Source organism: Ruegeria sp. G2 (genome assembly GCF_056533505.1).
This window is the reverse complement of sequence record NZ_JBQFON010000008.1, coordinates 56,279-111,429: the sequence shown is the minus strand read 5'-3', so window position 1 is coordinate 111,429 and position 55,151 is coordinate 56,279. Positions and strand designations below refer to the sequence as shown.

The window sequence follows — 55,151 nt, the reverse complement described above, 5'->3', positions numbered from 1 at the left end:
GCAATGACCGGCTTGCTGATGGTTTTGACCTTTGTGTTGACCATCTTCATGGTTGTCCAGTTTGTGCTGCGCGAGACCATTTCAGGCCAAGAGGATGAACTGACCGCGCTGTCCGACGAAATCGCAGCACTGGCTGGGGCGTTGGGGCTGGAAGAGCGGGAAAACAGCCGTCTTCAAGCTCGATTGGGGACACTGAATACGACCCTGAATCGGGTCGAAGATGATTTGGCGCAAGCACAAGGACGCATCACCGACTTCGAGGCGCAGGTCGCCGCATTGCTTGCTGATCAGGAACGGGCACAGGGAGATATTACGGCGCTGGAAACTCAGCGTGATGAACTGCTGACTGAACAAGAGGCCCTCAATCAGGCGCTTGCCCAAAGTCGGCAGGAAATCGACGCGCAAACCGAAGCCGCGCGTCTGGCCGCTGCACGGCGCGAAGCGCTTGAGGCCTTGATTGCCGACCTTGAAACCAACAAAGATGCTCAAGCCCTTCAAATCACTGAGCTTGAGCAACAACTGACCGAAGAAGAAGCCGCGCGTCTGGCCGAGGCGGCTGCGGCGGAAACCTTGCGCAATCGTTTGCAGGATGCAGATGCCGAGCTGACCGCGATGACACTCGCATTAGAAGCACAACGCAAGGAGGCCGAAGAAACACTGACCTTGCTGGCCGCAGCGCGTGCCGCACAGGCAGAGTTGGAGCAGAAATTTGGCGAAATAAATGCCGAAGAGTTAAGAGCTCAGCTTCAGGCTGCGCTAGAGGCACAAACGCAAGCTCAGGCACAGGTCGACGAACAAAAGTCACTCGCAGACGAGCGCGCCGCGCTCTTGGCTTTGGCACAAGATACGCTTGCGTCAGAGAAAGAGATATCGGCAGAGGCGCAGCGGCAGACCGCCCTGTTAAATCAGCAGATGTCGGCGTTGCGCAGCCAGCTTGGATCATTGCAGGCGCTTTTGGATGATTATGAAGATCGAAATGCGGCAGCCGAAATTCAGATTCAGACACTGGGGCAGGATTTGAATGCGGCCCTCGCGCGTGCGGCCTCGGAAGAGCGCCGCCGAAGGTTGCTGGAAGAGGCCGAGCGTATCCGTCTTGAGGCCGAAGCCGAGGAACTCGCCGGTCAAAACCTGGAGCTGACAGCACAGGCGGAAGATCTGCAACGTTACCGCTCGGAGTTCTTCGGGCGATTGCGGGATGTGCTGGGCGATCAGGAAGGTGTTCGGATCGAGGGTGACAGATTCGTATTCTCGTCCGAGGTTCTTTTTGCCACAGGCTCGGCAGAGTTGTCCGTCGAAGGCCGCCAAGAGGTCGCCAAGGTCGCCAATATTCTGCGTAGTGTCGCCGCAGAAATCCCTGATGGATTGAACTGGGTCATCCGGGTCGATGGGCATACCGACAATGTACCGCTTGTGAGTACTGGACGGTATCGCGACAATTGGGAACTCAGCCAGGGCCGCGCTTTGTCTGTGGTGCGCTATATGGTTGATGCATTGGGTATTCCTCCGGATCGGCTTGCAGCAAACGGGTTCGGGGAATTCCAGCCCGTTAACCCAGCGGACACCCCCGAGGCCCGTGCGCAGAATCGCCGGATCGAGTTGAAACTGACCGAGCGGTAAGCAGCAAACGGGTATCAGACCAACCCGTGAATTTGGGCAAAGGGATCGTGGCTCTTGTCCTTGTGCCACGAATACTCGCACCACTTGGCAACTTCCTCGGCTCTGTCTTCTCCGTGCATCAAGGCGATAGCGCCCAGCGTCATGTCCATACCGGCAGAAACTCCGGATGATGTCAGGAAGGGGCCATCTTCGACCCATCGCGCCTGAGGCACCCAGTCGACATTTGGCCCCTGCGTGCGGACCCACGAATACGCAGCCTTATTCGTGGTGGCGCGCCGAGTGTCCAAAACACCAGCTTTGGCAAGAAGGGCGCTGCCGGTGCAAACACTCAGGGTGAACTCCACCTTCTCGGCGCTGATCGAGATCCAATCCAGCAGGCGGCGATTCCCGACTTCGCGGCGCGTTCCGGTGCCGCCGGGGACGAAGAGGATATCATAATGGGTATCGTCGCTGATCGAGTGTTCGGCGATCGCTTTCAGCCTTTGGTTGCTTTGAATTGGCCCTGGGGTTTCAGCGACAAGTTCCAATTGGAAATCGTCCTCCAGAAGGCCGAACATCTCCATCGGACCAAAGACATCCAGCAATTCAAACCCGGGAAATATCAACGCACCGATTCTACGCAATTCTGCACCTGTTCTCAGCCGACTTATGCAAATGAAAAACGCCTGCCAAATGAAGTTGGCAGGCGTTCAAGCAGGTTTCAAGATTAAGGTCAGTCTGCTGTCAGCAGCGGGGGCTTGTCACCGGGTATACGTGGCTGATCGGGCCCCAGGATTTCAAGGCTCAATTCGCCTTTTTTGACCGAAACACGGACCACGCCACCTTTGGCCAATTTACCGAACAGCAGCTCCTCGGCCAGAGGCTTCTTAATGTGCTCCTGAATGACACGTCCCAGCGGACGTGCACCCATCTTGTCATCATAGCCCTTGTCGGCCAGCCATTCGGCGGCACGGGGGGTCAGATCGATGGTCACGCCACGATCCAGCAATTGAGCTTCAAGCTGCAGGACGAACTTTTCGACGACCTGCAAGATGACCTCTTTCGGCAGCGGCGCAAATGAGATCACGGCGTCTAGGCGGTTGCGGAATTCCGGCGTGAACATGCGTTCGATCGCTGCAGTGTCCTCGCCTTCGCGACGGTCGCGGGCAAAGCCGATGGCGGCCTTGGCTTGTTCCTGAGCCCCTGCATTCGAGGTCATGATCAGCACGACGTTGCGGAAGTTCACCGTACGACCGTTGTGATCGGTCAACTCGCCATGATCCATCACCTGCAACAGAATGTTGAACACGTCCGGATGCGCCTTTTCGATTTCATCAAGCAACAGCACACAATGCGGATGCTGATCGACGCCATCGGTCAACAGACCGCCCTGATCAAACCCGACATAACCCGGAGGGGCACCAATCAGGCGGCTGACCGCGTGCTTCTCCATGTATTCCGACATGTCAAAGCGCAGCAGTTCCACACCCAGCGTATCCGCCAGTTGTTTCGCCACCTCGGTTTTACCCACACCGGTCGGACCGGCAAACAGATAGTTACCGATGGGTTTCTCTGGTTCCCGCAGACCGGCACGGGCCAGTTTGATGGCGCTGGACAGCGCTTCGATGGCTTCATCCTGACCAAACACCACGCGTTTCAGCGAGGTTTCGAGATCTTTCAGAACCTCGGCGTCATCCTTGGTAACGTTCTTGGGCGGGATACGCGCAATCTTTGCAACCACCGCCTCGATCTCTTTGACGCCAATGGTTTTGCGTCGTTTGCTCTCGGCCAGCAGATGCTGTGCCGCCCCGGCCTCATCGATCACGTCGATGGCCTTGTCGGGCAGTTTGCGGTCATTGATGTAGCGCGCCGACAGTTCGACAGCCGTCTTGATTGCGTCAGCAGTGTATTTGATCGAGTGATGCTCTTCAAAATACGGTTTCAGACCACGCAGAATCTTCACGCTGTCTTCGACCGAAGGCTCGTTTACGTCAATCTTCTGGAATCGGCGGCTAAGCGCACGGTCTTTTTCGAAATGCTGACGAAACTCCTTGTAAGTGGTCGAGCCCATGGTGCGCAGTTTGCCACCCTGCAGCGCCGGCTTCAGCAGGTTCGATGCATCCATGGCTCCACCCGAAGTCGCTCCAGCGCCGATTACGGTGTGAATTTCGTCGATGAAGAGAACCGCATCGGGGTGTTCTTCCAACTCGGTCACAACCGCTTTCAGCCGCTCTTCGAAGTCACCGCGATAGCGGGTCCCTGCGAGCAAGGCCCCCATGTCCAGCGAATAGATAGTGGTTTCCGCAAGAACGTCGGGAGCTTCTCCAGCCACGATCTTATGTGCCAAGCCTTCCGCGATGGCTGTTTTGCCAACACCGGGGTCCCCTACCAACAGGGGATTGTTTTTGCGGCGGCGACACAGCACCTGGATGCAGCGTTCAACCTCGTCCGAGCGTCCGATCAGCGGATCAACATCTCCCGCGCGCGATTTTGCGTTCAAATCGATGCAATACTTGCCAAGCGCGCTTTCCTTTTGATCGGCCTCGCCAGAGGTGGTCTGCGCTTCTTCTTCGGCTTCATCCGCACCAGTCACCGGCCGGTTTTCACCATAGGCCGGGTCCTTTGCGACACCGTGGGCGATAAAGTTCACCGCGTCATAGCGGGTCATGTCTTGCTCTTGCAGGAAATAGGCCGCGTTGCTTTCGCGTTCGGCGAAGATAGCGACCAGAACATTCGCCCCGGTCACTTCGGTGCGGCCAGAGCTTTGAACATGGATCGCTGCACGCTGGATGACACGTTGGAACGCAGCCGTTGGCACGGCCTCGGACCCGTCTATGTCGGTGACGAGGTTAGACAGGTCTTCGTCGATGAATTCGACCAAGGTGCTGCGCAACTCATCAAGATCAACGCTGCATGCTTTCATAACGCGTATCGCGTCGGGTTCTTCCAGCAGCGCCAGCAGCAAATGCTCTAGCGTTGCAAATTCATGTCGCCGTTCATTCGCCGCCGCAAGGGCCGCGTGGATGGCTTGTTCAAGTGTGCTCGAGAATGAAGGCACGCGGGTGCTCCTCTGTATTGGGCCGGAAGGGGGCCTTAGGCCGGATCCCCATCCCAACCATGTCCTCATACTATTAGAGTTTGGTTGATCGTGGCCCGGCTTCAAGGGTTTTCTTTCACTTGACAGTCACATTTGTTGTGACCGTGGCCGTGATAGGGGCTTGAAAGGCACTAATAGTGGTCTTTTCGGGCACGTATTTCGGCAAAAACCGACGCTGGGTCAGAATTTTTCATACCCAGATGGGCCTGAATCACAGGATCCGCAGCGCGCAGAAACGGATTTGTCGCCTTTTCCTGCCCCAAAACTGAGGGCACTGTGGGTTCTCCGGCAGCGCGGGCGCGGTTGATATCGGCCACGCGATCCAACAGGGCAGGGTTGTCAGGATCGATTGTCAGGGCGAATTTGGCGTTTGACTGCGTATACTCGTGGCCCGAGCACACGATTGTTTCGTCTGGCAGGGCCGCTAGCTTGCTGAGAGAGGCCCACATTTGTGCGGGCGTGCCCTCGAACAACCGACCGCATCCCAAAGCCATCAGGCTGTCCGCCGTAAAGACGGCGCTGGATTCCGGCATGTAGAATGCAATGTGCCCGACGGTATGACCCGGGACATCCAGAACTTCGACCGGTTCGCTGCCTATATAGAATGTGTCACCTTCAACAACTGCCTGGTCGAGTTTTGGTAGCCGGTGTTCATCCGCCTTTGCGCCGATCACGCGCGCAGGTTGTTTTTCCAGTATACCACTCAACCCATCCACATGGTCCCAATGGTGGTGAGTCAGCAACACGTGGCTTAATTGCCAGCCTCGCGCCTCAAGTTCCGCCAGTATCGGAGCGGATTCTGGCGCGTCAACCAATGCGGTCTCGCCACTAGCAGGATCGTGGGTGAGAAAGGCATAATTATCGCTCAGGCAGGGGACAGTTACGATCTCAAGAGGCATGGCCTTTTGCCCTTTCATTGCTAGACTGCGCCCAGCTAAGCCGATTGACCGGGTGTCCGCAATGCATCTTGATGTGCAGGATCTGAGGAATTTTTACTATCGCAGCACCCTAGGTCGCGCGGCCCAAGCGGCGATCCGTGGGCGACTGGTGGATCTTTGGCCCGAAGCCAAAGGGCAAACTGTAGTAGGTTTTGGTTTTGCTGTACCTTTGTTGCGGCCCTACCTCAAAGATGCACGTCGTGTGATCGGCTTGATGCCGGGGCCGCAGGGCGTAATGCCATGGCCAGCGGGAATGCCCAATGTCTCGGTTCTGACCGAAGAGACGATGTGGCCAATCGAAACTGGTCACGTTGATAAACTGGTGGTGATGCATGGTTTGGAAAACTCTAACCGGCCCAGCCAGTTGCTGGAAGAATGCTGGCGCGTGTTGGGACCCGGTGGGCGGGCACTATTTGTCGTACCGAACCGGGCCGGACTTTGGTCACGTTCAGACCGGACGCCGTTTGGCTTTGGGCAGCCCTATTCGACTACGCAGCTTGAGAACCAACTGCGCGCGCATCATTTTGTACCCGAAAGCCATTGCTCGGCGCTATATCTTCCGCCCTCGTTTCGTCGGTTTTGGCTGAAATCAGGTAGCCTGATCGAAAAAACTGGACAGCGGATTCCAACCGTCATGGCCGGAGGGGTACTGATGGTTGAGGCGACCAAACTTATCCGGCCACCCAGTGGAAACGTCACCAAAGACGCCGCGAAACGTCCGATCAAAGCGCTGGATGGTTTGTTGAAACCTGCGTGACAATCCGGGGCACTTCGAATGGAAATAATGCGGGAAAAAGGTCACAGGAATCGCAAAAACCTGCATATTCGTAACATTTTTCAACTGCCGCAATCGGTCCAAAGGGTCGCACTTGGCTTAAGTGTATGAAAAATATAGATTTGTGGATAAATCTGTTACCGCTATAGCGTATTGCTTGGTTGGAACACCTCTGCTACATCCCCGGTGATTTTGATCCCCGCCCTAAATGGACGGGGTTTCCTCACGCCCCAAGGTAGCGGCCGCTACTCGAAATCGGGGCCTCAAATATCGGAAGGGTGGACGTGTCCGAACCAGCTTCGATTTCCACAGGCATTGCCGAGCGCTATGCCACCGCGATCTTCGAGATCGCGAAAGAGAATAATGACCTCGCAGGTCTGGAAACCGGAATCAACGATCTGGCAGCAGCATTGGGCGACAGCGCCGAATTGCGCGACCTGATTGCATCGCCTCTGGTTTCGCGCGCCGAACAGGAAAGCGCAATCACCGCAGTTGCCGACAAGATGGGCCTGCATGCCATCCTGCGCAATACGCTGGGTCTGATGGCGCAGAAACGCCGCCTGTTTGTTGTACCGCAACTGGTACAGGTTCTGCGCGACATGCTGGCGGATGAGCGCGGCGAAGTGACTGCTGATGTCGCATCGGCCAAGGCACTGACCAAGACTCAAATGGATAAACTGTCCAAGACGCTGTCCGAGCGTGTGGGCAAGACCGTAACAATCAATGCGACCGTTGATGAAAGCCTCATCGGCGGTCTTGTCGTTAAAGTGGGCTCGAAAATGATCGATAGCTCGATCCGTTCGAAGCTCAACTCCCTACAGAATGCAATGAAAGAGGTCGGATAAATGGGAATCCAAGCTGCAGAGATTTCTGCAATCCTGAAGGACCAGATCAAGAATTTTGGTCAGGAAGCCGAAGTGGCCGAAATCGGCCGCGTGCTGAGCGTCGGTGACGGGATTGCCCGTGTATACGGCCTGGATAATGTGCAAGCCGGTGAGATGGTCGAATTCCCCGGTGGCATCATGGGCATGGCGCTGAACCTGGAAAGCGATAACGTCGGTGTCGTTATCTTCGGTTCTGACCGTGACATCAAAGAAGGTGACACTGTTAAGCGCACCAACTCGATCGTGGACGTTCCGATCGGTGACGAACTGCTGGGGCGCGTTGTGGACGGTCTGGGCAACCCGCTGGACGGCAAAGGCCCGATCAATGCCTCCAAACGTGGCGTTGCAGACGTTAAAGCCCCCGGCATCATCCCGCGTAAATCGGTGCACGAGCCGATGGCAACCGGCCTGAAATCGGTTGACGCGATGATCCCGATCGGCCGTGGTCAGCGGGAACTTATCATTGGTGACCGTCAGACCGGCAAAACTGCTGTGGCTCTGGACACCATTCTGAACCAGAAAGTGTATAACGACGCAGCAGGCGACGACGAGTCGAAGAAACTGTACTGCGTTTACGTTGCGGTTGGTCAGAAGCGTTCGACCGTTGCGCAGCTGGTGAAGAAACTGGAAGAGTCCGGCGCGATTGAATACTCGATTGTTGTGGCCGCGACTGCGTCCGACCCGGCACCGATGCAGTTCCTGGCGCCTTACGCCGCGACTGCGATGGCTGAATACTTCCGTGACAACGGCCGCCACGCGCTGATCATCTATGATGACCTGTCGAAACAGGCTGTATCGTATCGCCAGATGTCGCTGCTGCTGCGTCGTCCGCCCGGACGTGAAGCCTATCCTGGCGACGTTTTCTACCTCCACTCGCGTCTGCTGGAGCGTTCGGCGAAGCTGAACGAAGACTTCGGTGCAGGTTCGCTGACCGCTCTGCCGGTTATCGAAACTCAGGGTGGTGACGTTTCGGCGTTTATTCCGACCAACGTGATCTCGATCACCGACGGTCAGATCTTCCTGGAAACCGAACTGTTCTACCAAGGTATCCGTCCTGCTGTGAACACCGGTCTGTCGGTTTCGCGTGTGGGCTCCTCGGCTCAGACCGATGCGATGAAATCGGTTGCTGGTCCGGTTAAGCTGGAACTGGCTCAGTACCGCGAAATGGCTGCGTTTGCGCAGTTCGGTTCGGACCTCGACGCCGCAACTCAGCAGCTGCTGAACCGTGGTGCGCGTCTGACCGAGCTGATGAAACAGCCGCAGTACTCGCCGCTGACCAACGCCGAAATCGTCTGCGTCATCTTCGCAGGCACCAACGGCTACCTCGACAAGATCGACGTATCTGACGTTGGCCGCTATGAGGCTGGCCTGCTGGCGCACCTGCGCGGCAAGCACGCTGACCTGCTGAAGTGGATCACCGATGAAGATCCGAAGATCAAAGGTGACGCAGCAGACAAACTCAAGGCAGCGATCGACGAATACGCCGCGACCTTCGCTTGATAGGGGGTTCCGATGCCTAGTCTGAAGGACCTTAAAAACAGGATCGAGTCGGTCAAATCGACCCGCAAGATCACCAAGGCCATGCAGATGGTCGCGGCAGCAAAACTGCGCCGCGCCCAGGAATCTGCCGAAGCCTCGCGCCCTTATGCCGAACGGTTCAATGCCGTGATGGCGGGGCTGGCGGCGTCGGTCGGGGGCAGCGACAGCGCTCCCAAGTTGCTCCGTGGTACGGGCAGCGATGATGTCCATCTGCTGGTTGTGATGACAGCTGAACGCGGCCTGTGTGGCGGCTTCAACGCGAACATCGCCAAGCTTGCCCGCGCCAAAGCGGACGAGCTGCGCGGCAAAGGCAAGACGGTCAAGGTTTTGACCGTCGGCAAGAAAGGCCGCGATGCGCTCAAGCGCGATTTTGGCGATCTGTTCGTTGGGCATATCGACCTGAGTGAGGTCAAGCGCATTGGCTACAACAACGCGCAAGACATCGCCAAGGACGTCCTTTCACGTTTCGACGGGGGTGAGTTCGACGTTGCCACGATCTTCTACTCGAAGTTCGTCAACGTTGTGACCCAGATCCCGACGGCACAGCAGGTCATCCCCGCCTCGTTCGAGGAAACCGAGGATGACGACAGCGGTGCCGTGTTCGATTACGAGCCCAGCGAAGAGGCCATTCTGGCCGACCTGCTGCCCAAGGGGGTCGCGACCGCGATCTTCTCGGCTCTGCTCGAAAACGGAGCGTCTGAACAGGGTGCACGGATGTCCGCGATGGACAACGCGACACGCAATGCGGGTGAAATGATCGACAAGCTGACGATCCAGTTCAACCGCTCGCGTCAGGCCGTGATCACCAACGAGCTGATTGAAATTATTTCCGGCGCCGAAGCGCTGTAGAGACATACCGGAGACGAAACATGGCGAATGCAAAAGGCAAAGTCACACAGATCATCGGGGCCGTCGTCGACGTGCACTTTGAAGATCAGCTGCCTGAAATTCTGAACGCGCTGGAAACCACCAACAACGGCAAGCGCCTGGTGTTGGAAGTTGCTCAGCACCTGGGTGAAAACACTGTCCGCACCATCGCGATGGACGCGACCGAAGGTCTGGTCCGCGGCGAAGCCGTGACCGACACCGGCGCACCGATCTCGGTACCGGTTGGCAACGCCACCCTGGGCCGCATCCTGAACGTGGTTGGTGAACCAATCGACGAAAAAGGCCCGGTTGAAGCATCTGAGGCCCGCGCGATCCACCAGCCTGCACCGACCTTCGACGAACAGTCGACCGAGTCGGAAGTTCTGGTAACCGGCATCAAGGTTGTTGACCTGCTGGCCCCCTACGCCAAAGGCGGTAAGATCGGCCTGTTCGGCGGTGCCGGCGTTGGTAAAACCGTTCTGATCATGGAACTGATCAACAACATCGCAAAAGTGCACTCGGGCTTCTCGGTGTTCGCGGGTGTTGGCGAACGGACCCGTGAAGGGAACGACCTGTATCACGAGATGATCGAATCGAACGTAATTAAGCCGGACAACCTGTCGGAATCGCAGGTGGCGCTGGTTTACGGTCAGATGAACGAACCTCCCGGAGCGCGTGCACGTGTTGCTCTGACCGGTCTGACTCTGGCCGAGCAGTTCCGCGACCAGTCCGGTACCGACGTTCTGTTCTTCGTCGACAACATCTTCCGCTTCACGCAGGCGGGTTCTGAGGTTTCGGCTCTGCTGGGTCGTATTCCTTCGGCGGTGGGTTACCAGCCGACACTGGCGACCGACATGGGTGCCTTGCAGGAACGCATCACCTCGACCAAATCGGGTTCGATCACGTCCGTGCAGGCGATCTACGTGCCTGCGGACGACCTTACCGACCCTGCGCCGGCAACCTCGTTTGCTCACTTGGACGCGACCACCGTTCTTAACCGTGCGATCTCGGAAAAGGGTATCTACCCTGCGGTTGACCCGCTCGACTCGACCTCGCGTCTGCTCGATCCGGCCATCGTTGGTGAAGAGCACTACAAAGTTGCGACCGACGTTCAGCAGATCCTCCAGCGCTACAAGTCACTGCAGGACATCATCGCCATCCTCGGCATGGACGAACTGTCGGAAGAGGACAAACTGACCGTGGCCCGTGCCCGTAAGATCGAACGCTTCCTGTCGCAGCCGTTCGACGTGGCCGAAGTCTTCACCGGTTCGCCCGGCGTACAGGTTCCTCTGGATGTGACCATCGCGTCGTTCAAAGCGGTTGTCGCTGGCGAATACGATCACCTGCCGGAAGCGGCCTTCCTGATGGTTGGCGGCATCGAAGAAGTGATCGCCAAAGCGGAGAAGATGGCCGCAGAAGCCGCCTAAGGAGTATCCCTGATGGCAAACACGATGCAATTCGACCTCGTCAGCCCCGAGCGGAGCCTCGCTTCGCTTGAGGCCACCGCGGTCCAGATTCCCGGCGCGGACGGGGACATGACGGCAATGCCCGATCATGCCCCTACAATTACCACGCTGCGCCCGGGCATCCTGAAGGTCGAGGCACCTGCAGGAGCCAGCGAATACCTGGTCACCGGCGGGTTTGCTCAGATCAATGGCGATGGCCTTTCTGTTCTGGCAGAAAAAGCCATTCCGGTCGCGGAAGTGACCCGGTCGCATATGGATGACCTGATCGCGGAAGCCCGTGCCTCGCATGAGGCCGCGAAAGCGGGTGACGATCAATCCATTGTCGACGATGCAGCTAAGTTGCTGGCTGATATGGAAGCCCTTGGAACGCATATGAGCCTATAAAGGTTCATCTCAACCGATTCGAAACGGCCCTGCTTTGCGGGGCCGTTTTTTTGTCGTGATTTCGTCAAAGGTGCAGGGTAAGGTGCCGGAATTGAAAGAAAAGATGACACGATGAAGAAATTTCTGACCCATCCCATCGGTATTGATCAGGGCGAATCCGTTTTGTTTTCCGATTTCGCCGACGGTGGAGATATGTGGATCGGGCAAGGCGCGCGCGAACGCCGAACCGCCATTCGGTTCAAAGAGGCGTTTCGATCAGTGCCATTTGTGCAGATCGGTGTGGCGCTTTGGGATGTGGATACGTCATCTGCGCTGCGAGCTGAGGTGCAGGCAGAAGATATCACCCCCGAGGGATTTAATGCTGTGTTTCGGACTTGGTCTGATACGCGCATTGCCAGAATTCGGGTATCCTGGACAGCGATCGGCGAGGTAGCGCACGAAGATGATTGGAATATCTCCTGAGTCCGTATTGCACGTAAGAGGCGATTGCACCTTTTTGACAGCCGTACCATAACGGAAAAAGCGCCTGCGACGCGCGATGGATACGGAGGACCTTGCCGGTGTTTGCACGCGAGCACATTGAATACAAAGCTTTGAATCTGCCTGATCGTATGGACATGTCGGATGACGAGATGTTGAGTGAGGCGTTGGCATTTTATGACAAGATGAAGCGTCGCCATACCGTACGGGACTATTCGGACCGCTCTGTGTCACGCGCAGTCATTGAAGAGTGTATTCGCGCCGCAGGAACCGCCCCATCAGGGGCAAATCATCAGCCTTGGCACTTCGTCGCAATTTCAAATCCCGAGATGAAGCGCCGAATTCGTGAGGAAGCGGAAGAAGAGGAACGCAAGTTCTATGACGGCGGTGCAGGGGATGAATGGCTGAAAGCGCTGGAACCGATTGGGACAAATGACCAGAAGCCGCATCTTGAAGATGCGCCGTGGTTAATTGTGATATTCGCTCAGAGATGGGGCCATTTCGACGATGGGGTACGGTTCAAGAATTACTATGTGCCTGAGAGTACAGGTATTGCGACTGGCTTTCTGCTGACGGCATTACATCACGCTGGGTTGGTCTCCCTGACCCATACACCCAACCCTATGAAATTCCTGAATAAACTATTGGATCGCCCTGATCACGAAAAACCGATCATGATCGTTGCGGTTGGTCATCCGAGTGAAGAGGCGAAGGTGCCGAAAGTAGCAAAGATGAAAAAGCAGTTGGATGAAATCATGACGGTCGCCGAGTAGCAGGCCGTCATGATCTCAAATGGCAGAAGCTGTGGTCAGTAGCTTTGCTAATTAGTCCATGTGATAGAGCGACTCGTAAATCGGGGTCAGCGTCTTGTCCTCGAACAGGGATGACACACTGGTGCCGTTCCAGATATTCAGGATTGCCTGTGTGAAGATCGGAGCCGTAGGTACGATGCGGATATTTGCGGCCTTTTCGATCTCGGCTGTTGGTTGGATTGTGTCCGAAAGCACCAAAGATTTCATGACCGAATTGGTTACACGTTCAACTGCAGGTCCGCTCATGACGCCATGCGTGATATAGGAATGCACCTCTTTGGCGCCATTATCTATCAGCACCTGGGCAGCTTTACATAGTGTACCAGCTGTATCGCAGATGTCGTCCACGATCAGGCAGATCTTGTCTTTGACGTCGCCGATCACTGTCATCTCAGCAATTTCACCGGCTTTTTCGCGGCGCTTGTCAACGATCGACAACGGAGCGTTGATACGTTTGGCCAATTCGCGCGCGCGCGCAACACCGCCGACGTCGGGTGAGACCACCATCAGATCGTCCATCTGATCTTTGAATTGCTTCTTCACATCCAGGGCAAAAATCGGTGAGGCATAGAGGTTGTCCACCGGCATGTCGAAAAAGCCCTGAATCTGGGCGGCGTGCAGATCCATCGTAAGGATACGCTCGATACCTGCGCCAGTCAGCATGTTAGCCACCAGCTTGGCACTTATTGGTGTGCGCGCTTTAGTGCGGCGGTCCTGTCGGGCATAGCCGAAATAGGGGATCACAGCAGTGATGCGGGCCGCGGACGAACGGCGCAGGGCATCGGCAATGATCAGCAACTCCATCAGGTTGTCATTAGCCGGGTTCGAGGTCGGTTGGATAATAAACATATCCTCGCCACGCACGTTCTCGAATACCTCAACGAAAATCTCGCCGTCGTTGAACCGTTCGACCCGCGCATCGACCAGCCCCTGGTCAACGCCGCGATGTAGGCTCATGCGGCGGGCAATGGTTTCGGCAAGCGGAAGATTGGCGTTCCCAGCGATAAGCTTGGGTTCGTGAAGTGTCGGCATCGGCTGATTTTCCCCGGGCAGCAGTGGCAATGTGACAGATTCGTGATGTTGACACCGCTTAGCATGGGTCTACCGTCCCGCAAAGATAACGCAGCGGAGAAAGTGAACATGGCCCAGATTGACTACTTTTTTGCGACACTCTCGCCCTATTCCTACCTAGCGGGGATGCGACTTGAAGAGATTGCAGCCAAGCATGTTGCGATGATCAACTATAAACCGCTGGATATCATTGCTCTGTTCGGCCGAACCGGGGGAGTGCCTCCAAAAGATCGACATATCTCACGTATCGAATACCGCGCGCAGGAACTGGTTCGCCAAGCGCGTAATCTGAGCATGCCGCTGAACCTGCAACCCGCGCACTGGCCTACGAATATGGCGCCGTCCTCATATGCCGTAATTGCGGCCATTCAGGATGGATCAGGGGATGTCGGAAAGCTGTGCCATTCTTTCCTGCGAGCGTGCTGGGCAGAAGAAAAGGACATCGCCGACGATGGCGTTATCCGCGATTGCCTAGAGCAGGCCGGGTTTAATCCAAACCTTGCCGATAGCGGTCTTCTGGTAGGTGCAGAAACCTATGCCGCCAATCTTGAAGAGGCCGTGGATCGTGGTGTATTCGGCGCGCCGTTTTATATCACACCTGACGGTCAAAGGTTCTGGGGTCAAGACCGTCTTGACGACCTGGACCGTCATCTCGCTGAGATGAAATAGCCGGGCAGACGCGCCCGACTAAAGAAGGCTTAGAAACTGGTCGATCTGTTCGGTTCCGATGGACCAGTCGCAAACCAGGCGGCAGGCCAGCATCTCGCTTTCGTCTTCACCCGCCAGCGTGTCGCCCCACAGGTGATAGACAGCGCCTGCCTCGTGCAGGCGCTTGTGCTGGCCGCGGGGGAAGCTGGCGAATACCATGTTGGCTTGGGGTTCATGCAGGAACTCTGTGCCGAGTGCACGCAACCCGTCCGCCAGACGCGCGCAGTTGGCATTGGCCTTGCGGGCAGATTTCAACCACAGGTCATCCTTTAGGTAGGCGGCCATTTGGGCCGACAGGTAACGGTGCTTGGAAAACAGGTGCGCACCGCGCTTACGTCGCAGCTCGAATTCCCATGCTTTGCTTTCGTCGAAGAAGATCACGGCCTCGACACCCATCAGCCCGTTTTTGGTGCCGCCAAAACTGACCGCATCAACACCGGCTTTCCATGTCATCTCAGCGGGTGAGCAATTTAGGGCAACCAGAGCGTTGGTGAAACGAGCGCCATCCAAATGCACTGGCAATCCAAAAGATTTGGCAACACCACATAGGGCTTGTAGTTCGGCCAGCGAATAAACCGAGCCGCGCTCGGTCACCTGAGTGATAGAGACAGGCCCGCGTTGAGGACCATGAACGCCGCGGGTTTCTTCCCCCTCAATGGACTTGGTCAACGCTTCGGGGGTCATTTTGTCGCCACCCGGTACCAGTGTTAACTTTGCGCCGGTGTAGAATTCGGGCGCGTTGCACTCATCCTCATGAATATGAGCGACGGTTGAACAGAATACGGTTTCCCACGGCTTGCTCAGCGTCGCCAAAGCCAGTGAATTCGCCGCCGTTCCCGTAGCGACCAGATAAACCGCGGCACCCGGAGCTTCGAAAATACCTCGGATCTGGTCTCGCACTTCATTCATCAGAGTGTCCGCGCCGTAAGCCATCTGATAGTCCTGATTGGTCTCGGCCAACGCAGTCAGAACTTCGGGATGAACAGGCCCGGAATTGTCAGAGGCAAAATGCATCAGCTCGGCTCCTCGATGATGTAGTCTTCCCATTCTTCCATGGGTGTTTCGAATTCAGATACGGTTCGCCCCTGCACGGAAACTTCGGCGGTATGAACGCTGTCTGGCGTACCTGATACCAAAGGATGCCAGTCGTAAAGTGGTTTGCCTTCCCACAGCAGTCGGTAGGCGCAGGTCTGGGGTAACCAATAGGCATGACTGTCGATGTTATCGGGTGTCATGACGATGCATTCGGGTACGAACTGGTGCCGGATGTCATATTGCGTGCACCGGCAGGTTTCGTCATCCAAAAGACGGCAGGCAACACATGTCAGGGCGACCTCGCCGGTATCTTCGTCTTCCAGTTTGTTCAGGCAGCATTTGCCGCAGCCATCGCACAGGGCCTCCCACTCACGCTGGTTCATCTTGCGTAGTGGCTTGCGTTCCCAGAACCGAGGCGCGAGGCCAGCTCGATCGATTGGATCCGTGGTCATGTACTGGCCAGTATCTCTCGGGCGCGCGCGCAATCGGCATCCATCTGCGAGATCAACCCGTCAAGGCCGTCGAATGTCATTTCGGGCCGCAGAAAGTCGACCAGACCAACGGACAGCGTCGCGCCGTAAAGATCGCCTGAGAAATCGAACAGGAATGTTTCGATGTTGGGAACCTCACCTTGGAACATTGGCCGGGTCCCGACCGATGCCGCCCCGTGATAGCTGCCCTGATGTGGGCCATCCAGGACGTCGACCAGAACTGCATAAACACCGAATCTCGGAGGGTGCAGCCCTTCGATCGACATATTGGCCGTTGGGTATCCCAAGTCGCGTCCACGTTGCTCGCCTCCAACGACCTCGCCCTCGATCCGATGCCAGTGACCCAGCATTGTTGCCGCATCACGCGGACGTCCCTCTGACAGAGCCGTACGGATCGCAGTGGATGAGACCACATTCTCGGTTCGCTCCAACAGGGGCGCGATGGTTACACCGAACCCCATCTCTTCGCCGAAGCGAACCAGGTCCTGAGGGTTGCCGCTGCGTCCTTTGCCGAAACAAAAGTCAGCGCCCACGACAACATGAGACAGCCCCAGACCATCACATATGACGTTTCTGGCGAAAGCTTCAGGGGTCATTCCCGCCAGCGCCGAATTGAAGGGAAGTTCATAAAGCTTCTGCACGCCGAGCTTTTCCAGCCGGTGCGCGCGCGCATTGCCGCGCATCAGACGAAAGGGCGGAGCCTCTGGGGCAAAATACTCTCGTGGATGCGGCTCGAAGGTCATGACTCCCAGCGGTGCATTCAATTCAGCATTGCGCGCAAGTGCAATGACGGATTGATGCCCTAAATGAACGCCGTCAAAGTTTCCAATGGCAACGCTGGCACCACGATCTTCTGGCTCGACAAACTGGAAGTCACGAATGATCTGCATGAGAATTGCCTAGCGGGACTGACCGTCAGGTTCAAGCCGCAGATCGGCTAAGCTGCGTGATCAGTCGAACTTGCGGCTTGGTGCCAGCACCATGGCCTCGCCCACCAGCACTTTCTTACCGTCGACTGCGCAGTGACAATCCAACTTGACCCGACGTTTGGAGAAATCGATATCGATCACCTTGACCTCGGCATAAACCATGTCACCCGGACGCACCGGGGCCAGGAACTTGAGCGACTGTCCCATGTATACGGTCCCATGTCCGGGCAGCTGCTCCCCGATCACGGCAGAGATCAGGCCAGCGGTCAGCATGCCATGCGCTATGCGCCCTTCGAAAATCGTATCTCGGGCATAATCATCATCCAGATGAACTGGGTTACGGTCTGTCGACACCTGGGCAAACATCTCGATGTCTTCATCTGTCACCACTTTGCGCAGATGCCGTGACATGCCCATTTCGATGTCTTCGATACAAATCGTTCCGCGTGGAAGGTTGTCCAACATGCTGCCCTCATCCGAGATCGAAAGAGCAACAAAAGACCATCATTTGTCGCTCATCGGCAACTTTATTACTTCGCAGTTGCAGAAAATCAAGTCTTTTTTGCTATCTCAAGCGGCCAATCGAGAAGGTTGGGTTAATCTGTTCTTTTTCGTTATGTACCCGCAATGCATCCTCATCCGGGTGATGTGCGGTTTTGGTTTCAGCAGCGGCCAGTCCCCCCGTGATGAACAAGGTGTCAATGCCTTCACCCATGCCCCCCGCGATGTCTGTCTGCGGCCCGTCACCAATCGCCAGTATCTCGGAATCCGAGGCGTCGACTCCGATTGCTTGTAGCCTTCGTCGTGCCAGATCATAGATCGGCGGGTGCGGTTTGCCGAAATACAGGCTTTCACCTCCCATCTCACTGTAAAGCCGGGCTAAAGCTCCTGCACACCACTCGCGTGTTTCGCCTCGGTCCACGACGATATCGGGGTTGGCGCAAAGCAGTTTCAATCCTTTCTGCTTGGCATACAGAAAGTCGGGCCGGTTTACATCCGGGTCTGCCATCGGGTCGAACGGGCCGCAGCACACAATGCCTTCAGCTTCGTCCAGCGCCACGCGCTCGATATGGATAGGATGATCCAACAGCTTCAGAGGTTCAAAAAATCCCGCGTCACGTTGCCATTCGCCCATGAAGTAGACTTTTTCACCAACCGTCCCGCGATACATCGCAGAACGTGCCGAATCGCCACTGGTCGCGATGGTGTCATAGGCGTCCGCAGGTACATTGAATTGCGTTAGCTGCAATGCAACACCGGCTCGGGGCTTGGGAGAGTTTGTCACCAGAACCACAGTGCCGCCTTTTTGCCGATAAGCTTGCAGGGCAGCCACGGCCTCGGGGTAGGCGGTGATCCCGTTGTGAACGCACCCCCACAAATCAACGAACAGCGCTTTGTACCTGTCAGAGATTTCCGCAAGTGAAGAAACGATTTGGGTCATGGCGCGCCTCGTGGAACAGGGAATGCAAGATACCAAGCCTATGGCAGAGCCCGGCCAGATTTGCCAGAGGTCCCGCTTTGGGCGCGCTGAAGGGAATAGGATTCCCTTGTTCATCTGGCCACAAATATCCCGGAGCGCGAGGCAGAGCCTCGCAAAAAGTAAGGCGCCCGGTTCGAGCGCCTTTGATGATCTAAACTCAGACCTTGAGGTTTGGAATGATCTGCTTTTTCCGGCTCATGATGCCTGGCAGGACAACCGCGTCGCCGTCTACGGTAGCGCCAAAGCTTTTCTCGGCGACGCCTTTGACCAGATCGTTCGGAACCAGCAGGGTCGCCTCTTCGTTCAGAATGTCGACCACGAACAGCAACACCTGATCAACGCCGTCTTCCTTGGCCACGTCGGTCATCGCGCTTACGATGCTGTCCTTGCGATCCAGCACGACGCCGGGTGCTGTAGTTTCCAGAACCGAGACCCGGAACTTGGTGCCGTCGACTTCGTATTCCTTGCTGTCCATGCGGATCAGTTCGGCGTCCGAGAAAGACGAGACATCCGATTTCGCTGCAAACATGTCGGCGGCGTAGGCCGAGACATCCAGACCAAGCTCAGCCGCCAATTTCTCGGCCACGGCACGATCATGGGCGGTGGTGGTGGGTGAGCGGAACTCCAGCGTGTCCGACAGGATGCAGGTCAGCGCTGCACCTTTCATGGCGTCAGGCATCTTGGCGGCATCGTCACCCATTAGGTCGACCATGATGGTTGCCGTGCAGGCCAGTGGGCGCACGGTGATATCGATCGGGCCTTTGGTTTCAAGTCCACCAACCAGCTTGTGGTGGTCGATAATCGCGCGGATATCAGCGCTGTTGATGCTGGCCGGCAACTCAGCCGGATTGTTGGTGTCGACGATGATAACGGGTGCATCTTCAACCACGTCTTCGATGATCTGCGGCTTGGGCAGGTCCCAGCGTTCCAGCATGAACGCCGCTTCGGTGTTGGGTTCACCCAGCAATGCAGGCTGGGCCTGCTCACCCTTCACTTCGTTCAGATACCAGGACCACAGGATCGGAGAGCCGGTGGAATCGGTGTCGGGAGATTTATGGCCAAAAACTAGCGTTGTCATGTCGCGTGTCCTGAGGAATGTGGATTTGCGCGCCTTATAGGGTGGTCAATCCCGGATGTCACCCGGAAGGAAAGGTGCTGCGACCCTTGGTCTGATTTCCTAGAATTCAGCGCGCTCCAAGGTGTATCCCGACTGTTGCAACTGGTTTAGCAAGCCGTAGTCATTGCTTAGATGTCCGGCCCCAACAGCGATGACTGCGGTCTGATCCTTCAGGCTCAAAATTATTTCCATCCAATTTGCGTTGCGCTGTACCAGAAGCTGATCCTCAAAACTCTGCCATTGGGCGTTAAACTCCTCGGGTGTCAGTCCTGATGCTTCAAGCCCCTGTATCTTGGCCAATTCCATGATTGCAGCGTGCTGTTCCTCGATATACGCATTCGCCATGGTGATCATTTGATCGTCACCCGCCGCGAGTGCGCCTGACATCCGGGTCAGCGAGGCAACCTGATCTTCCAACGAATGACTGTCGAACATGACAATCAGGTCCTCGATACGTTCGAGCGAATACTGAGGAATTTGATGTTCATCGGCCAATTCGGTCAAGCGCGTATCCATGCCCCGATCGAAATCTGGGGTGTTCATCAAGCAGGGCGGAATGCCAAGCATCATGCTCAGGAACCAGGGGCGCATCTTCGCAGCCATCCAAGTGGGAATCCCGCGATCAGCCAGCGTTTCCGACAACGCGGCCCAATCTTCTTCTGACATCAGATCAATCAAGGTAGGCCCCGAGGTGATCAATACCGGGCTTAGGTCCTCGGCCAGATCTTTCTCGAAAGCCTCCATTTCTGTCTTTGTAACTTCAAAGTAGAACGCGTCGACCTGGCTCAGGATTGGCGCCAATCTATCAACCACTGGACCCATTCGCGCATCGTTGGTGTGCAGAGTGCCGATCAAATGCAGCACAGTGTTGTCCTTCGTGGCGATCCAGTGATTGCCTTCCGGAAATGGAATAGCGCGAAGCGTCTCGTCCAGCTCGGCCTGAGCGTCTGTCGACAAATCAAGCCTCAGATCTCGCCCCTCACAGGCTGCTTGCGCGGTGATTGGAAATAATAGGCAAAGACAGATGCTGAGCAGACGCATTGGATTCCTTCCGCAGCTTGCGACGATGCCCAATTCATACCCCTGCCTTCTTACGGCCTGCAACGTGGTTTGTTATCAAGCAGCGGCTGGCAATCTGCGCGAAACCGCATAGCATGGCCTTATGAAGCTCGAGCAAGATCTCTATCCCCCAATCAAAGCGTTGTTGGAACGACAGGGGTATACCGTGAAAGGAGAGGTTGGCGCTGCCGATATCATGGCCGTACGCGATGGCGAAGACTTGGTGATTGTCGAACTCAAACTACGCTTTAGCCTTGCGCTGTTTCATCAGGCCATCACGCGCCTGAAAGTGACCGATCAAGTCTACATCGGGGTCTGTAAGCCCAAAGGGCGAATGGCGCGGCGGGCTTTGAAGGACAATCTGGCGCTGTGCCGCCGTTTGGGGCTGGGTCTGATCACAGTGCGACCGGATGGAACGGTCGAGGTTCAGTGCGATCCGGGCCCATACGCGCCTCGCAAAGACAAGGTGAAAGCCAAACGGTTGCTGCGCGAGTTTGAAAGGCTGCAGGGCGATCCGAATGCAGGCGGAGCCACGCGGCACGGGATCGTAACGGCCTATCGGCAAGATGCGCTCAAATGCGCGGCACATCTGGCTGAACATGGCGCGGTCAAAGGGGCAACGGTGGCAAAGGCGACGGGGGTCCAAACAGCCACGCGCCTGATGTATGAAAACCACTACGGCTGGTTCGAGAAGGTGGAGAAAGGCGTATATGCGCTATCTGCTTCGGGGGTCGAAGGGCTGAAACATTGGGCTTATAGCTGGGAAGAAGCGGAATAGCCGACTTGCTGCGTGCCGAAGGTGATCAGTCAATCCGCGCGCTAATCTCGGCGATCATCGCTTGGCCAATGTCCGAGAGCACCGCGTTGCGTTCGGGAAATGGCGCATCGCTATCAGTCAGATAGATGGCTGCCATATATGTTCGTGGTTCAGGTGTCTGCAGAAAGGCGATGATCGCGCGGCTGCCGAAACCTCCTGCTCCGGTTTTGTCCCCGATTATCCAACTTTTCGGCAGGTGAGCGCGGATAAGCCCGTCGGCCACCTGATCATCAATCATCCATTGCCCAAGCTGCGCGGCTGAGGCGGGTGAAAGCACCTCGTCGAATAACAGCCGTTCTATTGTCTCCAGTATTGCCCGCGGTGTCGTTGTGTCACGCGGGTCGCCAGGGGTGGCTTCGTTCAGGGCAGTCTCCCAACGATCCAGGCGTGTAGTGCCGTCGCCCGTTGCCCGGAGGAACTCGGTCAGCCCGGCTGGCCCGTCCAGTTGTATTAACAAGAGGTTGGCCGCTGCGTTGTCGCTGATTGTCATGGTTGCCTGACATAACGCACCAATTGTCATTCCCGTCTCAACGTGTTCGCTCGTAACAGGTGAGTATTCCACAAGGTCTGATGGCTGAATTGCCACATTTTCTGACAGGTCTACTGCACCAGAATCCACACCTGCCAAAATCGCACCGCACAAGAGTAGCTTGAATGTACTGGACATCGGGAACAGCTCATCGGCCCGATGAGAGACTTCCCAAGCAGCGTCAGTTTCATACAGAAGGACGCCAATTCGCGCGTCCAAGCGGTGCTCCCATAATCGGGTGGTTTGGATAAGGGTTTGGGCTTGCGCCGTAGCGGCGAAACAGATGATCAGAGCAAGTGAAAGCACATTCGCGGCGGCAAGGAACTGGCACCTAGACATCAAAGTTTCCGCCTCAATCTAGGGTGCGACCAGAATAGTCTGCCGGGGTTTTGAGTAAACCAATTACTCTGGATTCTTTAAGTTGCAAAAAATATTCATGCAGCTTGTTGACTCACTTTGGGTTACTCCCTAGCTATGCGTCGTTATCACTCATGAGACCCGAGTGCTAACGCCTCGCCAGTCGGCGAGGGGAGGATAAACAAACTTTGAGCCCAAGGAGCTGCAAAGATGGCATTGAAACCGCTTCACGACCGTGTGCTGGTTCGTCGCGTAGAAAGCGAAGAGAAAACCGCTGGTGGTCTGATTATTCCCGATAGCGCAAAAGAAAAGCCCAGCGAAGGCGAAGTCGTCGCAACCGGCGAAGGCGCGCGCAAGGACAGCGGCGAACTGATCGCGATGGCTGTAAAAGCTGGTGACAAGATCCTGTTCGGCAAATGGTCGGGCACCGAGGTTCAGGTCAACGGCGAAGAGCTGCTGATGATGAAAGAAAGCGACATCATGGGGATCATCGAGTAAGCCCAAGCGCTTTCTCTGATCTTCATCTCAATACATTTTCTCAAGGAGAGACAACATGTCTGCAAAGGACGTCAAGTTTGACACCGATGCCCGTAACCGCATGCTGGCCGGTGTGAATGTTCTGGCCGATGCTGTTAAAGTGACCCTGGGCCCCAAAGGCCGCAACGTGGTTCTGGACAAATCCTTCGGCGCACCGCGCATCACCAAAGACGGTGTTTCGGTTGCCAAGGAAATTGAACTGGAAGACAAGTTCGAAAACATGGGCGCGCAGATGGTGAAAGAAGTCGCCAGCCGCACCAATGACGAAGCCGGCGACGGCACCACCACTGCAACCGTTCTGGCTCAAGCCATCGTTCGCGAAGGTCTGAAGCAGGTTGCAGCTGGCCTGAACCCGATGGACCTGAAGCGCGGCATCGACCTGGCAACTGCCAAGGTTGTTGAAGGCATCAAAGACGCCTCGCGTGAAGTTAAAGACTCGGCAGAAGTTGCTCAGGTTGGCACCATCTCGGCCAACGGCGAAGCCGAGATTGGCCAGCAGATCGCTGACGCGATGCAGAAAGTTGGCAACGAAGGCGTTATCACCGTCGAAGAAAACAAAGGTCTGGAAACCGAGACCGATGTTGTCGAAGGTATGCAGTTCGACCGTGGCTACCTGTCGCCTTACTTCGTCACCAACGCAGATAAGATGATCGCAGAACTCGACGACTGCATGATCCTGCTACACGAAAAGAAACTGTCCTCGCTGCAGCCGATGGTTCCGCTGCTCGAGCAGGTGATCCAGTCGCAAAAACCGCTGCTGATCATTGCTGAGGACGTTGAAGGCGAAGCGCTGGCAACTCTGGTTGTCAACAAACTGCGCGGCGGCCTGAAAATTGCTGCGGTCAAAGCACCGGGCTTCGGCGATCGCCGTAAAGCCATGCTGCAGGACATCGCAATCCTGACCGGCGGTCAGGTCATCAGCGAAGATCTGGGCATGAAGCTCGAGTCCGTCACCATGGACATGCTCGGCACCGCCAAGAAAATCGAAATCACCAAAGACGAAACCACCATCGTCGACGGTGCTGGCGAGAAAGCCGAGATCGAAGCACGTGTTGCTCAGATCCGTACACAGATCGAAGAAACCTCGTCGGACTACGACCGTGAGAAGCTGCAAGAGCGCGTTGCCAAATTGGCAGGCGGTGTTGCCGTTATTCGCGTCGGTGGCATGACCGAAGTTGAAGTGAAAGAGCGTAAGGACCGTGTGGACGATGCTCTGAACGCAACACGCGCTGCCGTTCAGGAAGGCGTCGTTGTCGGCGGTGGTGTTGCTCTGGTTCAGGCTGGTAAAGCACTGGAAACTCTGGAAGGCGCAAACGCTGACCAGAACGCAGGCATCAACATCGTGCGCAAGGCTATTGAATCGCCGCTGCGTCAGATCGCCGAGAACGCAGGTGTCGACGGTGCGGTTGTTGCAGGCAAGGTCCGTGAATCTTCCGACGCAGCATTCGGCTTCAACGCGCAGACCGAAGAATATGGCGACATGTTCTCGTTCGGTGTGATCGACCCGGCCAAAGTTGTCCGTACCGCTCTGGAAGACGCGGCATCGGTTGCTGGCCTGCTGGTCACCACCGAAGCAATGGTTGCCGACAAGCCTGCCAAAGACGGTGGCGCACCTGCCGGCGGCATGCCCGACATGGGCGGCATGGGCGGCATGATGTAAGCTGCTCAAGCCATAGCGCTTATCGACGGGGTCGCCTTTGGGCGGCCCCGTTTTAGTTTGCGCTGGTAAACACGGCGAGCCGCGTGCTGTGTTCGCGCAGAAAAGTGAGTGTGCAAACCGCGTTGAAACCTCTATGCCGTTGATATGCGCCTGTTTCTTTTGACCTCACTGACCATGTGCGCCTTCGCGGCGAACTCGATCCTAAATCGGCTCGCGATTGATAGCGGTGCCAGTGATCCGGCGGGATTTGCGGTCTTTCGAGTATTGTCTGGTGCTTTGGTTTTGGCTGCACTGGTGGTTATGCGAGGCGGCACAATCCCAGTGTTTAGCCGCCGGCGCATAGCTGGGGCAGGGTCGCTATTACTCTACATGATCGGATTCTCCGTCGCCTATCTGACGCTCGATGCAGGGCTTGGCGCGTTGATCCTATTTGGAGTGGTGCAGATCACGATGTTCGCCATCGGGGCTTTGACTGGCTCGGTACCCATGATGCGGCAGCTACTCGGTGCCGGGGTTGCGCTGGGCGGTCTGGTATTTGTCCTTTGGCCTGCCGGGCCGGTGCAAGTCGATCCGTTGGGTGCGAGTATGATGACGGCTGCCGGGATTGGATGGGCTATCTATTCCATCTCTGGGCGATCAGAACCAGACGCGTTGTCGGGAACTGCTGCAAACTTCATTGTGGCTTTGCCATTTACGGCACTCGCCTTGTTCCTAATGGGCAGTGACTGGCATATGACGACGCTAGGCTATGTATTGGCGGCGTTATCCGGAGGCGTCACGTCCGGTCTGGGCTATGCACTGTGGTATCGCGTTGTGCCGCAGCTTTCGCCTGCTGTCGCCGCGATCGTACAACTCAGCGTTCCGGTCATCGCCATTGCCGCCGGTATCATTCTGCTATCAGAGGTTGCGAACCTACGGCTGTTGCTAGGAGCAAGCTTTGTGCTGGGCGGAATTGCGCTGGCAGTGACGCGGCGGCGCGGCGACTAGGGGTTTTCTCAACTTTGGTTAAGTCTTATTTGGCGGGTATGAAGTTTGTAGCAGCGATCTTTCTTACTATTGCTCCTGTGGCGGTACAGGCGAAATGCGTCGTGCTGCTCCACGGGCTTGCGCGTACCGAGGCTTCGTTTACCGTCATGGAGCAGCTTTTCCATGCCCATGACTATACGGTAATCAGGCCGGGTTACCCATCGACAGATTTGCCGATACCCGAGCTCGCCAACCAGACATTGCCCGATGCTTTCGAGGCCTGTGGTGACGACACGGTGAACGTCGTGGCCCATTCGATGGGAGGCATTCTGTTACGGTATTGGTTGCAGGATAATGAACCCGAGAAACTTGGGCGCGTCGTTATGCTTGGCCCCCCGAACCAAGGCAGCCAACTGGTAGATGAGCTTGGCGCTTGGGAGGTGTTCGGTTTTCTGAATGGACCCGCCGGTCTGGCATTGGGAACAGGCCCCGAGGGCATTCCGCGCCGCTTGCCGCCTGTCGACTTCGATCTGGGGGTGATTGCGGGAGAGAATTCTTTGAATCCGCTTTTTTCGTCCCTTATTGACGGGCCCGATGACGGCAAGGTCTCAATTGAGACAACAAAAGTTGAGGGTATGTCAGATCATATTGTCCTGCCGGTTACCCATACGTTCATGATGAATAACCCACGGGTCATGGCGCAGACACTGCATTTCATCGAATTCGGACAGTTTGATCCCCAGATCACTTGGCTTGATGGGGTGATGGATATCATCGATCAGATCTGTCTGGGCGAAGACTGCTCGGAACCTGAATCGGAGCGCACTCAATGAGCTCATTGGAACTGACATTGACCGGCGCAGATGTTCTGCTGCCGGAGGATGGACTTACGAGCGGTGAATTATCCATCGCAGACGGTTTTCTGCAGACGGGCAGGGCAGGGCGGCAGATTGATTTGTCGGGCTATCTTGTTCTGCCCGGGATCATAGACCTGCACGGCGACGGGTTCGAACGCCATATTGCACCGCGTCGTGGTGCGATGAAGCAGATGGCAGAGGGCATTTTGTCGGTTGAGGCGGAATTGGCGGCAAACGGAATTACGACCGGTGTTCTGGCGCAGTTTCACAGCTGGGAAGGTGGCGTGCGCGGACCCGAATTTGCCGGGCAAGTCTTCGAGGCCATCGCGGCGGTCCGTGATGATGTGTCGACAGATCTGATCCCACAGCTACGCTTTGAAACCCATATGCTGGACGACTATGAGGGGCTGCCAGAGCGCATTGAAAGCTGGCAGGTCCCTTATGTGGTCCTAAACGATCATCTGCCTCATGATCGGTTGGCAGAAGGGCGCAAACCACCGCGTCTGACGGGGCAGGCGTTGAAGGCGGGGCGTAATCCGGAAACCCATTTTGATATGCTGCTATCAATGCACGCACGCAGTACCGAGGTGCCAGCTGCGTTGGATGGGCTTTGCGCTAAACTCACAGAACGAAGCATTCGACTGGGCAGCCATGATGACTCCACTTCTCGGGATCGTACGGTCTGGCGCGATCGCGGTGTCATGATCTCGGAATTCCCCGAAACGCTTGAAGCCGCCGAAGCCGCCAGAGCGGGTGGGGATCACATCATCCTCGGTTCGCCAAACGTCGTTCGTGGCGGTTCGCATAAGGGAAATGCCAGTGCTTTGGACCTGATCGCAATGGGTCTGTGTGATGCGCTGGCATCGGATTACCACTACCCCAGCCCACGCCGTGCTGCGTTGATGCTGGTTAAATCCGGTTTGCTGGATCTCACAAATGCTTGGGCATTGGTTTCTTCGGGTCCCGCAGAAGTTCTGGGCCTCAAGGATCGTGGAGCACTGCAGCCCGGAAAACGGGCTGATCTTGTAATATTGGATGCAGCAACCCAACGTGTTGCGGCCACTTTGTCAGGTGGGCGCGTCAGCTACATGTCCGGCGATGTCGCTACGCGGTTTCTAAGCTGATCCCAGCTTCATCGGGCTAAAAATATCCCCGCCAGAGGCATCGAGCGACAGCGCGATTACTTCTAACGCACGATACGATTGAAATGCCCCATCTTGCGGCCTACCTTGACCTCGGTCTTGCCGTAGAGATGCAGCGCGATATCCCGCTCACGCGCAAGCTCGGGCACGCGGTCCATGTCGTGACCTATTAAGTTCTCCATCACAACGTCCGAGTGCCTTTGCCCGTCGCCCAGTGGCCAACCTGTCACTGCTCGAATATGTTGCTCGAACTGATCTACGGCACAACCATTCTGCGTCCAATGACCCGAGTTGTGAACCCGAGGCGCGATTTCGTTCACGATTAAGCCTTCAGGCGTCACGAACAGTTCAACTCCCATCACGCCAACATAATCCAGCGCGTTCAGGATTTTGGCCGCGAGTAGTACAGCGTCTGTTCGTTGCGCCGGCGACAGGCGTGCTGGGATTGTGGTCGTATGCAGGATACCGTCACGATGCACGTTCTCTCCGGGATCGAAACAGGCGACCTGACCGTCGAGGCCACGCGCTGCGATTACCGACACTTCATGGCTGAATTCCACGAACCCTTCCAGAATGGACGGCGCACCTGCCATATCACCCAAAGCTGCCTCGGCGTCGTCGGGTGCACGCAGGCGGGCTTGCCCTTTGCCGTCATATCCAAAGCGGCGGGTTTTCAGGATCGCAGGGGTGTCGATTTCATCAATTGCAGCCTGCAGACTGTTCAGATCGGTGATGTCTACAAAGGGCGCAGTTTTAAGGCCCAGACCTCGCAGAAAGGTCTTCTCAGTCAGCCGGTCCTGACTGACCCGCAGCGCCTCACGGCCGGGGCGGATTGGGCGATGTGCTTCAAGCAGATCCAGCGCCTGAGTGGGGATGTTTTCGAATTCATAGGTGATGACGTCTACCGATTCCGCAAAGGCCTTGAGAGCGTTCTCATCATCATACGCAGCGGTTGTGACACGATCCGCCACCTGTCCGGCGGGCGGGTTCGTACCTGGTTCAAAGATATGAGCCTTGAACCCCAGTCGTGCTGCGGCGACCGACAGCATACGGCCCAGCTGGCCACCGCCCAGTATTCCGATCGTTGCACCGGTCGGGAGCATATCTGCCATCGTTACGTCTCCAATCGTTTGCCAATCGCTGTAAGAGCGCTGCGCAAAGCATCATGCGCGCCCTCGGACTGCAAGGTATCTGTCATCTGAAGGCTTAGCGTGCCTTCGGTCGCAAGTGCGTCGCGCTCTGTAGCCAATTGACCCGCTTGCCCTTTCTTCGTGGCTTCAAGGAAGCCTGACATCAGTTGAGTGGTGTAGAACTCGGCACCATGTTCGTCGCCGGTTTGCTCGGCCAGCCAGCCTGCACCGGTTGCCATCAGATCCAGAAGGCCTGGCACCATGGCGCAGATTGCGAAATGGGCGTTCAATGCCGTCTCGTCAGCGACTTTTACCACGGGGTTTTCGGGCTCAAACAACTCGGCCAGCAAGCGATCATTGCCGTAGGCGGCGAGTGGGCATCTTCCGGTCTGCAAAAATCCCAACGGGATGGTCTGCACGAAATCTGATGCTGGAGCGCATAATGTGGCAAGCTGGGTCTGAGGCACCGCAGCCATCACAGATACGATCTGCTGATCAGAGCGAAAGGTCAGCGGGCTCAGAACATCTTCTGCAATATGTGGGCGCAGGCAGAGGAACACGATGTCTGAGTCATCGATTACCTCCTGCGGAGTGCCGACGTCGACTCCAAGCTCTGCCTTCAAGGCCTCGGAAACCTGCGCGTTGCGCTCGGTGACACAAATTTCATGACCTTTTGAAGCCATTAATCGTGCAATCGGCGCCGCGATGTGGCCGGTGCCGATGATGCCGATGCGGCTCATCCCTGCGGTTCCTCGGGAATCGAGGCCGAGAGCGCCTCGCGCCAAGCCTCCAACCGATCCGCCAGTGCCGCATCCTGTAGCGCTAGTATTCCCGCAGCCATCAGCCCCGCATTGGCCCCACCGGCCGAGCCGATCGCCATGGTCGCCACCGGAAAGCCTTTGGGCATCTGCACGATCGAATAGAGCGAATCCACACCCGACAGTGCGCGTGTCTGCACAGGCACACCAATCACCGGTACGCGGGTTTTTGACGCCATCATGCCGGGCAGATGCGCTGCGCCGCCTGCACCTGCGATAATCACGTTTAAGCCGCGCGAAACAGCGGATTTTCCATAGTCCCAAAGACGATCTGGCGTGCGATGAGCCGAGACGATGCGTGCCTCATATGCGATGCCCAATTCATCCAGAATGTCGGCGGCCTCTTTCATCGTGGGCCAGTCGGACTGGCTGCCCATGATGATCCCTACTTTCACATCGCTCATAGCTACTGTGCCCCTGCCTTCGGAAAGAGCGCGCACTATAGCCAAATCCACTTATGTGGCAATGCGGTACACGCGCTTCAGGCGATGATATCTGGGGTTAAACGGTCTTCGATCAGACGAATAATGTCTTTCAGGCGCAGTTTCTGCTTTTTCAGTCGTTTGATCGTCAGCTGGTCTGAGGTTCCCTTGGCCTGCAGAGCTTCAATTGCCTCGTCCAGATCGCGGTGCTGGCGGCGAAAAACCTCCAACTCAACACGCAGGACTTCATCGGTTTTCATCGAAAGATCGGTGGGCGCGTTCATTGGCGACTCAGTAGCTCATGTGGTGCTTTACACACAAGATAGTGTGTCAGGCTTTATCCGGCCAGACCTTGTGGACATCCCTGTATCTTCCCATATTCTATAATACGCGGTTGCCAGAACGGGGCCGCACAAAACGTCGCTTTGACAAAGAAGGACGAAAATACGTGTCGAAACTTACCTTAGGCTCATACCCGCATCTTTTGGGGTTCGAGCAGTTGGAACGCCTTCTGGAACGGTCTGCAAAGGCCGGAAATGAAGGGTACCCGCCCTATAATATCGAACAGACCTCGGATTTTTCCTATCGCATCACACTGGCAGTGGCCGGTTTCGCGGAAGAGGACCTGTCGATTACCATCGAAGATCGCCAACTGGTGATCCGGGGCCGTCAACGCGACGACAGTGAAGGGCGCATTTTCCTGCATCGCGGCATCGCGGCCCGTCAATTCCAGCGAATGTTTGTGCTGGCAGATGGTGTCGAAGTGGGCGAGGCGATCATGGAGAACGGTCTGCTGCATGTGGATCTGACCCGCGCCGTGCCAGAAACCGTGGTTCAGACAATCAACATCAAGAAGGGGTAAGAGCAATGAACACACCGATTGAGATAAACACCGAAGGCAACCGGATTGTCTATGTGAAGGCGGTCGATGTGGCCGATTTGCCGCGCGACGTGCGCGAGCAGGCAGGCGACTTGGATCAGCTTTATGCGGTTCACGATTCCGATGGTCAGCAACTGGCTTTGGTGGCCGACCGCAAACTGGCCTTTGTGCTTGCACGGGAGCATGATCTTTCGCCCGTGGCCGTTCACTGAACCGGCTCCGCACTCTGCTGAAATGACGTGACATTTGCCTCGACTACGGTGATCTTGCCGCAGTCGGCAAAGCAGGAGTGTGCATCATGAGCTGGTATGATTTTGACTGGGTGGACGCATTTAGTGATCGGGCCTTTGGCGGTAACGGCTGCTCAGTCGTGCATGGCGGGGCCAGCCTGACGGATGAGGTTTGCATGTCTTACGTGCGCGAAACCTCATTGGTTGAATGCACCTTCACAGGGCCATCAGATGTTGCCGACGTCCGAGTCCGATATTTTCTTGCCAGCCGGGAAATCCCGTTTGCTGGGCATCCGACAATCGCAACCGTTGCGGCAATGCGTTCGCGTGACCTGTTCGAAGGCGACGCGCTGACGCTGGAAACCGGGGCAGGGATCGTATCGATCGATCTTAATGGCGATGAAATTGAGATGACGCAGGTCGCTCCGCAATTTGGTGATCAGGTGCCGGCCGAATTGGTTGCTGCTGCTATCGGGTTGCCTGAGGCTGCAATTGTCTCTCCACCTCAATTCGTTTCGACCGGGCTGCCGTTCTGCATCACGGTTTTGCGCGATCACGCAGCGCTGCGTGCGGCTAAGCTTGACGTGGATTCGCTTGGAAGAATTGCTGAAAGGGCTGGATTCTCGGGGTCCGACATGGCCGAGCCGTTTCTGGTCACGCTCGATGGCGCAACGGCGGAAGGTGATACATTTTCGCGCCTTTTGATGGCGCCGCCAAGTCCTTCTGAAGACCCGTTTACGGGTTCGGCGACTGGCGCGATGGCGGCCTATCTGTGAAATATGATTTGATGAAGAAGGACTGTTTTATCGCTGAGCAGGGGCACGATATGGGGCGGCCCGGCCAGGCGCGCGTTACGAAGGTTGGGCCCTCCCAAGCCATGACTGGAATCAAAGTTGCCGGGCGCGGCCATGTGCTGATGCGTGGGCAGGTGGACCTGCCTGACGGGGTGTCATAGCGCATTGGGTCTGTCGCAGCTTACTGCTTCATCCAATCTGCCTGAATGATTGGTCGCGAAGCCGGATCAATCGAATGCCTTTCGCAGATCCTTTCCAGATATGACCCTCTCTGCGGCAGGCCTGCATTTTGACTTGCGAGCCATTTCTTTTGATGGCCGTAGATATGAACTGAATAGGTCTGCTCACCCTCAAACTTTGTCAGCGCGATGTTCGGGGCGTGCAGTTTCCAAAGCTCTTGCCGTTCAAGTGGATAAAACGCATCTGGCGGTTTTGCTTGGCGATCCTCACCCGTCTTGTTCATGAAATGAGTCAGCGCCTTGGGGCCGGAACATCCCCAGGGTAGCGTCTCGATCCCCCATGTTTCTCCACGCATGGAACGATCGCGGTTCTTTCGGTGCAAGCGCGGTCCACGCCATGGTTGGGTTGGGTTTTCGGCTGCCACAAATTCCAACATCTGCGTCAGTGCCTGAGACTCACTAGGCAGCCGGAGAACCCCGTTGGGAAGTGATCCAGAGGAAGTGGATCCAAAGACATAAGGGCCTTCGAACTCAAATGGCCTGATGCAGTACGCGTCCAGATCAACCCAGATAGAACTGGATTTCCGCATCAGATGCAGCCGGAAGATGTCTGAGAAAACTGCGATCCGATGTCTGTCGTTATTCTCAAGATCGAACGGAGCAGGCCAGAGTATGTCAGATGCAGGGCGAACTACGGCACCGTCTGGTACACCATCGATCTGTTCGGCGGTGTATAGAACGAACTCGTGACCGTTATCGAGATAGGATTGGATGCAAAGCGCCTCGATCCAGGATAAATTCGAACCGTACCAGAAGCCGGCGATAGTTGGCAGAGGCTGCGCCATTCAGTGACCACACCCAATCATTAGATTGCTCAATCTATATTCGGTTTTCACCAGATCCGGCAACGTGGGGTGTTTCAGACGAATGTGGCAGCCTCCGAATGACTGAGGCTGCCGTGACTTTTACGAGGTGCTCAACCGGCAGCGATCAATCCCATGCTTTCCAGTTTCAGCAGAACCTGATGGGCGCAGTTATCGACTTCGACATTCTCGGTCTCGACGCTAAGCTCAGGGTTCTCGGGGACATCGTAAGGGTCAGAAATTCCTGTGAATTCCTTGATTTTACCCTCCCGCGCAAGCTTATAAAGGCCTTTGCGATCGCGGCGCTCGCATTCCTCAATGCTGGTGGCCACATGCACCTCGCAGAACGCACCGAATTGTTCGATCTCTTCGCGCACGGCGCGCCGGGTTGTGGCATAAGGTGCAATCGGCGCACAGATGGCGATACCGCCGTTTTTGGTGATCTCACTGGCCACATAGCCGATGCGGCGGATGTTCAGGTCGCGGTGCTCTTTTGAGAAGCCCAGCTCAGAGGACAGGTTCTTTCGCACGATATCCCCGTCAAGCAGGGTGACAGGACGGTCCCCGGTCTCCATCAGTTTGACCATCAAAGCATTGGCAATTGTCGATTTTCCCGAGCCCGAGAAGCCCGTGAAGAACACTGTGAAACCCTGTTGAGACCGCGGCGGGAAACGATTGCGCAATTCCTGTACAACTTCGGGAAACGAGAACCATTCTGGAATCTCCAGCCCTTCGCGCAGACGGCGGCGCAGTTCGGTGCCCGAGATGTTCAGGATAGTAACGTTATCCTTGTCCAAAATCTCATCATTCGGCTCATATTGGGCGCGCTCCTGTACATAGACCATGTGCTTGAAATCAACCATCTCGAGGCCGATTTCGTCTTGATATTTGCGGAACAGGTCCTGCGCGTCATAAGGGCCATAGAAATCTTCACCGGCCGAGTTTTTGCCCGGACCGGCGTGGTCACGACCAACGATGAAATGGGTGCAACCGTGGTTTGCGCGGATCAACCCGTGCCAGACTGCCTCGCGCGGGCCAGCCATGCGCATCGCAAGGTTCAGTAGCGACATCGAGGTGGTTGAGGCCGGATATTTGTCCAGCACGGCTTCATAGCAACGCACGCGGGTGAAATGATCCACGTCACCCGGTTTGGTCATGCCAACCACGGGATGGATCAGCAAGTTGGCCTGTGCCTCTTTCGCCGCGCGGAAGGTCAATTCCTGATGCGCACGGTGCAAGGGGTTGCGGGTCTGGAATGCTACGATCCGGCGCCAGCCAACTTTACGGAAGTACGCCCGCAATTCGTTTGGTGTGTCACGACGGGCTTTGAAGTCATAGTGAACTGGTTGCTGGATGCCGGTGACAGGGCCACCCAGATAAACCTTGCCCGCTACATTATGCAGGTAATTCACAGCCGGATGCGCATCATCATCGGCACCAAAGACCTTTTCCGCCTCACGCGCTTTGTCCGGCGTCCAGCGGTCGGTCACGGTCATGGTGCCCAGAATGACGCCTTCCTGATCACGCAAGGCAATGTCCTGACCCAGTTCGATGGTCGCCGCAAATTCCTCATCAACGTCCAGTGTGATCGGCATCGGCCACAGCGTCCCATCGGCCAGGCGCATGTTTTCGACCACGTTGTCGTAGTCAGCTTCGCTCAGGAAACCTTTGAGCGGGTTGAACCCGCCATTCATAAGCAGTTCCAAGTCGCAGATTTGACGAGGGCTTAGGTCCCAGCTGGTTAGGTCGGCTGCTTCGACCTTCAGTTTTTGTGCGGATTCGTAAGAAACGTATAATTCAGGGATCGGGGCCAGATTGCTTAGCATCGTCATAGGAAATCTCTTATCGCAGTGTTGTTTGCTGTTGTTTCAGAGGTGCTGGTGAGGCATTTGCCCCGACCTCGGTGCGATGTCCATAGACCGGTAGAAACAAAGGAGGATATGCGCGGTTTTTTCCCGAAATGGAACGATTTTCTGTTTTTTGTTTCAGGTTATTGAAAAAATCCCGCTGCTCAAAGACATTAGGCGCATTCTCAGGCAATCTGTTCCAGGGGCGTGGTTTGCGATTCAAGGTAGGCTGCGTGTCTGACGGGCAGGGCGGGGACAGGTTCAGAGACACCCCGCAGGCTGAATTCCCGCAGATCGCGCGGATCACATTGCAACCCCGCCGCGTCCAGAACCTTGTCCGATACAAGAAGTTCGACCCCCAGCGCTTTGGTTTCGGCCTCTAGTCGGCTGGCAACATTTACCGCGTCTCCTATGATGGTGCGCGGCGCGTGTTTCGCGGCACCAATTTCGCCCAATACAAGGTCACCAAGATGCAGGCCCATGCCAATACGTACGGGCTGGCTGCCTTCTGCTTCAAGCTGTTGATTGAAACGCTCCAATGCCCGCCCGATCCCAGCCGCCGCCCTTAGACCGGCACTTGCTGAACTTGCGGCATTGGCTGTTTCGAACATCGCCAACAGACCGTCGCCCATATATTTATCAACCACTCCGCCCTGCGCGGTGATCGCGGGAACGATTGCGTCGAAGAAACGATTCAACAGAAACACGATGTCATACGGCAATTGCCCGGTCGTGCGGGCGGTGAATCCGCGCATGTCCAGAAACAAAACTGCCAGTTGCCGCTCTTGCCCCTGGCTGGCATGCGCACGATCGCGCGCACCGTCCGGGCGAAAAACGCGAAACACGGTGAGCGGGTCGGTCGGCCGCATCTGACAGGCAAGGCGGGTACCTTTGGGCGCGCTGACGGCTTTCAGACTGCGGGCTTCGACTTCGGTAGGCGGGTGCAACTGATCGGCGCCTTCTTCAACCACAACACGACAGGTCGTGCAGCGCCCCTTGCCACCGCATAGCGCAGTATGGGGAATGCCGTTTGCGCGCGACATCTCCAAAAGGGTCATGCCTTTTTCTGACACGACTTCGGGACCGTTGAGATAGCGTACCCTCACCGAATGCCGCCGCCGCCAAAGCTTGCGCCCGAGATAGACCATTCCGGTCAGCGCCAGCGCGGCCCAGAATACCCACTGCGCATAATCTTTGACTGCAAACAGGGCCTGAAACTCGTCTTGCGAGGGCCAGTTATAGTGTTCGATATACTGTTCTCGCAGATCGGGGTCAGCAAAATCGGCCCAGATACGCCGCCCCTCGGTAAGAAGACCGGCGAAGGCAAAGCCCGGTACAAAGACGGCGATGCCGATCAGATATGGAACCAGCGCGCGCCACCATGTGGTCAGCCGCAGCCACATATGCAGCCCGATACACCCGTGAATCCACACCAGCAGCAGCAATAGGCTTTGGAACCAGATCGCGGTGCCGGGCCACATCAGGATGATGATGTACCCCATTTCATCATTCACCCCGAAAATCTCATGCGCATAGCGGGTCTGGACCAGATGAGAGACTAGCTGCAGCGGGATCAACAGGCCAAGAATAACCTGAAGCGCGACGCTGAAAGGCATCCTGAGTGTACGGCGCTGCGCAAGCGAGACCAGCGCGAGACCCATGTGCATCAGCAATGCGCCATATATCACGATGCTGCCGATCTCATGGCGGTTGACAGCTTTGCGCCCGCCTTGCATCCCGTGCAGCAGGTCGGTGTGAAACAGACCGAGGCCGATATTGATGAAGTGAAAGAACGCAAAGACAAACAGCACGAGGCCGCTTGCGATTCTGAGCCGGCTCATCCATCCGCCGCGCCAAAGTGCGTTATCCAAAAGCTTACCTGTTCGTCGCGTTGCTTGAAACGATCCTGATACGGCGGTGTGCGCCGGTCAAGGTTACCTTTCGGGACGCCAATCGTTAGGCGTGCTAGCCGGCTGTATCAAATTGACCCCAGTACTGAACAACACGAGATGGCTAAGTTCGGGCCGCGAACGCGAACTGTACAACAGCCCGTCCGCGCCAACTGCGCGTGCTTCATCCGAAAATCGCCAAGTTGGGGAAGGGGTGCCGTTGTCCCGCAGGTCTTGCCAGACAATCGAGACATCGGCGCGCCCCCGCAAGTCCATCAAATGCGCTGCGGAAACCTGAAACTGTTGAATTACACGCGGCGGATCGCATGGCGAGACATAGCGCCGTATGGCGATCCCAGCTCCTTCTGCGCTTAGTGAAGCATACAGGGCGAATTGGCCGGAATGATGAAACCGGCCTTCGGGTGCGCGTGCAGGTGCCAATGGGGTGCCCAATTGGCTGCGGAACAGAATTCTCCAGACCGGGCCGGAGAACTCTGTAATCATTTTAGTCGTTCTCCGCCAGGAACCGCTCGGCATCCAGCGCAGCCATGCAACCCATACCAGCGCTGGTTACGGCCTGACGATACACGTGATCGGTCAAGTCCCCGGCTGCGAAGACGCCCGGAACTGAGGTCTCGGTTGTGCCCGGTTTGGTAATGACGTAGCCACCCATGTGGGTCTCCAAAGTGTCCTTAACCAGTTCATTCGCCGGGGCGTGACCGATAGCGACAAACACGCCTTTGCAAGGGATTTCGGTGATCTCTCCGGTTTTGACGTTCTTGACCTTGACGCCTTCGACACCCAGCGGAGCATCAGTGCCAACGACCTCGTCCAATTCATGGAACCACAGCGGCTCGATCTTTTCGTTCTTGAGCAGCCGGTCCTGCAGAATCTTCTCGGCGCGCAGCTCATCGCGGCGGTGGATCAGAGTGACCTTGCTGGCAAAGTTGGTCAAGAACAGCGCCTCTTCCACTGCGGTGTTCCCGCCCCCGATAACCACAATTTCCTGCCCACGATAGAAGAACCCGTCACAGGTGGCACAGGCCGAAACACCAAAGCCTTTGAATTTTTCCTCGGATGGCAGGCCGAGCCATTTGGCCCGCGCGCCTGTGGCCAGGATTACCGCATCGGCAGTATAAACTGTGCCGCTGTCACCCTTGGCCGTGAAGGGGCGCTGGCTGAGGTCCAGATCGTTGATGATGTCACCGATGACCTCGCATCCCATGGCCTTGGCGTGATCCTGCATCCGCACCATCAGATCCGGCCCTTGCACCTCGGTGTCACCGGGCCAGTTCTCGACTTCGGTAGTAGTGGTCAGTTGCCCTCCAGGCTCGATCCCCTGCACCAGAATCGGCTCCAGCATGGCGCGGCTTGCATAGACGCCAGCAGTGTATCCGGCCGGTCCCGATCCGATGATCAAAACCTTTGTGTGTCGTGTTTCAGCCATGGTATCCCCACTCGATCTGCCTTTTAGGGCAATTTTCCAATCCGGATCGATATAGCGACCACAACGCAGAGCTTAAAGCCCTTTCATATTGCAAGCTCTTGATGCGACTGATGACAGGTTAATCGGGCGAACATACATTTGAGATAACGAAAATTGCTCAGTCGTGAAATATTATTGCGCCCACCGGGGCTGCTGATATAACAACCGGAAAAATTTAGGAGCATTCGATGGTCGCGACCCGATTGGATGAAATCGACCGCAAGATTCTTGCGGAGCTGCAGGCCGACGGCCGAATGACCAATGTTGAACTTGCCAAACGCGTTGGAATATCGGCTCCACCCTGTCTGCGACGGGTGCGGACATTGGAGGATTCGGGCTATATCCATGGTTACCATGCGGATGTGAACGCCCGCGAACTTGGATTCGAGGTGCAGGTTTTTGCGATGGTCGGGTTGGAAAGCCAGGCTGAATCCGAACTCAGTGCCTTTGAACACCGTTGCCGCGAATGGCCTTTAGTCCGTGAATGCCACATGCTGAACGGCGAGGTGGATTTCATCCTGAAATGCGTTGCACCGGATCTCAGCAGTTTTCAGCAATTTCTTACGGGCGAGTTGCTGACCACGCCAAACGTGGCTAGCGTGAAAACCTCGCTCGTTATCCGAGGCGCAAAAGACGAGCCAGGCGTACCATTTGACGTACTGGAAGACCGGATGAACCAGACGGCCTGACCCTGATACCTGATTGATCCACCGCGCATGGTGACAGCACCGCTGCCACAGCCAGGGATAATGCCCAAATTACTAATATCTGCATGATGCCTCTACACTTGCAGTAATCGTTAACCATTTCACGCTGTTAGAGCGTCAATTTCACCATCTCCGGCCCTTGGCAAGAGCAATGGGCCAAAATCGTTCAGTGATTCGATATGTGAGAATAGATTCAGATAGATCGATCGCAAAGAGTGGCTGATCATCCGTACGGCGTTAACGCCGGGATGATAGGTCTCGAATTGCAGACCATCAACCCGGATGACCGAATGTCGCGCGACGCAGATATGGAACAACTCAACCGGAGTCGGCGGTAGCGTTTCAATTACGCTCGTACCGTCTTGGAACTCATTCACGGGTGTCAGCATAGGTTGGCCAGCATGCAAATGGCGCATATGCGCTGGTGTCGCGAGCAGGCGTGCTGCGGGACCAGCGATAACGCCCGACATTGGTTTCTGCATCCCAAAGGTGTCGGCCATAATTCGGGTCAGCGGACGGGTCCGTCCACGCGAATCTTCGCGCCCCGGGATTAGTGTTACAGACCCCTTCCAAAGCACCGTTTCGGATGATCCGTTCTGAGTAAGAACATCATCACCGGGCAACAGGTCTTCAATGGCCATCGGACCATGCGTTGTCTCGACCAACGAGCCACGTGTAAAGGCGCAAAACGCATCTTCGAACATCGGTAAGGCCGGTGCGATATGCCTTGTCTGTGAAACATCCCCATTTTCCAGCAGGCAAGAAACTTCGTACCTTCGAAGCTGGGCCTTAGGTTTTGTTGACGGTCCAGGCACATCGCGCAACAGCGCTGACGTCTCGACCGCGTTTCTGGCAGCTTGTGCCAGAGAATTTGGAATAGCCATAATATTCCGTCTCCTCTAAATACCGTCCGGGCATTTTGAACCCCCGTGCAACTGCGCCAAACGGCTATGTTCTTTGTCTTTAATCAAAGGGATAAACACCGGCCGATGCTGCAAGTGCGCAGCGCCGCAAAAAGTAACACCAATGTTCATGGTCAGTTTCATGACCCCCCAGACAAACTCGTAAACTGCAGGCTTCAATTGCCCGCACGCACACGCTCCGAAACATGGTCGCAATCTCGATCGCGACCCCACATACCGAACCGGAGCATTACCCGGTATGTGGCTTGCCCGTTGAGACCGGCAGCTGGTCCCATGGGGTTGCGTGTCAGCGTCTGGCCGCCAGGCGGCGCGCGACTCTGACAGAGTGACTAGAAACCCGCTTCCAGGGCATTTCTGGTTCCTGATCCTTAAGGGCCGTAAGCACGGCATTCAGAAAGCGCGATTTCATTCTCATATTCATCATCCTGCTTCGTTGGGGCGAAACGCCCGGTTCCTGTATGTCGACCAAATGTGATGCGGCTTTGCGGCACCGATAAGGCTGATCCGGGATGAATTCAGGACAATAAGAAGGTTTTAGTTACCTCTTGGTTACGTACACCAACGCTCAGTTGCCCCAATTTCGGGTAACCGTCTGAGCATTGGTGAAAATTTGAGACGATTCTGTGACAGATAAACACAATAAATGTGGCAGAATCTGGGCGACGTCGCCTTAATTCGGTCTAGATCTACAGCCTGATCGCTGAAATCAACCTGCCGTAGTCGGCCTCATTGGCGTGGGTTGAGCGCCGATAGGAATAAAACCTATCAGGGTCGGAATATGTGCAGTGCTTAATCCATTCGGCTTGTCCAACACCGGCCTGACGCAAACGGTGCAGGCCAAACGCGGGTAAGTCAAAGTGCAGGCGGTCGCCTTCGCCATTTGCGAAGAATCGCGTGTTTTCCGACGAGTCAGCGACAAAGCTGTCCAGAAATTCCGGGCCAACTTCGTATGCACGTTGCGAAATGGTTGGACCAATGACCGCCGCAGTGTTTGCCCGTGAGGCCCCCAATCCCTCCATCGCATCAAGAGTTGCCTCTAGAACGCCGTCTAACGCTCCGCGCCAACCCGCGTGCGCTGCACCGATCACTTTTGCGTCAGAATCTGCCAATAGAACTGGCTGGCAATCCGCCGTCAATATCGTCAGGGCGAGGCCTGGCGTCGCCGTAACAACCGCGTCTGCTTTGGGCTTCTCGCCATTAATTGGTCCGTCCACGGTGATTACGGTTGGAGAATGCACCTGATGCACGCCGATCAAGCCCTCTGGGGTGACTTCCATGGCCTGGGCGACGCGCCTGCGATTCAAGGCTACGGCCTCGGCCAGATCAGTTGAACCGGTTCCGCAATTGAGACCGGCATAAATACCGGACGAGGCGCCGCCACGACGACTGAAGAACCCGTGTTGCACCGGGGACAGAATATCAGATGTGAGGATTTCCAATGTCATGGTTCCAGTCCCGGTGGCGGTGCAGCGTGTTGCGGATATAGGCCCAGTACTTTGAATAGGTTTCCCATTTCATCCGGGTGCGTCAACCGTCGATGTGCGGATATCAGCGCCTCAAGCTGTGACCCGCTGAGCCGGGCAGCAAGAGATTGAGCACGCGCGGTGATCCCTAGTCGTTCAAGAAACACCCCTTGCGGTGTCAACCTTGAATGGACACAGCCCGCAGCGCGCGCCACAATCGCCAAAGCCTCAAAGTCGACATGCGCTGTCAGGTCTGCCTGGCCGGGTTGGTCCAATGGGTCGACTGTTTTATGTGTCTGCAAGGCTTGCAAAGTGTCTCCAAGTGATCGCCAGTCGCCATAATCGATGATGAGCCCGGCCCCGCCATACCGTGATATCCGCCCAGCGATGCTACTCAGAATGGAGGAGGCAGCAGCGCATAACTCGACCAGATCGCCATCCTGTGTATCCTGTAGTCGTTCGTTCAGTGCAGCCTGAGGGGTCTGCGCGCCAAGCCGGAATGCAAGTGAGGTGCCGTCACCCCCGACCAATCGCTCGCGCCAACCTTCGCCGTCACGCAAAAACTGACGTACGGGAAGGGCATCGAAGAATTCGTTTGCCACCAGATACAGCGGAAGATCCGGTAGATCAGAAATGGCCTCGACCCATTGGGGTTTATAGTTCTGCAGGGTTTTGGACTGGATGCTACGCAAGACTGGAGAGGCCTCAAACAGCATAGTCTCGATCGCGTCATGAAATCCGGGAACACCCTTTGTTGCGCGCAAGATGTCTGCCATTAGCGTGCCACGACCGGGGCCAAGCTCTGCCAGTGCGACACGTTCGGGTTTGCCCTGATCAAGCCAGCATTGCGCCAGACACAAACCGATCAACTCGCCGAACATTTGGCTGATTTCCGGAGCAGTGATGAAATCACCTTGGGCGCCCAGCGGGTCGCGGGTCGCGTAATAGCCATGCTCGGGATGCATCAGGCATTCGGTCATGTAGTCGGCGACGGTCATGGGGCCATCATTTTGAATGCGGAGGAGCAGAAGATCCTTCAGATTCATGATCTGCGCCGCGCCCGCAGCGCAAACCAAAGGCCAAGTGCAATCATCGGCAATGATAAAAGCTGCCCCATGGTCAGGCCGTACCCACCCACATGCCATGCGAGCCCCAGCGGGTTGCCGGGGGTGATAAATTGGGCGTCCGGCTGGCGAAAGAACTCGACCAGGAATCGCGAAGCGCCGTAGCCTGCAAGAAACACGCCCATAATCAGACCGGGTTTCTGAAACGCGCCACGCCGATAGGCCAACCAGATCAGTAGTGCACCAAGAAGCAGCCCCTCAAGTGCTGCTTCATACAGCTGCGAAGGATGGCGGGCGCACATTCCGGCCACAACGCCGGGACAATCCTGTGCCGCGCTGCCGGGAAAGATCACCGCCCATGGCAGCTCACTGGGCCGCCCCCAAAGTTCGGCATTGCTGAAATTCGCGAGTCGCCCCAGCAATAACCCGGGTGGCACCGTGTGGGCGACCAGATCGGCTAGCGAGAGAAGCGGAATCTTGTGGCGCTTACCGTACAGATAACTGGCGATGATCACGCCCAGCAGGCCGCCATGAAACGCCATGCCGCCTTGCCAGACCATCAGGATTTCCAGCGGGTGCGATAGGTAGTAGGCGGGCTGATAGAAAAGGACGAAACCCAAGCGGCCCCCAAGGATGACACCCGCGATGATCCAGGTCACTAAATCCTCAAGCTGGTCGGGGCGCATCGGGGGTGTCTCGTCCGTCCAAAGCCCAGGTCGCCGCAGCGCGATCAGCGCCACGCGCCAAGCAATCAGAATGCCAACGATATAGGCCAGCGCATACCAGCGCAGCGCAAACTCCATCCCGAACACAGAGATCGAGAAAACGTCGGGTGACAGATCGGGAAAATTCAGTACAGCCTGCATGTGCGTCTCATTGCCCGGGGTTTGCGGGGCAAGTCAACCTTGAGCCCGGGCCATTCTTTACCCATATAGAGAGCAATCGTGAAATCGGAGAAAGCCCATGCAAACCCGTAACAAGATTCTGGACGATATGTCTCAACTCATGACCAACGCCATGGGCGTGGCGCAAGGGGCGCGGGAAGAAGCTGAAAATGCGATGAAGTCGATGATGGATCGCTGGCTGGCTGATCGCGACTTTGTCACCCGGGAAGAATTTGATGCCGTGCGGGCCATGGCGCAGAAAGCGCGCGAAGAAAATGCCGCGCTTGAACAGCGTATTGCCGCACTTGAAGCGAAGCTGGACAAATAAGTCCGACTGAATTGCAAATTTCAGGCAAAGACAATCAGCCGCGCAATCCAGACTTGGATTGAGCGGTGTCGTGTATGATGCCGCCTTGCAGAAAATAATCAAGACAAAGCTGCGTGAGACGCCAATATTTTGATCGGCGTTGCCAACTGTCCACAACTTATTGCTGTTATCCCCAATAATTAGGGTTGCCAGAACCCGGCGTGCGTCGCACCATATTTAGTACAGACAGACTGGGGAAGCCCGGCTTGTAGAGCAGGCAACTAGCGCTGGGGCGCTGCCAGCCCCAAATTGCTAGAGATTAGTGAGGTGGCATTATGGCCCTTTCCGAGCAGTATCTCGAAGAAGACCTTCATCCGATCGACATTGTTGAACATCTTGCAGAACATCACGACTGGGATTTTGACCGGATCGGGGATGATCAGATTGCCATGGCTGTTGAAGGACAGTGGCGCACGTACTCGATCACACTGGCCTGGTCGAATTACGACGAAACGCTGCGTATGGTATGTTCGTTCGAAATGGAGCCTCCAGCTGAGCGCGAAACCGAGCTTTATGAATTGCTGAACAAGATGAATGATCAGTGTTGGGCCGGGGCGTTTACCTACTGGGCCAATCAAAAATTGATGGTCTATCGCTATGGCTTGGTACTGGCCGGTGGTCAGACCGCCAGCCCGGAACAAATCGATACCATGATCACCGCAGCGGTACTGAGCGCCGAGCGCTACTATCCCGCAATCCAACTGGTGACCTGGGGCAACCGTGATCCGGAAGAGGCAATGCAAGTCGCCATTGCAGAGGCTTACGGCCGCGCGTAAAGCTTTGCCCCAAACCATAGGGGAGGGGCAATCATGGATATCTCGCGCGTTGCCGAACAGGGGTTGGTGCTTCTGGGATGCGGCAAGATGGGTTCAGCGATGCTTGCGGGTTGGTTGGAACATGGCCTGCCCGCAGCATCGGTTTGGGTGATCGATCCTTATCCCTCTGACTGGCTGAAGGCGCAGGGCGTCAACATAAACACGCCCCTTCCCGAATCCCCCGCGGTGGTTTTGGTGGCCGTTAAGCCGCAAATGATGGGTGAGGCTTTGCCTGCCATTCAGGCGCTGGGCGGTGGCGATAGTCTGTTCATTTCGGTCGCTGCCGGCACATCTTTGGCCACTTTCGAAAACGTTCTGGGTGCGGACACACCCATCATCCGAGCAATGCCAAACACACCTGCAGCGGTTCGGCAGGGGATTACGGCGCTGATTGGTAATTCGGAAGCCTCGGATGCCGATATTGTATTGGCCGAGGGATTGCTTTCGGCGATTGGCGAAACGGTGCGCCTTGATGATGAGACGCAGATGGATGCCGTCACTGGCGTTAGTGGCTCAGGTCCGGCCTATGTTTTCCACTTAATTGAAACGCTGGCACAAGCAGGTGAAGCACATGGCTTGCCGCCTGAGCTGGCGATGAAGTTGGCCAAATCAACCGTAGCCGGGGCAGGGGCGTTGGCGATGGCCGCAGATGAGCATCCCTCGCAATTGCGGGTCAATGTAACCTCGCCCAATGGCACCACGCAGGCAGCGCTTGAGGTGCTTATGCACGAAGAGGAAGGGTTCCCAGACCTGCTGCATCGTGCCGTCAAAGCCGCAACCAACCGATCCAAGGAGCTTTCTCGTGAGTGAGATCACATTCGACGAATTTCTCAAAGTCGACATTCGTGTTGGCGAGGTCGTCCGTGCTGAACCATATCCAGAGGCTCGCAAGCCCGCGATCAAGATGTGGATCGACTTTGGTGATGAGATAGGTGAGCGCAAGACGTCTGCCCAGATCACCGCCCATTACGACCCGATGACTCTGGTGGGCAAGCAAGTGATGGCTGTTGTGAACTTCCCACCGCGTCAGATCGGCAAGTTCATGTCCGAGGTTCTGGTGCTGGGTCTTCCGGACGAAAACGGAGAGATTGTCCTGATCGGGCCGGACGGAGAAGTTCCTACCGGGGGGCGGATGCACTAATGAAATTGCTGATTGCCCGCCCAATGACTGAGGCTGTCGAAGCCCGTGCCCGAGCAGAGTTCGACGTCGAAATTCGTGAGGCGACCTCGCCTCTGACACAAGACGAGATGGTGCGCGCGCTGACCGAATTTGATGTCGTTGTCCCCACGCTCGGAGATCAGTTTTCGGCACAGGTGTTTGCCCAAACGTCTGAGCCACGCTGTAAACTGCTGGCAAATTTCGGCGTTGGCTACAATCATATTGATGTGGACGCAGCGCGGACAGCAGGCCTTTCGGTAACCAACACGCCCGGCGCTGTTACAGATGCCACGGCAGACATTGCCATGACCTTGCTGCTGGCTACCGCGCGCCGTGCGGGTGAGGGGGAGCGTCTGGTTAGATCAGGCGGCTGGGAAGGATGGCACCCGACGCAAATGCTGGGCCATCATGTAAGCGGTAAGAAGGTGGGTATCGTGGGTATGGGGCGGATTGGGCAGGCGATTGCTCAACGCTGTCATTTTGGATTTGGCATGAGCGTCGCGTATCAATCGCGTAGCCCAAAGCAGGTGGATTTCCCAACTGAGTACTTTCCCAATCTCGACGCATTGGCGGCGTCTGTAGATTTTCTTGTATTAGCCGTTCCCGGCGGGACTGAAACGCGCCATCTGGTTAACGCCGGAGTGCTGGAGGCGATGAAACCCGATGGAATTCTGGTCAACATCGCACGCGGTGAAGTCATAGATGAGACAGCGTTAATTGCTGCTTTGCAAGAAGGGCAGATCGCTGGTGCCGGATTGGACGTTTACGAATTCGAACCCGAAGTTCCACTTACTTTGCGTGAGATGCAGAATGTGACGCTGTTGCCGCATCTGGGTACGGCAACGGAAGAGGTGCGCACCGATATGGGCCATATGGCGCTGGACAATGTGGCGGCATTTGTTGCGGGGCGAGCCTTGCCCAACCCGGTCTAGTCGCCGACAACCTCGCGCCAGTGTTTGCGGCAGAGCGAAACATAGGTCTCGTTCCCGCCGATCTGGACTTGGGCCCCTTCGGTGATGGCGTTCCCGTTCTCGTCCTGACGAATCACCATGGTCGCCTTGCGGCCGCATTCGCAGATGGTTCGCACTTCGCGCATCTCGTCAGCTAATGCCAAAAGTGTGGCAGATCCCGGGAAGAGCTTGCCCTGAAAATCCACCCGCAATCCGTATGTCAGCACGGGAACTTTCAGGTCGTCTACAGCACGCGCAAGCTGCCAGACCTGTTCTTCCGACAGAAACTGGGCCTCATCAATGAACACGCAGGCAATCTGTCCCTTTTTCAGACGGTTTTCGATCATGGCAAACACATCGTCGGCGGGGTGAAATTTGTCCGCCTGTTCGGAAATGCCGATTCGCGAAGCGATCTGCCCCTCACCCGCGCGCCCATCGATGGCGGCGGTCATGAGATAGGTATCCATGCCGCGTTCGCGGTAGTTGTGCGAGGCCTGCAGTAACACGGTCGATTTGCCCGCGTTCATGGTCGAATAGTTGAAATAGAGCTTTGCCATGCCGTGGGTCTAATTCGCCTGATCGGTCTGGGCAAGCGGTCTCATGTACGGGGAAAGCGACGCCGCCGCTACAGCAGCAGAGGTCGAGCAGATGCTCTTGGGGATGGATAACCTCGCGTCCGCAACAGCGGCGTCTTCGGCCTATAGTTGGCCTATTTACTTTGCAAGGCGGTAATATTGCCCTGCAATCACTCTTTACCGGCACGAACGGCCGCCACTCACTCACAAAATCCCTGCATATCTGAGGGATAGTCAATTTATGGCATTTCAATTATGACTCGAATATGGGAAATTTCCCTACCCTTTCCCCCGGCACGGACAGGCGGGGGACAGGAGCGCAGGTAACAAGGGTAGCAACATGGCAGATATCGGGGCCTATCTGAAAAAGCACACCGAGGCATTGGTAAAGGATGTCGGGATCGAAGCCGCGTGCGAGATCACTGGTAAATCCAAAGCCACCCTGGGAAGATATTATTCTGATAATGCCGAACACGTTGACCGCTTCATGCCTGTGGATGCTGTTGCGCAACTGGAAAACGCCGCAGCTTACCCGCATGTCACCTCGGCACTGGCCGATTTGCAGGGTATCACCCTGTCTTATAACGGTCGGAATTCAGAAGGCCCTCGTACCGGTGGCGTGAATTCTGACGTCATTGCATTAAGCCAACGCTTTGCGATGCTGATGTCCGAATATCAGACCGCAATCGAAGATGGCATCATCACCGTCAACGAGGCAAAGCGCTTGCTGAAGGAGACCAGCATGCTGCAGCAGGTGCTGATCGAGATGAAGCTTCACCTTGAAGAAGAAAGCGTCAGCTGACGCATCCGCACTTGTTGGTGCTTAGTCTCTGCATGGATTTGCAATGATTTCTTGTTGAAGAAGGCGGCACGCAAGCCGCCTTTCTTCGTATTGGAGAAGGACAGCCCCTTCAATCAGCCTTCGTCGTTGTTGGCATTCTTTCCACGCCCGGGGCTGGCCCCTTCTGAGCCATTCCCACCACCGTTGTTGCCTTTGGCCCCGCCCTTTCCGGGCTTATCACCGCCATGGCCACCTTTGCCACCGCCCTTACCGGGCTTGTCGCCACCCTTGCCGGGCTTGTCACCGCCATCACCGGGGTTGCTGCCTCCATCGCCAGGTTTGTCTCCTCCATCTCCGGGTTCGCCCCCGCCGTTTCTAGGCGTATCTCCTTCGCCAGATCCAGGGCCTCCGCCTGCATTTGGTCCTGTGTCTTCATCTTTTTCAGCTACGGCAGACCTTAAATTCGGATCACTGCTGCGATCCTCTCCAGTCGATGCGCCGTTGATAGACGCCGTTGGAAGATCGACAAGCAAATTGGTTAGCCCTGGGCATAGAGCTGACGTGTTCTGCAAGATATCCGGCAGGTCCGAGCGATTTTGCAGATGTTTGACAAAACCGGGCGTGACATGTGAGCAGTCGCAAAGCGTTCCATAGTCACCGCTATTCGCGGCGCTGCGTGCTGTGTTGACTGTACAGACCTGAGCCTCGGCAACAGCCGCGCTGCTGGACATGACTCCGATGAATGGCGCAGCAAGCAGCGCGACCATCCCAGTTTTCATCGATTTTCCCATACCTTAGGGCTCCCATCAATACTCCACTCGGATGCCCGGGGCACCCGTGTATGAAGTGTTGATCGAAGATGAAGGATCGGTGGGGCTTATCTGAAGAAATTTTCAAGCAACAATTTCGGGCTGAAACGGTGCAGGCCGAAAGGAACGGGTAGGCAAAGAAATGAATATATGCCGTTTATTGGTGCCGCTTCACAATCACCGATCCTACGGAATACCCAGCGCCAAATGAGCAGATTAGCCCGACATCGCCATCATTCAGATCATCGGAGTGTTTCGAAAAAGCAATGATCGATCCTGCCGAGGATGTGTTGGCATAGTCTTGTAGAATATTAGGTTGCTCTTCCGCCTCAGGTTCACGGCCCAGAACCTTTTTGCCGATGAAATCATTCATAGTCTTGTTGGCCTGATGCAGCCACAGGCGCTTGAGGTTATCGCTGCCGATACCCTCGGCCTCCATGTGGTCGCTGATATGTTTGCTGACCATGGGCAGCACTTCCTTGAACACTTTACGCCCGTTCTGCATAAACTGCATGTCGCGGCGATCCTTAACCCCATCTGGACGAGAGCGGCGAAGGAAGCCGTTATTGTTCCGGATATTGTTGGAAAATGATGTAGCGCAGCGGGTCGAGATAATCTCGAAATGCGGGCCATTTGCATCGTCACGGCGTTCGACCAGTGTTGCTGTGGCCACATCACCAAAGATGAAGTGGCAATCCCGGTCGCGCCACTCCAGATGGCCCGAGCAGATTTCGGGATTTACCACCAGCGCCGCACGTACCGATCCCGAACGCACCATATCAGCCGCTGCCTGTATGCCGAAGGTGGCCGAGGAACAGGCCACGTTCATGTCAAACCCGAACCCTTCGATCCCAAGTGCCTGTTGAATTTCGATGGCAATCGCCGGGTAGGCGCGTTCGTGGTTCGAGGCGGCGCAGATCACCAGATCGACATGCTCGGCATCGCGCCCTGCTTGAGCTAGGGCCTTGCGGCACGCATCCACGGCCATCTCGGTCATGATCCCAGGTTCGTCGTCGCTGCGCTGGCGCAGCGCGGGATGCATGATCTCGGGGTTCAGAACGCCGGTCTTATCCATCACATACCGGTTTTCAATCCCCGATGCTTTGACGATGAATTCTTCCGACGAATGCTGCATCGGTTCCATCTCTCCCGCTGCAATCGCATCCGCATTTTCGGCGTTCATCCGGTCAGCATAGGCATTGAATGCTTTCACCAGTTCGGCGTTGGTGATGATGTTCTCGGGCGTATAGACGCCGGTACCGGTGATGGCAGGAGTGTACATGGCTGATCCTGAGTTCATGATCTGCACAAAATGCAGTCCCCACTGGTTTTGATCAAGATGTGTTGACCCAAGGGAATGCACACGTAGCCGCTTCAGAACTTGAATAGTTCATTATTCGAAGTATATTTCGCCAAGATTCGGATGGAAGAGACTCATGTCTGACGAAATCAGCACCCGACTAGGCCGCCTCAGCCCTGAGATTCAGGCGATGATGGGGGTCTATGCGCTCTACTGGAAACTGGAAGAAAGCTTTGATTGCATCGAAACGGACCTGAGCCATCAGGAATGTCACATGCTGATCAAGCTGGATGCGCCCAAACGTATGGGGGTGTTGGCGGCGGATATGTTGACCGTTCCGTCTACGATCACTGCGACTGCGGACGCGTTAGAACAGGCAGGCTATCTGACCCGTCAGCGTGACCCGGAAGATCGCCGCGCCTGGCTTTTGGTCCTGACCGAACAAGGCGAAGAGGCCCGCAATATGCTGGTGGCCGTGGCCGGAGAACTGTTTCGCAGCGCCTCTGGCCTGAACGCCGAAGAAACCGCTGAATTTGCCCGACTGGCGCGCAAAATCCGCGATAATATTCTGAAAACCGGAATTCCCGAGGGATTGACGAAATGAAACTCCTGACCTCTGTTTGCCTCGCACTGTCCTTGTTGACTACCCCAGCTATGGCGCAAGAGCCTGCAAAGCCTGTGAAACTGATGCAGGTCAGCGAAACTTCACCCGGCTTTTCGCGCCAGTTCTTTGGTCGGATCGCCGCGCGTCAGACCGTTGATCTGGCATTTCAGGTCGCGGGGCAGATCGTCGAGATGCCTGTGACCGAAGGTTTTGTTATCCCCAAAGGTGAACTGATTGCCCGTCTCGATCAGGAACCGTTTGAGCTGCAGTTTGACCGCACGCGCCTGCAGAAAGATCAGGCGGACCGCACCCTTGCCCGTCTGTCTCGACTGCGTGGAACGGCAGCCAGCCAAGTGGCCGTTGACGATGCCGAAACAGCGGCGCAATTGGCTGCGATTGCCGTACGGGACGCCGAGTACGCGTTAGAGCACGCAACTCTGACGGCTCCCTTTGACGCGCTGGTCTCAAGCCGCGCTGTTGAAGCGTTTACGACTGTTTCAGCGGGCACCCCCATCGTGCGACTCCACGATATGTCTGAACTGCGGATTGAGGTTGATGTGCCTGAAATCCTGTTTCAGCGCTCTGGGCAGCAGGATGATATCACGATTACCGCCAAGTTCCCGGTCAGCGACGAGATTTTTCCGCTGGAGATACGAGAATTCGATGCCGAATCCTCAAGCGTGGGCCAGACGTTCCGCATCCAGTTTGGTTTGACCCCGCCAGAGGGGTTGCAAATTCTACCCGGCTCCTCCGTCACGGTTACGGTGCAGGTGCAGGATGAGCGTACCGGGATCATCATCCCACCAACGGCTATAGTAGCTGATGCCAGCGGCGCGCTGGGCGTTATGGTTTTCTCGCCGGTTGGCGCCGACGAAGGCACGGTCCGCCGGGTTCCAGTTACGATCGAACCAACGCAGAGCGGCGATGTCCGTGTGCTCACCGGCCTGACCGATGGCGAAGAAATCGTCGTCGCGGGTGGGGGTGCATTGACCGAAGGTCAAACCGTCCGCCGCTTTGTCGGCTTCTCGAACTGAGGGCGGTTTCATGAGCATCGCACGCGCTTCGATCGACCGGCCACTTTATACGTGGCTGTTCATCCTGATTGCCTTGTTCGGCGGCATCTGGGGCTTCACGTCGCTGGGTCGCCTTGAAGACCCGGCTTTCACAATCAAACAGGCGGTGATCGCCACGCAATATCCCGGTGCGACTGCTGAACAGGTGGCGCTAGAGGTCTCGGAACCGCTGGAATCCGCGATACAGCAGATGGGCGAGGTGGACGTCATCACTTCGGTCAATCGGCCCGGCCAATCGCTGATCGAGGTCGAGATAAAGTCAACCTATGACGGCAGCGAATTGCCGGACATCTGGACCCGCCTACGCGCCAAAGTGCGTGATGCCGCGCGCGGACTGCCTTCGGGGGTGGGTGCGCCCTACGTGAATGACGGGTTCGGGGATGTATTTGGACTGTTCTATGCGGTCACAGCGGATGGGTTTTCGGACGCCGAGAAACACGAGCTTGCGACATTTCTACGCCGCGAATTGCTGACTGTGAGCGGAGTCGCTGATGTCGAGGTGCAGGGCTTGCCGGACGAAGCGATTTTCATCGAACCCGACCTCTCGATCTCGGTCAATCAGAACGTGCCCTTACAGGCGATCAATGAGGCAATTGCAAACGCGGATTCGGTCAACGCCTCGGGCTCATTGCGGTCGGAAGGTGACCGGACGACGATCCTGACTGCCGAAGGCTCGGACAGCGTGTCGGCCATCGCCGGGCTGTCGGTCGGTTCGCAGGGGCAGGTGATCAACCTGTTCGACATGTCCGATGTCTATCGTGGGCGGCAGAATGATCCCGATATCATGATCCGCTTCAACGGGACTGAGGCCTTCACGCTGGGTATCGCAGGGCTGGCCACTGAAAACATCGTCGAAGTTGGCCAACGCGCGGATACCAAACTGGACGAGCTGAATTCTGAGATTCCCTTTGGTGTCGAAATCCTGCCCATTTATCAGCAGCATGTTGTTGTCGATGAGGCTTCGAACGCATTCCTGCTGAACCTCGCCATGTCAGTCAGCATCGTGGTCGCTGTTCTGGGCATTTTTATGGGCTGGCGTGCCGCAATTGTTGTCGGTTCGACCCTATTGCTAACCGTTGTGGGCACGCTGCTTTTTATGTCAATGTTCTCGATCGAGATGGAGCGGATTTCGCTGGGCGCGCTGATCATCGCGATGGGAATGTTGGTCGATAATGCCATCGTTGTGGCCGAAGGGATGCAGATCTCGATGTTGCGGGGCAAAAACTCTCGTGATGCGGCAGAAGATGTGGCCTCGAAAACGCAAATCCCGCTGCTGGGCGCGACGGTGATCGGGATCATGGCTTTCGCCGGGATCGGGCTCAGCCCTGATGCGACCGGGGAGTTTCTGTTTTCGCTGTTCGCTGTCATCGGCATTTCACTGCTGCTGAGCTGGGTTTTGGCGATCACCGTGACGCCTCTGCTGGGGCACTATTTCTTCAAGCAGGGCAAAGAGGGTGAAGTGGATGCCTATGGCGGCATCCTGTTCCGCGTCTATGGCGCAATCCTGAATTGGGCGCTTCGGTTCCGTTGGCTGGTGGTGGCCGGGTTGATCGGGGTAACAGTCGCCTGTTTCGCGGGCTTTGGACTAATGAAACAGCAATTCTTCCCAAACTCGAACACACCACTGTTCTTCGTGCACTACAAACTGCCGCAAGGCACGCCGATTGCCCGTACGGCGGAAGACATGGCTGTGTTTGAAGATTGGTTGGCCGAACGTGATGATGTCGTCTCAGTCGCCACATTCGTGGGGCAGGGGGCCACGCGGTTCATGTTGACCTATGCGGCTGAGAAGCCAAACCCAAGCTATGGCCACATGATCATCCGTACTGAAACGCTGGACGATATTCCGGCCCTGCAGGCTGATCTCGAAGCATTCGGCTCAGCCCAGTTTCCTGAAGGTGAGTTCCGAACCAAGCGTCTGATCTTCGGCCCGGGCGGAGGTGATCCGATCCAGGCGCGGTTCTCGGGCAGTGATCCGGTTGTTCTGCGCCAATTGGCCGAAGAAGCCGTGCAAAAAATGTCAGCGGCTTCCCCGAATGCGCTGCATGTGCATCACGATTGGCGCGAGCAGGAACTGGCTGTGCAGCCAATCTATGCGACAGAACGGGCGCAAACGGCAGGTGTGTCGCGAGAAGATATTGCCGCCACGCTGCAGTTTTCGACCGATGGGATTACCGGCGGTGTTCTGCGCGAACGTGACCGCCAGATCCCGATTATCCTGCGTCGCCCGGCAGATGGAGACTATTCGATTGTCGATCAGGTGGTCTATTCCGATCAGTCGGAACGGTTCGTGCCGATTGAACAGATGGTGGATGGGTTCGACTATAAGGCGCTGAACACGTTGGTGCATCGCCGTGACCGGGTGCTGACCATCACGGTTGGCGCGGATATCCCTCCTGTCATGACCGCCGCACAGGTCCATTCCGAAGTGCGCAGCGCCATTGAAGAGATGGAACTGCCCATTGGCTACAGCATGGATTGGGGCGGAGAGTTTGAAGACTCGGGCGATGCGCAGGCCAGCCTTGGGCGGCAATTGCCGCTGAGCTTGCTGATTATGGTGCTAATCTCGGTGCTGCTGTTCAACGCAATCAGGCAACCGGTCATCATCTGGCTTTTGGTCCCGATGTCCGTCAATGGTGTAGTTATCGGTCTGCTTGGAACGGGTCTGCCATTCACCTTTACAGCGCTATTGGGGCTTCTCAGCTTGTCAGGAATGCTGATCAAGAATGGCATCGTACTGGTGGAAGAAATCGATCTGGTTCGCGCCACAGGCAAAGCCCTGCGTCCCGCGATTGTCGAGGCCTCGGTCTCGCGTCTGCGCCCGGTGATGTTGGCGGCGATCACGACGATTCTGGGGATGGCTCCACTGCTGACGGATGCGTTCTTTGTGTCGATGGCGGTCACGATCATGGGCGGTCTGGCCTTTGCCACCATCCTGACCATGGTTGCTGCGCCGGTCTTCTACATGTTGTTCTTCAACCGTGAAGAAAGGCGGCGCCTGGCTGCCGGCTGATCAGTTGCCGGCATCCTTTTCGGGATCATAATGGTAATAAAAGCAGGATAGCTTGTTGCCATCAGGATCGCGCAAATAGGCCACATAGAATCCGGGCTCGTAATGAGGCCGGACACCCGGTTTGCCTTCATCCGTACCGCCGTTTTCCAAACCCGTGGCATGGAAACGCCGGACCTGATCGGCACTTATGGCGGGAAAGGCGATCATCGTGCCATTGCCGGTACTGGCGGGGGCTCCATCAAACGGACTGCAGATCCAAAAGCCGGTCCCGCTGTCTGGATCGGTGCCCCAACCGGCCCAACCGTCGGTCCATCCGGGCAGGCGCGGCTGACCAAGAACCGCGAAAATCGCATCATAAAAGCGGATGGCCCGCGGCAGGTCGTTGCTTCCGTATGTGGTGTAGAGGTCCATGAGCACTCCTTCCCCACCCATCATGTGGGCGACGGGCATGGAGGGGAAGAAAAAAAACCCCGGCCAAGGCCGGGGTCAATTCATACATTTGGATGCAAAAGTCTATCCCTGCAGCGATTTCA

General features: G+C 56.3%; 60 protein-coding genes and 1 pseudogene (2 of these 61 running past the window's edge). 30 read left to right on the top strand and 31 right to left on the bottom strand.

The genetic code is table 11. The annotated features are described in order from the left end of the window. On the top strand, positions 1-1,617 hold the 3' portion of the coding sequence (locus tag ACR0DU_RS15385; RefSeq protein ID WP_480875717.1) for a peptidoglycan -binding protein. 63 nt of this gene lie to the left of the window's left edge; the window shows 1,617 of its 1,680 coding nt (coding positions 64-1,680); the start codon falls outside the window, past its left edge; the stop codon is at positions 1,615-1,617. Positions 1,618-1,631: 14 nt separating this feature from the next. Here the strand turns inward: ACR0DU_RS15385 and ACR0DU_RS15380 are convergent, their stop codons facing one another. The 3 genes from ACR0DU_RS15380 to gloB form a co-directional block, all read right to left on the bottom strand. Continuing rightward, positions 1,632-2,240, bottom strand: a complete 609-nt coding sequence (locus ACR0DU_RS15380) for a DJ-1/PfpI family protein (protein WP_480455539.1) — start codon at positions 2,238-2,240, stop codon at positions 1,632-1,634. Positions 2,241-2,329: 89 nt separating this feature from the next. Then, positions 2,330-4,654 (bottom strand): ATP-dependent Clp protease ATP-binding subunit ClpA, encoded by a 2,325-nt coding sequence (clpA, locus tag ACR0DU_RS15375; RefSeq protein ID WP_010441757.1) that lies wholly within the window; start codon positions 4,652-4,654, stop codon positions 2,330-2,332. Between the two features lie 170 nt (positions 4,655-4,824). Continuing rightward, a complete protein-coding gene (gloB, locus tag ACR0DU_RS15370; protein WP_480875713.1) occupies positions 4,825-5,592 on the bottom strand; it encodes a hydroxyacylglutathione hydrolase in 768 nt (255 codons plus the stop codon). A 61-nt stretch (positions 5,593-5,653) separates the two neighbouring features. On the opposite strand from gloB, the gene ACR0DU_RS15365 reads away from it, so the two are divergent. The 8 genes from ACR0DU_RS15365 to ACR0DU_RS15330 all read left to right on the top strand — a co-directional run bounded on the left by ACR0DU_RS15365 (position 5,654) and on the right by ACR0DU_RS15330 (position 12,799). Next, positions 5,654-6,388: a class I SAM-dependent methyltransferase gene (locus ACR0DU_RS15365; protein WP_010441759.1), complete on the top strand. Its 735-nt coding sequence runs from the start codon at positions 5,654-5,656 to the stop codon at positions 6,386-6,388. Between the two features lie 302 nt (positions 6,389-6,690). Beyond that, on the top strand, positions 6,691-7,251 hold the full coding sequence (locus ACR0DU_RS15360; RefSeq protein WP_170392445.1) for a F0F1 ATP synthase subunit delta: 561 nt from the start codon (positions 6,691-6,693) through the stop codon (positions 7,249-7,251). Further along, positions 7,252-8,790 (top strand): F0F1 ATP synthase subunit alpha, encoded by a 1,539-nt coding sequence (atpA, locus tag ACR0DU_RS15355; protein WP_010441761.1) that lies wholly within the window; start codon positions 7,252-7,254, stop codon positions 8,788-8,790. A gap of 12 nt (positions 8,791-8,802) precedes the next feature. Further along, positions 8,803-9,678, top strand: coding sequence for a F0F1 ATP synthase subunit gamma (locus tag ACR0DU_RS15350; protein WP_170541380.1), 876 nt, complete (start codon positions 8,803-8,805; stop codon positions 9,676-9,678). A 20-nt stretch (positions 9,679-9,698) separates the two neighbouring features. Then, a complete protein-coding gene (gene atpD / locus ACR0DU_RS15345; RefSeq protein ID WP_010441763.1) occupies positions 9,699-11,123 on the top strand; it encodes a F0F1 ATP synthase subunit beta in 1,425 nt (474 codons plus the stop codon). 12 nt (positions 11,124-11,135) lie between these two features. Then, positions 11,136-11,546: a F0F1 ATP synthase subunit epsilon gene (locus tag ACR0DU_RS15340; protein WP_010441764.1), complete on the top strand. Its 411-nt coding sequence runs from the start codon at positions 11,136-11,138 to the stop codon at positions 11,544-11,546. 111 nt (positions 11,547-11,657) lie between these two features. Further along, a complete protein-coding gene (locus tag ACR0DU_RS15335) occupies positions 11,658-12,008 on the top strand; it encodes an H-type lectin domain-containing protein (RefSeq protein WP_480716772.1) in 351 nt (116 codons plus the stop codon). 98 nt (positions 12,009-12,106) lie between these two features. Further along, positions 12,107-12,799: a nitroreductase family protein gene (locus tag ACR0DU_RS15330; RefSeq protein ID WP_480875712.1), complete on the top strand. Its 693-nt coding sequence runs from the start codon at positions 12,107-12,109 to the stop codon at positions 12,797-12,799. A gap of 51 nt (positions 12,800-12,850) precedes the next feature. On the opposite strand, the gene ACR0DU_RS15325 is transcribed toward ACR0DU_RS15330, so the two are convergent. Continuing rightward, positions 12,851-13,870, bottom strand: a complete 1,020-nt coding sequence (locus ACR0DU_RS15325) for a ribose-phosphate pyrophosphokinase (protein WP_010441767.1) — start codon at positions 13,868-13,870, stop codon at positions 12,851-12,853. A gap of 108 nt (positions 13,871-13,978) precedes the next feature. Here ACR0DU_RS15325 and ACR0DU_RS15320 point away from each other — a divergent pair, with 108 nt between their 5' ends. Continuing rightward, complete coding sequence (locus tag ACR0DU_RS15320; RefSeq protein ID WP_480875710.1) at positions 13,979-14,578, top strand: DsbA family protein; 600 nt, start codon at positions 13,979-13,981, stop codon at positions 14,576-14,578. Between the two features lie 18 nt (positions 14,579-14,596). Here the strand turns inward: ACR0DU_RS15320 and ACR0DU_RS15315 are convergent, their stop codons facing one another. The 7 genes from ACR0DU_RS15315 to ACR0DU_RS15285 all read right to left on the bottom strand — a co-directional run bounded on the left by ACR0DU_RS15315 (position 14,597) and on the right by ACR0DU_RS15285 (position 20,626). Continuing rightward, entirely contained in the window at positions 14,597-15,631 is a 1,035-nt protein-coding gene (locus tag ACR0DU_RS15315) for a threonine aldolase family protein (RefSeq protein WP_480875708.1), read from the bottom strand. Further along, entirely contained in the window at positions 15,631-16,104 is a 474-nt protein-coding gene (locus tag ACR0DU_RS15310) for a YcgN family cysteine cluster protein (protein WP_480606255.1), read from the bottom strand. Before ACR0DU_RS15310 ends, ACR0DU_RS15315 begins: the two co-directional genes overlap by 1 nt. Next, complete coding sequence (locus ACR0DU_RS15305) at positions 16,101-17,033, bottom strand: bifunctional riboflavin kinase/FAD synthetase (RefSeq protein ID WP_480875706.1); 933 nt, start codon at positions 17,031-17,033, stop codon at positions 16,101-16,103. Before ACR0DU_RS15305 ends, ACR0DU_RS15310 begins: the two co-directional genes overlap by 4 nt. Positions 17,034-17,093: 60 nt before the next feature. Next, the gene (locus ACR0DU_RS15300; RefSeq protein WP_010441772.1) at positions 17,094-17,537 is read right to left on the bottom strand and encodes a MaoC family dehydratase; all 444 of its coding nucleotides are present in this window, start codon (positions 17,535-17,537) and stop codon (positions 17,094-17,096) included. A 100-nt stretch (positions 17,538-17,637) separates the two neighbouring features. Beyond that, a complete protein-coding gene (locus ACR0DU_RS15295; RefSeq protein ID WP_480875704.1) occupies positions 17,638-18,513 on the bottom strand; it encodes a TIGR01459 family HAD-type hydrolase in 876 nt (291 codons plus the stop codon). Between the two features lie 196 nt (positions 18,514-18,709). Further along, positions 18,710-19,630 carry a manganese-dependent inorganic pyrophosphatase gene (locus ACR0DU_RS15290; protein WP_480875702.1) on the bottom strand — a complete coding sequence of 307 codons (921 nt, stop codon included), beginning with the start codon at positions 19,628-19,630 and terminating at the stop codon, positions 18,710-18,712. Positions 19,631-19,729: 99 nt separating this feature from the next. Further along, on the bottom strand, positions 19,730-20,626 hold the full coding sequence (locus ACR0DU_RS15285; protein ID WP_480875701.1) for a TraB/GumN family protein: 897 nt from the start codon (positions 20,624-20,626) through the stop codon (positions 19,730-19,732). A gap of 205 nt (positions 20,627-20,831) precedes the next feature. Here ACR0DU_RS15285 and ACR0DU_RS15280 point away from each other — a divergent pair, with 205 nt between their 5' ends. Further along, positions 20,832-21,506, top strand: coding sequence for a DUF2161 domain-containing phosphodiesterase (locus ACR0DU_RS15280; RefSeq protein WP_480875700.1), 675 nt, complete (start codon positions 20,832-20,834; stop codon positions 21,504-21,506). A gap of 25 nt (positions 21,507-21,531) precedes the next feature. Here the strand turns inward: ACR0DU_RS15280 and bla are convergent, their stop codons facing one another. Beyond that, entirely contained in the window at positions 21,532-22,413 is an 882-nt protein-coding gene (gene bla, locus ACR0DU_RS15275; RefSeq protein WP_480875697.1) for a class A beta-lactamase, read from the bottom strand. A 228-nt stretch (positions 22,414-22,641) separates the two neighbouring features. On the opposite strand from bla, the gene groES reads away from it, so the two are divergent. From groES to ACR0DU_RS15250, 5 genes are all read left to right on the top strand, one after another. Then, the gene (gene groES, locus ACR0DU_RS15270; RefSeq protein WP_010441779.1) at positions 22,642-22,929 is read left to right on the top strand and encodes a co-chaperone GroES; all 288 of its coding nucleotides are present in this window, start codon (positions 22,642-22,644) and stop codon (positions 22,927-22,929) included. A 55-nt stretch (positions 22,930-22,984) separates the two neighbouring features. Continuing rightward, the gene (gene groL, locus ACR0DU_RS15265; protein ID WP_480455553.1) at positions 22,985-24,628 is read left to right on the top strand and encodes a chaperonin GroEL; all 1,644 of its coding nucleotides are present in this window, start codon (positions 22,985-22,987) and stop codon (positions 24,626-24,628) included. A gap of 144 nt (positions 24,629-24,772) precedes the next feature. After that, positions 24,773-25,615, top strand: coding sequence for a DMT family transporter (locus tag ACR0DU_RS15260; protein ID WP_480875694.1), 843 nt, complete (start codon positions 24,773-24,775; stop codon positions 25,613-25,615). 38 nt (positions 25,616-25,653) lie between these two features. Beyond that, positions 25,654-26,427: an alpha/beta hydrolase gene (locus ACR0DU_RS15255; RefSeq protein WP_170779507.1), complete on the top strand. Its 774-nt coding sequence runs from the start codon at positions 25,654-25,656 to the stop codon at positions 26,425-26,427. Further along, positions 26,424-27,575 (top strand): alpha-D-ribose 1-methylphosphonate 5-triphosphate diphosphatase, encoded by a 1,152-nt coding sequence (locus ACR0DU_RS15250; RefSeq protein ID WP_480875690.1) that lies wholly within the window; start codon positions 26,424-26,426, stop codon positions 27,573-27,575. Before ACR0DU_RS15255 ends, ACR0DU_RS15250 begins: the two co-directional genes overlap by 4 nt. A 62-nt stretch (positions 27,576-27,637) precedes the next feature. Here the strand turns inward: ACR0DU_RS15250 and ACR0DU_RS15245 are convergent, their stop codons facing one another. The 4 genes from ACR0DU_RS15245 to ACR0DU_RS15230 form a co-directional block, all read right to left on the bottom strand. Beyond that, positions 27,638-28,705: a 5-(carboxyamino)imidazole ribonucleotide synthase gene (locus tag ACR0DU_RS15245; RefSeq protein WP_480875688.1), complete on the bottom strand. Its 1,068-nt coding sequence runs from the start codon at positions 28,703-28,705 to the stop codon at positions 27,638-27,640. 2 nt (positions 28,706-28,707) lie between these two features. After that, entirely contained in the window at positions 28,708-29,463 is a 756-nt protein-coding gene (locus ACR0DU_RS15240; protein ID WP_480875686.1) for an NAD(P)-binding domain-containing protein, read from the bottom strand. After that, entirely contained in the window at positions 29,460-29,945 is a 486-nt protein-coding gene (gene purE, locus ACR0DU_RS15235) for a 5-(carboxyamino)imidazole ribonucleotide mutase (protein WP_010441786.1), read from the bottom strand. Before purE ends, ACR0DU_RS15240 begins: the two co-directional genes overlap by 4 nt. Before the next feature lie 77 nt (positions 29,946-30,022). Then, entirely contained in the window at positions 30,023-30,247 is a 225-nt protein-coding gene (locus ACR0DU_RS15230; RefSeq protein WP_010441787.1) for a YdcH family protein, read from the bottom strand. Positions 30,248-30,411: 164 nt separating this feature from the next. Here ACR0DU_RS15230 and ACR0DU_RS15225 point away from each other — a divergent pair, with 164 nt between their 5' ends. The 3 genes and pseudogenes from ACR0DU_RS15225 (at position 30,412) to ACR0DU_RS15215 (ending at position 32,028) form a co-directional block, all read left to right on the top strand. Further along, the gene (locus ACR0DU_RS15225) at positions 30,412-30,825 is read left to right on the top strand and encodes an Hsp20 family protein (protein WP_010441788.1); all 414 of its coding nucleotides are present in this window, start codon (positions 30,412-30,414) and stop codon (positions 30,823-30,825) included. Between the two features lie 5 nt (positions 30,826-30,830). Then, positions 30,831-31,055, top strand: a complete 225-nt coding sequence (locus tag ACR0DU_RS15220; protein WP_010441789.1) for a DUF1150 family protein — start codon at positions 30,831-30,833, stop codon at positions 31,053-31,055. Positions 31,056-31,141: 86 nt separating this feature from the next. Beyond that, a pseudogene (locus tag ACR0DU_RS15215) lies at positions 31,142-32,028 on the top strand (PhzF family phenazine biosynthesis protein). 20 nt (positions 32,029-32,048) lie between these two features. Here the strand turns inward: ACR0DU_RS15215 and ACR0DU_RS15210 are convergent. The 5 genes from ACR0DU_RS15210 to trxB all read right to left on the bottom strand — a co-directional run bounded on the left by ACR0DU_RS15210 (position 32,049) and on the right by trxB (position 38,092). Next, positions 32,049-32,891, bottom strand: a complete 843-nt coding sequence (locus ACR0DU_RS15210; RefSeq protein WP_480875682.1) for a glycosyltransferase family 32 protein — start codon at positions 32,889-32,891, stop codon at positions 32,049-32,051. Between the two features lie 131 nt (positions 32,892-33,022). Beyond that, positions 33,023-34,741, bottom strand: coding sequence for a bifunctional sulfate adenylyltransferase/adenylylsulfate kinase (locus ACR0DU_RS15205; RefSeq protein ID WP_170779519.1), 1,719 nt, complete (start codon positions 34,739-34,741; stop codon positions 33,023-33,025). Positions 34,742-34,941: 200 nt separating this feature from the next. Beyond that, positions 34,942-36,597, bottom strand: coding sequence for an adenylate/guanylate cyclase domain-containing protein (locus tag ACR0DU_RS15200; RefSeq protein ID WP_480875680.1), 1,656 nt, complete (start codon positions 36,595-36,597; stop codon positions 34,942-34,944). Positions 36,598-36,690: 93 nt separating this feature from the next. Then, positions 36,691-37,149, bottom strand: coding sequence for an RES family NAD+ phosphorylase (locus ACR0DU_RS15195; RefSeq protein ID WP_319545060.1), 459 nt, complete (start codon positions 37,147-37,149; stop codon positions 36,691-36,693). A gap of 1 nt (position 37,150) precedes the next feature. Then, positions 37,151-38,092: a thioredoxin-disulfide reductase gene (gene trxB, locus ACR0DU_RS15190; protein WP_170472933.1), complete on the bottom strand. Its 942-nt coding sequence runs from the start codon at positions 38,090-38,092 to the stop codon at positions 37,151-37,153. A gap of 227 nt (positions 38,093-38,319) precedes the next feature. Between trxB and ACR0DU_RS15185 the strand changes: the two genes are divergently transcribed. Continuing rightward, the gene (locus tag ACR0DU_RS15185; RefSeq protein WP_170779528.1) at positions 38,320-38,820 is read left to right on the top strand and encodes an Lrp/AsnC family transcriptional regulator; all 501 of its coding nucleotides are present in this window, start codon (positions 38,320-38,322) and stop codon (positions 38,818-38,820) included. A 119-nt stretch (positions 38,821-38,939) separates the two neighbouring features. Here the strand turns inward: ACR0DU_RS15185 and ACR0DU_RS15180 are convergent, their stop codons facing one another. Then, complete coding sequence (locus tag ACR0DU_RS15180; RefSeq protein WP_170772576.1) at positions 38,940-39,722, bottom strand: Hint domain-containing protein; 783 nt, start codon at positions 39,720-39,722, stop codon at positions 38,940-38,942. A 15-nt stretch (positions 39,723-39,737) separates the two neighbouring features. Continuing rightward, the gene (locus ACR0DU_RS15175; RefSeq protein ID WP_480875675.1) at positions 39,738-39,884 is read right to left on the bottom strand and encodes a hypothetical protein; all 147 of its coding nucleotides are present in this window, start codon (positions 39,882-39,884) and stop codon (positions 39,738-39,740) included. Positions 39,885-39,946: 62 nt separating this feature from the next. On the opposite strand from ACR0DU_RS15175, the gene ACR0DU_RS15170 reads away from it, so the two are divergent. Further along, entirely contained in the window at positions 39,947-40,090 is a 144-nt protein-coding gene (locus ACR0DU_RS15170; RefSeq protein WP_480614358.1) for a hypothetical protein, read from the top strand. Positions 40,091-40,447: 357 nt separating this feature from the next. On the opposite strand, the gene pgeF is transcribed toward ACR0DU_RS15170, so the two are convergent. The 3 genes from pgeF to lgt are packed head-to-tail and all read right to left on the bottom strand — an operon-like array spanning position 40,448 to position 43,154. Beyond that, positions 40,448-41,206, bottom strand: a complete 759-nt coding sequence (gene pgeF / locus ACR0DU_RS15165; RefSeq protein WP_480875672.1) for a peptidoglycan editing factor PgeF — start codon at positions 41,204-41,206, stop codon at positions 40,448-40,450. Then, on the bottom strand, positions 41,203-42,270 hold the full coding sequence (locus ACR0DU_RS15160; RefSeq protein WP_480875669.1) for a class I SAM-dependent methyltransferase: 1,068 nt from the start codon (positions 42,268-42,270) through the stop codon (positions 41,203-41,205). Before ACR0DU_RS15160 ends, pgeF begins: the two co-directional genes overlap by 4 nt. Next, positions 42,267-43,154, bottom strand: a complete 888-nt coding sequence (gene lgt, locus ACR0DU_RS15155; RefSeq protein ID WP_170541301.1) for a prolipoprotein diacylglyceryl transferase — start codon at positions 43,152-43,154, stop codon at positions 42,267-42,269. The genes ACR0DU_RS15160 and lgt overlap by 4 nt, the downstream gene beginning before the upstream one ends. Before the next feature lie 97 nt (positions 43,155-43,251). On the opposite strand from lgt, the gene ACR0DU_RS15150 reads away from it, so the two are divergent. The 5 genes from ACR0DU_RS15150 to ACR0DU_RS15130 all read left to right on the top strand — a co-directional run bounded on the left by ACR0DU_RS15150 (position 43,252) and on the right by ACR0DU_RS15130 (position 46,445). Beyond that, positions 43,252-43,500, top strand: a complete 249-nt coding sequence (locus ACR0DU_RS15150) for an accessory factor UbiK family protein (RefSeq protein WP_010441801.1) — start codon at positions 43,252-43,254, stop codon at positions 43,498-43,500. Positions 43,501-43,814: 314 nt separating this feature from the next. Then, positions 43,815-44,315: a type III secretion system chaperone family protein gene (locus tag ACR0DU_RS15145; protein ID WP_010441802.1), complete on the top strand. Its 501-nt coding sequence runs from the start codon at positions 43,815-43,817 to the stop codon at positions 44,313-44,315. 33 nt (positions 44,316-44,348) lie between these two features. Continuing rightward, on the top strand, positions 44,349-45,164 hold the full coding sequence (proC, locus tag ACR0DU_RS15140; protein WP_260022971.1) for a pyrroline-5-carboxylate reductase: 816 nt from the start codon (positions 44,349-44,351) through the stop codon (positions 45,162-45,164). Beyond that, complete coding sequence (locus ACR0DU_RS15135) at positions 45,157-45,495, top strand: tRNA-binding protein (RefSeq protein ID WP_170472910.1); 339 nt, start codon at positions 45,157-45,159, stop codon at positions 45,493-45,495. The genes proC and ACR0DU_RS15135 overlap by 8 nt, the downstream gene beginning before the upstream one ends. After that, positions 45,495-46,445 carry a 2-hydroxyacid dehydrogenase gene (locus tag ACR0DU_RS15130; RefSeq protein WP_480875666.1) on the top strand — a complete coding sequence of 317 codons (951 nt, stop codon included), beginning with the start codon at positions 45,495-45,497 and terminating at the stop codon, positions 46,443-46,445. Before ACR0DU_RS15135 ends, ACR0DU_RS15130 begins: the two co-directional genes overlap by 1 nt. Here ACR0DU_RS15130 and ACR0DU_RS15125 read toward each other — a convergent pair. Beyond that, positions 46,442-47,020, bottom strand: coding sequence for a thymidine kinase (locus ACR0DU_RS15125; protein ID WP_170772564.1), 579 nt, complete (start codon positions 47,018-47,020; stop codon positions 46,442-46,444). The genes ACR0DU_RS15130 and ACR0DU_RS15125 overlap by 4 nt on opposite strands. 358 nt (positions 47,021-47,378) lie before the next feature. On the opposite strand from ACR0DU_RS15125, the gene ACR0DU_RS15120 reads away from it, so the two are divergent. After that, complete coding sequence (locus ACR0DU_RS15120) at positions 47,379-47,840, top strand: hypothetical protein (protein WP_170472887.1); 462 nt, start codon at positions 47,379-47,381, stop codon at positions 47,838-47,840. A 113-nt stretch (positions 47,841-47,953) separates the two neighbouring features. Here ACR0DU_RS15120 and ACR0DU_RS15115 read toward each other — a convergent pair whose 3' ends face one another. Together ACR0DU_RS15115 and ACR0DU_RS15110 are read right to left on the bottom strand one after the other, a co-directional pair. Further along, positions 47,954-48,598 (bottom strand): hypothetical protein, encoded by a 645-nt coding sequence (locus ACR0DU_RS15115; protein WP_480875665.1) that lies wholly within the window; start codon positions 48,596-48,598, stop codon positions 47,954-47,956. Between the two features lie 187 nt (positions 48,599-48,785). Then, positions 48,786-49,910 (bottom strand): beta-ketoacyl-ACP synthase III, encoded by a 1,125-nt coding sequence (locus tag ACR0DU_RS15110; protein ID WP_480875662.1) that lies wholly within the window; start codon positions 49,908-49,910, stop codon positions 48,786-48,788. A 154-nt stretch (positions 49,911-50,064) separates the two neighbouring features. Here ACR0DU_RS15110 and ACR0DU_RS15105 point away from each other — a divergent pair, with 154 nt between their 5' ends. From ACR0DU_RS15105 to ACR0DU_RS15095, 3 genes are read left to right on the top strand one after another with little or no spacing between them, the layout of a single operon-like run. Next, a complete protein-coding gene (locus ACR0DU_RS15105) occupies positions 50,065-50,532 on the top strand; it encodes a MarR family winged helix-turn-helix transcriptional regulator (protein WP_319545052.1) in 468 nt (155 codons plus the stop codon). Continuing rightward, the gene (locus ACR0DU_RS15100) at positions 50,529-51,566 is read left to right on the top strand and encodes an efflux RND transporter periplasmic adaptor subunit (protein WP_480875659.1); all 1,038 of its coding nucleotides are present in this window, start codon (positions 50,529-50,531) and stop codon (positions 51,564-51,566) included. Before ACR0DU_RS15105 ends, ACR0DU_RS15100 begins: the two co-directional genes overlap by 4 nt. A 10-nt stretch (positions 51,567-51,576) precedes the next feature. Then, positions 51,577-54,618 (top strand): efflux RND transporter permease subunit, encoded by a 3,042-nt coding sequence (locus tag ACR0DU_RS15095; RefSeq protein WP_480875657.1) that lies wholly within the window; start codon positions 51,577-51,579, stop codon positions 54,616-54,618. Here ACR0DU_RS15095 and ACR0DU_RS15090 read toward each other — a convergent pair whose 3' ends face one another. Further along, entirely contained in the window at positions 54,619-55,029 is a 411-nt protein-coding gene (locus ACR0DU_RS15090) for a VOC family protein (RefSeq protein WP_480875655.1), read from the bottom strand. It abuts the gene before it with no gap. Positions 55,030-55,131: 102 nt separating this feature from the next. Further along, on the bottom strand, positions 55,132-55,151 hold the 3' portion of the coding sequence (gene carB, locus ACR0DU_RS15085) for a carbamoyl-phosphate synthase large subunit (protein ID WP_480875653.1). Its footprint extends 3,325 nt past the window's final position; the window shows 20 of its 3,345 coding nt (coding positions 3,326-3,345); its start codon lies off the right edge, out of view; its stop codon occupies positions 55,132-55,134.

Bases quoted from the DNA above. Each gene is read 5' to 3' on its own strand.
- gloB (WP_480875713.1), bottom strand. From the start codon at position 5,592: ATGCCTCTTGAGATCGTAACTGTCCCCTGCCTGAGCGATAATTATGCC.
- ACR0DU_RS15365 (WP_010441759.1), top strand. From the start codon at position 5,654: ATGCATCTTGATGTGCAGGATCTGAGGAATTTTTACTATCGCAGCACC.
- atpA (WP_010441761.1), top strand. From the start codon at position 7,252: ATGGGAATCCAAGCTGCAGAGATTTCTGCAATCCTGAAGGACCAGATC.
- ACR0DU_RS15350 (WP_170541380.1), top strand. From the start codon at position 8,803: ATGCCTAGTCTGAAGGACCTTAAAAACAGGATCGAGTCGGTCAAATCG.
- atpD (WP_010441763.1), top strand. From the start codon at position 9,699: ATGGCGAATGCAAAAGGCAAAGTCACACAGATCATCGGGGCCGTCGTC.
- ACR0DU_RS15340 (WP_010441764.1), top strand. From the start codon at position 11,136: ATGGCAAACACGATGCAATTCGACCTCGTCAGCCCCGAGCGGAGCCTC.
- ACR0DU_RS15335 (WP_480716772.1), top strand. From the start codon at position 11,658: ATGAAGAAATTTCTGACCCATCCCATCGGTATTGATCAGGGCGAATCC.
- ACR0DU_RS15325 (WP_010441767.1), bottom strand. From the start codon at position 13,870: ATGCCGACACTTCACGAACCCAAGCTTATCGCTGGGAACGCCAATCTT.
- ACR0DU_RS15320 (WP_480875710.1), top strand. From the start codon at position 13,979: ATGGCCCAGATTGACTACTTTTTTGCGACACTCTCGCCCTATTCCTAC.
- ACR0DU_RS15315 (WP_480875708.1), bottom strand. From the start codon at position 15,631: ATGCATTTTGCCTCTGACAATTCCGGGCCTGTTCATCCCGAAGTTCTG.
- ACR0DU_RS15310 (WP_480606255.1), bottom strand. From the start codon at position 16,104: ATGACCACGGATCCAATCGATCGAGCTGGCCTCGCGCCTCGGTTCTGG.
- ACR0DU_RS15305 (WP_480875706.1), bottom strand. From the start codon at position 17,033: ATGCAGATCATTCGTGACTTCCAGTTTGTCGAGCCAGAAGATCGTGGT.
- ACR0DU_RS15300 (WP_010441772.1), bottom strand. From the start codon at position 17,537: ATGTTGGACAACCTTCCACGCGGAACGATTTGTATCGAAGACATCGAA.
- ACR0DU_RS15295 (WP_480875704.1), bottom strand. From the start codon at position 18,513: ATGACCCAAATCGTTTCTTCACTTGCGGAAATCTCTGACAGGTACAAA.
- ACR0DU_RS15290 (WP_480875702.1), bottom strand. From the start codon at position 19,630: ATGACAACGCTAGTTTTTGGCCATAAATCTCCCGACACCGATTCCACC.
- ACR0DU_RS15280 (WP_480875700.1), top strand. From the start codon at position 20,832: ATGAAGCTCGAGCAAGATCTCTATCCCCCAATCAAAGCGTTGTTGGAA.
- bla (WP_480875697.1), bottom strand. From the start codon at position 22,413: ATGTCTAGGTGCCAGTTCCTTGCCGCCGCGAATGTGCTTTCACTTGCT.
- groES (WP_010441779.1), top strand. From the start codon at position 22,642: ATGGCATTGAAACCGCTTCACGACCGTGTGCTGGTTCGTCGCGTAGAA.
- groL (WP_480455553.1), top strand. From the start codon at position 22,985: ATGTCTGCAAAGGACGTCAAGTTTGACACCGATGCCCGTAACCGCATG.
- ACR0DU_RS15260 (WP_480875694.1), top strand. From the start codon at position 24,773: ATGCGCCTGTTTCTTTTGACCTCACTGACCATGTGCGCCTTCGCGGCG.
- ACR0DU_RS15255 (WP_170779507.1), top strand. From the start codon at position 25,654: ATGAAGTTTGTAGCAGCGATCTTTCTTACTATTGCTCCTGTGGCGGTA.
- ACR0DU_RS15250 (WP_480875690.1), top strand. From the start codon at position 26,424: ATGAGCTCATTGGAACTGACATTGACCGGCGCAGATGTTCTGCTGCCG.
- ACR0DU_RS15245 (WP_480875688.1), bottom strand. From the start codon at position 28,705: ATGGCAGATATGCTCCCGACCGGTGCAACGATCGGAATACTGGGCGGT.
- ACR0DU_RS15240 (WP_480875686.1), bottom strand. From the start codon at position 29,463: ATGAGCCGCATCGGCATCATCGGCACCGGCCACATCGCGGCGCCGATT.
- purE (WP_010441786.1), bottom strand. From the start codon at position 29,945: ATGAGCGATGTGAAAGTAGGGATCATCATGGGCAGCCAGTCCGACTGG.
- ACR0DU_RS15230 (WP_010441787.1), bottom strand. From the start codon at position 30,247: ATGAACGCGCCCACCGATCTTTCGATGAAAACCGATGAAGTCCTGCGT.
- ACR0DU_RS15220 (WP_010441789.1), top strand. From the start codon at position 30,831: ATGAACACACCGATTGAGATAAACACCGAAGGCAACCGGATTGTCTAT.
- ACR0DU_RS15210 (WP_480875682.1), bottom strand. From the start codon at position 32,891: ATGGCGCAGCCTCTGCCAACTATCGCCGGCTTCTGGTACGGTTCGAAT.
- ACR0DU_RS15205 (WP_170779519.1), bottom strand. From the start codon at position 34,741: ATGACGATGCTAAGCAATCTGGCCCCGATCCCTGAATTATACGTTTCT.
- ACR0DU_RS15200 (WP_480875680.1), bottom strand. From the start codon at position 36,597: ATGAGCCGGCTCAGAATCGCAAGCGGCCTCGTGCTGTTTGTCTTTGCG.
- ACR0DU_RS15195 (WP_319545060.1), bottom strand. From the start codon at position 37,149: ATGATTACAGAGTTCTCCGGCCCGGTCTGGAGAATTCTGTTCCGCAGC.
- trxB (WP_170472933.1), bottom strand. From the start codon at position 38,092: ATGGCTGAAACACGACACACAAAGGTTTTGATCATCGGATCGGGACCG.
- ACR0DU_RS15185 (WP_170779528.1), top strand. From the start codon at position 38,320: ATGGTCGCGACCCGATTGGATGAAATCGACCGCAAGATTCTTGCGGAG.
- ACR0DU_RS15180 (WP_170772576.1), bottom strand. From the start codon at position 39,722: ATGGCTATTCCAAATTCTCTGGCACAAGCTGCCAGAAACGCGGTCGAG.
- ACR0DU_RS15175 (WP_480875675.1), bottom strand. From the start codon at position 39,884: ATGAAACTGACCATGAACATTGGTGTTACTTTTTGCGGCGCTGCGCAC.
- ACR0DU_RS15170 (WP_480614358.1), top strand. From the start codon at position 39,947: ATGGTCGCAATCTCGATCGCGACCCCACATACCGAACCGGAGCATTAC.
- pgeF (WP_480875672.1), bottom strand. From the start codon at position 41,206: ATGACATTGGAAATCCTCACATCTGATATTCTGTCCCCGGTGCAACAC.
- ACR0DU_RS15160 (WP_480875669.1), bottom strand. From the start codon at position 42,270: ATGAATCTGAAGGATCTTCTGCTCCTCCGCATTCAAAATGATGGCCCC.
- lgt (WP_170541301.1), bottom strand. From the start codon at position 43,154: ATGCAGGCTGTACTGAATTTTCCCGATCTGTCACCCGACGTTTTCTCG.
- ACR0DU_RS15150 (WP_010441801.1), top strand. From the start codon at position 43,252: ATGCAAACCCGTAACAAGATTCTGGACGATATGTCTCAACTCATGACC.
- ACR0DU_RS15145 (WP_010441802.1), top strand. From the start codon at position 43,815: ATGGCCCTTTCCGAGCAGTATCTCGAAGAAGACCTTCATCCGATCGAC.
- proC (WP_260022971.1), top strand. From the start codon at position 44,349: ATGGATATCTCGCGCGTTGCCGAACAGGGGTTGGTGCTTCTGGGATGC.
- ACR0DU_RS15130 (WP_480875666.1), top strand. From the start codon at position 45,495: ATGAAATTGCTGATTGCCCGCCCAATGACTGAGGCTGTCGAAGCCCGT.
- ACR0DU_RS15125 (WP_170772564.1), bottom strand. From the start codon at position 47,020: ATGGCAAAGCTCTATTTCAACTATTCGACCATGAACGCGGGCAAATCG.
- ACR0DU_RS15120 (WP_170472887.1), top strand. From the start codon at position 47,379: ATGGCAGATATCGGGGCCTATCTGAAAAAGCACACCGAGGCATTGGTA.
- ACR0DU_RS15115 (WP_480875665.1), bottom strand. From the start codon at position 48,598: ATGAAAACTGGGATGGTCGCGCTGCTTGCTGCGCCATTCATCGGAGTC.
- ACR0DU_RS15110 (WP_480875662.1), bottom strand. From the start codon at position 49,910: ATGTACACTCCTGCCATCACCGGTACCGGCGTCTATACGCCCGAGAAC.
- ACR0DU_RS15105 (WP_319545052.1), top strand. From the start codon at position 50,065: ATGTCTGACGAAATCAGCACCCGACTAGGCCGCCTCAGCCCTGAGATT.
- ACR0DU_RS15100 (WP_480875659.1), top strand. From the start codon at position 50,529: ATGAAACTCCTGACCTCTGTTTGCCTCGCACTGTCCTTGTTGACTACC.
- ACR0DU_RS15095 (WP_480875657.1), top strand. From the start codon at position 51,577: ATGAGCATCGCACGCGCTTCGATCGACCGGCCACTTTATACGTGGCTG.
- ACR0DU_RS15090 (WP_480875655.1), bottom strand. From the start codon at position 55,029: ATGGACCTCTACACCACATACGGAAGCAACGACCTGCCGCGGGCCATC.